The sequence below is a fragment of the Streptomyces sp. 2A115 genome, from assembly GCF_052245575.1.
GTDB lineage: Bacteria > Actinomycetota > Actinomycetes > Streptomycetales > Streptomycetaceae > Streptomyces.
Window position 1 is genome coordinate 1 of the sequence record NZ_JBQQCG010000067.1, and the last position, 57,671, is coordinate 57,671.

Consider the following 57,671-nt stretch of genomic DNA (forward strand, 5'->3'; position numbering starts at 1 on the left):
CTCCTTCGAGCGGGAAGACCTTGGTCGGCTTCTTCGCTCTATCAGGAGCCCCGTTGCCATGACCTGGGCTTCCCCGAAAACCCTGGATCCCCTTGACAACCGCGGATCCGCTCAAACTCCGTGGTCTTGGGGTACTTCCGTGGTGCAGGCATCGGACCTGTGTTCTCCCATCTGCCGAGGCGATCATGCCTGGCTTCAGGGCCGCTACAAAATCCGGTTCAGCTCAATCCGGGACCGCGTCCGCGAGCTGGGCCTTCCAGGGGCGGCGACGTTCTATGTGTGGCACGACGGGCAGGCCGGGCAGCTCCGGTGCTCGACCGGATCCGTGCCCCCGGATGAGTTGCCGTTCGGCGGTTCCTATGTGCTTTCCGACGATCTCGGGCGGATCATCGAGGAGTTCTTGACCGACAGTGAGCCGGGCGTCATCGCCTGGTCTGACCTGGTTGAGGTGCACAACCACTCGGAACGGACTGCGGCCGAGGCTGGGATCGTGCCCTTGCGTGTCTGGGCCAGCGGCGTCGGAGCGCCCTCATAGTGACCGGTTTGGCCTGCCCCTGCGGACGAGGCGCCGGTGGTAGATGAGGGCACTCCTTCCCTTCGGGTGACGCCTGCCAGGCCTCGGCGTCCTCCCTGCTGATCTTGCCGCCCTCGAGGTGGTTGCCCAGCCCGAGGAACATCAGGTCCCAGCCGACCCCGACCGCCCCCGGCCCGAACGGCCCCCAGAACTCCTCCGGCACCACGGCCCCGTGTTCCAGCTCGAATACCGTCCGCGCCTCGACCTCGCTGTGGAGCAGATCCTTAGGGTGATGACGAAGCCTGCGAAGAACGGCGCTCCGGCGGACGCCAGCGCCGGAGTCGGTGGCCTGAACGCAAGAGGGGGGCGGTACCTGGGCCGCCCCCCTCTTGCGTCAGCCGCGTCGGCTCACCTCGCGACCGAGACCGTCTTGGTGGCCTTGCTCACGGCAGACCCGTCCGTGTGACCGGTCCGGTGCACGACCCGCTTGATGGTGATCTTCTTGCCCTTCTGCGCCGACTACCGCGCCAGTGAGGACGCGGTAGCCGACCAGCTGCCGGGTGCTGCCGTGACCTTGGCGCCCGTCGTGGCCGTGCCGGTGGCCTTGGGGGCGGCTGTGTTCTCCAGTTCGGGCTGGGGTGTCACGGTGAAGGTGCCGCTCGAGTACGCGCAGCAGGTGGTCAGCACGCTGACGTTCCAGGTGCCGGTGGCCGCGCCGGTCAGGTCGAGGGTCGCGGTCAGTGTCCGGTTGTCCGCGGAGACCGACTGGGTGGTGGCGGTCAGGGTCTTGCCGCTCTGGGTCAGCCGTACGGTGGCGTTCGCAGGCAGCGCGGTGCCGGTCACCGTGAGCGTGACCTGGCTGCCGGCGCCCCCGGTGTCCGGGCTGACCGCGGTGACGCTCACCTTGTCCGTGCCGCACAGGGTGGAGGCGCAGGCCAGCTTGGCGCTGTAGGCGGTGTAGGACGCCTTCTCCGGCAGACCGAGCACGAACAGGCTCGGGCTGGCCGCCGAGGACGAACCGCCCGCCGCGCACTGGGCGCCGGACGGAGACAACGTGCACCCATTGCTCCAGGCGCTGTTGTACAGGGCGGGCACCGCGGTGGTGGCGGCGCCGGTGGTGTCCGTGATTTCCGCGTTGAAGCGGTCAAAACCGGCGGTGGGCAGGACCGCGCACACCGCGGTGTGCGACTCGTCGAGCGTGCCGGTGACGGGCCCGTAGCCGTAGGACACAGACGGGACCTCAGTGCACTCCGGCGCCGGGCCGTCCGCGGTCGCGAGGCGCAGGGCGTCCAGGTGGTACTCGGGTGCCGCCTTCAGTGTGGCCGGGGTCTGCACCAGGACCTGGTGGGTGGTGGACCCAGTGGCCGCGCAGGAGCGGTTGCGGAAGGAGCACTCGGCGGTTCCGTCACCGCCGAAGACGGCGATGTTGGCGGTGCCCAGCGCGTCCCGTACGTCGAGGTGGAGGACATCTGTGGCCGCGTCGGTGGTGACCTGGTGGCAGTTCAGGGCGCCGGCGTCGCCGTAGGTACCGGGGACGGACGGGCCGCCGACCTTCGCGGCGGCGGTCTTCACACAGCCCGCCGAGGAGGCGGTCGAGGTGACGTCACGCCTGGTCAGCGTGTAGGTGGCGGCCTGGTCGCGGCCGGTGACGAGCACGGTGTGGGCCGCGCCGGGGGTCAGTGGACAGAGCGTCCAGCCGTTCGTGGTGGCCGTGCGGTCGCAGACCTTCTTGCCGGTGGAGTCCAGCACCGTGGCCTTCGCCGCCACGCTGCCGGAGGTGGCGGTCAGCTGAAAGACCTCGGCGTCGGTGTGCGCGCCCGCCGGAATACTCAGGCACTGGGAGAAGACGCCGTCCCCGGTGGTCAGCGTGGCCTTGGCGCCGTCGGCCGTAAAGCTGCCTGCGGGCAGGACGGGGCAGTCGTTCGCGGCGTCGGTGCGGTAGAGGGCGATGGAGTACGGGCCCGTGGCGTCCTCCCCGCTGTCCTGGGTGTGCACCAGCGCCCGGTAGGGGGCCGTCCCGGTCAACGCGCAGTCGCCGTTGGCCAGTTCGGTCGCGTCGCACTGGGCCGTGCCGTCCTGGTCGAGGACCTCCACGTCGGCGTCCACGCCGGAGGAGGAGAGCGGGGCCAGCGCGGCGATCCTGGCGCCCTGGGGAGCGTCCAGGGTCAGGCAGTCGTACTGCCCGGCCGTGCTCAACTCACCCTTGTGCAGGCCGGTCCCGGTCGCCAGGCACCCGGCGTCGGAAGCGCGGTCGAGGACGACCAGGCCGGCTCGGGTGTCACGGAAGGGGTACGTGCCGTCGAGGACGGCCGTGTAGGTGCCCGGCGCCTCGATCCTGCACGGGTCGGCCCCGTACCGGCACACGCTCAACCCGGCCGCGTCGTACACCCGGGCCACTCCGATCTCCCGGTTCTCGCTCACGGAGTGCACGGTGTACGGGCCCGCCGCGCCGGCGGTGAAGGTGAAGCACGGGTTGGTGGTGAAGTCCTCCTGCTCCAGGGGACCGTACGGGTGGACCGGGGCGGTGGTGCAGCCCTTCGGGTCGCTGAGCCGGCGCACCTTCACCGCGTACTCGGCGGGGAAGCCGTTCTCCGCGCGCGAGACGGTGGAGATCACCCGGTAGGGGCCGTCGCCGGGCAGGACGCAGCTGTCCTCGTTGTTGTCCGGGAAGGGCTCGCAGATCCGGGCGCCGGTCGCATCGGTGATCCAGGCGAGGGAGTCGCCGTACACCTTGGAGCCGTAGGTGAGCCGGACCCGGTCGCCGCGCTCGCCCTCGAAGGGCTGGCAGTCGACCTCGACCGGGCTCATGGTCGTACGGGTGACCTCCGGCTGCTCCCAACTCGTGCCGGCCGGGTCCGCGCAGCCCCGGGTCGAGCCGAGTGGCACGAAGGTGACCGACGTGTCCTCCTCCTCCCAGCCGGTGTTGACGACCTTCAGCGTGTAGGTGCCGGCCGTGGACACCGCGCACATGCCGTGAGTGGCGTACGCGTCTCCGTAGCAGTCCACTTCGCTGCCGTCGGCGGCGAGCAGTTGCCTGGTCACCGCGTTGCCGCCGCCGTCCAGCGCCGGTGCCAGATACAGGCCGGGTGTCTCGACGGTGACGGTATAACAGACACTCGAGTCGGGCGCGACGCGCGCCTGGCCGACGGCGCCGCCCGGGTCGCCGAACGGCGCGAGCGCGAGCGGCGCGCACTCCTCGTCGGCAGCGACGGCGGGGCTCGCCCCGGTCAAGGTCAGCAGTGAGGTGAACAGTGCGGTGAGAGCGGCGAACACGGCCGATAACACGGCCGCCCGCCCCCGTCTCGCAGGCAGACAGGAGTCATTGTCCGACATGGAATCCCCTCTGGATCAGTGGTCGTTGAGGCGATCGTCGCACAGAGGTACGACACGGCACTCGTGAGTATCCAGAGGTTGAAGAAGCCGCTGTCTGGTTGAACTGCTGCCCGGCTGGGTGACCCACGCGACTGAGTGGCGCCCGGCCTCCCGCCCCGACTCTCCGGGCTGGAATCCCGCAGGCCAGGGGCGGATCAACAAGGACAGGGCGAGGGAAGCCGAACTCGTCACCTTCTCGTCCGCCACCGCTTGTGGGGCGAGATCGGTCTGACTGAGTCCCGTCCGACGGCTGCGTCAGCGGGTTCGGGGAAGCCGGGCAGGCTCAGCTGCACGGGGGCCGGTTCGGCGCCGGTCGTGGCGGAATTAAGGAGCTCGGCAGGAGCGGCGACTGACCACATCCCGTCGTCGACGGTGTCGGCCGGGAGACCGCCGGAAATGGGCGGCCTCCCGGCCGTGCCGGTCAGACCTCCTTGCGCACCAGTCCGTCGTACGCCGCGTCGAGTCGGCTGGTGATCTGCTCGGCGCCGATGGTGTCGAGGCCCTTCTGGCCGGCCACGGCAGCCCTGGCGGCGGAGCGCGCGGTGTCGAACAGGGCCCACGAGTCGGCCGTGTAGTCGGCCTGTGCCGGGCTTCCGATCCCCTTCATGGCGGTGCGGATCGGTGTCGTGTCCACAGCGCCGTCGACGTCACCGGAGAGGGCTCCGAAGGCGTCGAGCACGATCTTTCCGGATCTGAGGACGAACTTCGCCGTGTGTGCGCGGTCGGGCAGGCCGCGGAGTGTGTACGTGGCGAGGCGCTTGTCGGTGGCGGCGGTCTTCGCGCCCTTCGCGACCAACCTGTCGTCGACGTAGACGTCGAGGACGGCGCTGCCGTCGTTGCCACCGATGACGTCGATGCCCGTGCCGGAGAACGGGACGGTGACGGTCGCGCCGGCGGTGGCGCCGGTCGAGGTCGACCGGTACCAGTTCATCGCGTCGCCGAGGGAGGCGTTCCGGCTCCAGGTGCCGGTGTAGGCGACCGAGCTGTCCATGTTGTCGGTCAGCGTGGTGGCGTACGGGGTGTATCCGGCGACCTTCTCGACCTTCAGGTTGTCGAACGCGGTCGTGTGGAAGTCGCTGCCGAGCTTGACTCGGCCCCCGGTCGCGGGCGTCGGGTCCTGGTACGTGGCGACGGCCTGTCCGTCGATGTATGCGGTGACGGTCGCGCCCTTGGCCTCGACGGCGAGGCGGTAGCCGTCGGCCGCAGTGACCGTCCCGGTTCGGATCGCCGTGCCGTACTCGTAGAAGGTCCACGTCCCGGCCCGGCCGATCCCGATGCTGTACGCGGCGTCGGTCGCGGACATGCCCTTCTGCTGGCGTACGCCCAGGGTGGCGAGTCCGCCGTCGGGGTCCGGGAAGGTGACGTCGACCGAGGCCCGGTAGTTCTCCCAACGGAAGTCGCCGACCGTGGTGTTGGGGGTGTTCCGGTTCCAGGCGCCGGTGCCCTTCATGGACTGGTCCAGGTGCTGGTACAGCACGTTGTTGCCGCTCGCGTCCTTCCCGACCTCCCACGCGCCGGTCTGGTCGACCAGGTAACGGGGCTGGTTGCCACGGGACTTCAGGTACGGCTGAGACACCGTGCGCGCGCCGTTGTCCGTGCCGACCCGGACCCGGTCCTCCTCCTCGTACCCGAAGTCATCGGCGTACAGGACGGTGTCGCGGGTGTCGTGCTTCTTGCCGGCCGCGTCGGTGTCGAGCACCGTCCGGGCCGTGGACCCGGGCAGGCGCTGTTTCGTCGCCTTGTCGCCGCTGCGGTCGAGCGTGGTGAAGGTGACGATCGAGCGCGGCTGGACCGTGTAGGTGTAGTAGCCGTCGCCGTCGGGGCGTATCTCGGCGGCGAGGTGCTTGAAGTTCGCGTCGTAGGCCTGGCCCGTGTCCGCCGCGCGCGTCTCCCACACCTCCATGGTGGGAACGCCGCCGAGGCGCATGTTCTCGGCCTTGATCCGATAAGTCTTCGTCTGGTCGCTGTCGTTGACGGCGATCGTGGAGAAGTCCTTCTTCCGCGGGTCGGCCAGTGTCATGTAACTGGGCGCGCCGTTCGAGCCGTCGACGTTCTCGGTGCCGCTCACGCCGCTGTAGCTCGCCTCGGGCACGGTGCGCCAGATGCCGGCGGTGTTGGTGTCGTTTTCCCAGCCCGTCTTCGCGAACTGGGTGAAGTGCTGCATCACATACACGGCGGCGTCGTAGTGGATGTTCCCCGACCACGGGTCGCGGGCGCTGACCAGCTCCTTGTGGCTGTACTGGGCGCCCTCGTAGAAGGCTCCGATCGCGGGCTGGAAGATGTAGTGCGTCCGTTTGGAGTTGGCGTAGCTCTTCACGGAGCGGTTGGCGAGGTCGAGGGCGCTCTGCACACCGCCGATCCCGGTGCTCACGCCGCTCGGGCCCTCGGTGTTGTTGACCCGGTGGTCCGTCCAGCCGAAGGATCCGACGCCCTCGCTGTACCAGACCTCCTTGTCCTGGCCGTACGCGTTGTCGCCGGTCGCCAGCTTCGTGTAGGGCCGGTAGGTGGCGCTGTCGGGAGTGCCGTCGAGCCGGTCGTCGGTGGTGTAGTGGTAGCCCACCGCGTCGACCATGCCGAAGAGTTCGGTGTCCGTGAGCAGGGCGGGACCGATGTTCTTCGTGGTGTTCTCGTCCGAGGCGGTGATCTTGATGTCGTGGTACGCCTTCGCGGCAACCTTCTGCTGACGCTCCGTCAGGCGGTAGCGCGGGTCGGCGAAGTCCGTGTCGTTCACCAGCGCGTTCTTGTACCACTTGAGGAAGGAGATGTCCGGTTTCCGGGTCTCGTTGGTGTCCGGATTCACGTAGTCGACCATGTACCCGTACTTCTCGTACGCGTCGAGGATCGTCTCCTTGTACCACTTGTACATCTCGTCGGAGCCGGTGCCCTTGTTCCACTCGGTCTGCACCCACTGGGGCATGACCCAGCGCAGGATCGAGACCTTGAGCTTCGGGTTGACCGTCTTGGCGTCGGCGGCCAGCTGGAAACCGGGGGAGCGGGACGCGTCGGCGATTTCGTCCGCGGTGCGCATGGTCGCCGGATCGGAACCGGTCGACGTGTTCGTGTCCGAACCCATCTCGACCTTGACGTGGTTGATCAGAGGGTGCTTGCCGCCGAACAGAACCCTGATGAGCTGCCAGTATCGCTCGGGGTGTTCCGCCTTGTAGTCCATCAGCAGATTGCTCGTGCTGTTGCAGCTGAGCAGGCCGAGGCCCTTGTAGGTCAGACCGTTCACGTTGTCGGCGCGTACGTCGTTCCCGTCGACCACGACCTGAACGGGATCGTCCGCGGGGTGAGCGGCGGGTGCGGTGATCGCGCTTGCCGCCAGTGCCATGGTGGTCGCCGCGGCGAGCGACGCCCAGCTGAGTCTTCGCTGCATACCCATTCGGGGGACCGTAGGTGGCAAGCGCTTTCTACGTCAATCCCCCTGCGTTACTTGGCGATTGACGGGTCCCCGGGTGCCTACACCTGCGGAAAACGCGTCCGCCACGAAGTCGCTCACGCGGGCCTGCTCCGTGACTGCCTCGCGCCAGCGCCGTTCCCACTCCTGCGCATCGCCGCCGCACGCCGCCCAAGGCCACCGGCAGGGAGGGCAGTTGCCGGGCCGCCTTACGGAGACTGTCCCGCTTCTCCTCCAGCTCGTGGCGGTGACGGCTGGGCTGACGTTGCCGTTCAGTTCGGGGGCGGTGGAGGGGCAGGTGAACCGGATCAAGATGCTGAAGCGGCAGATGTTCGGCCGGGCGGGTCTGGACCTCCTACGCAAGCGCGTCCTCCTGGCCGCGTGACCTCGGACCGTTGCCGACGCCAACGGTGACCCTCCGTCAGTCCAGCACCAACAGTGATCCAGAACCTGAAAAAAGGCCCACGGGCGGCGGGTCAGAAGCGGCCAGTCTGCGATCTCTGTGCGGTGCGGTCGCGCGGGGCCGGGATCGACACTGCTCCGGTGTGGGTGTGACCGGAGCATTGACGTGTGAAGAGGCCTGTGGTTCCTTCTTATACGTATTAGAGAACGGAGTTGCGGGTGAAATCCAGCGGGAGGCCGAGTCAGCGGGACATCGCGCGGGTCGCGGGTGTCTCGCAGGCCGCGGTGTCGATGGTGGTGAACGGCAAGGCGGACGAGAACGGTATCGCCGAGGCCACGCAGCGCACTGTGCGTGAGGCGATGCGGAGTCTCGGCTATGTGCCTGACGTCGCCGGGCGGGCGTTGCGCGGCGGGCGCAACGGTCTGATCGGCGTTCACACCTTCGAGCGCGTTTTTCCGGTCCGGCCCGACGACTACTACCACGAGTTCCTGGTCGGCATCGAAGAGGGAGCGGTGGAGGCCGGACAGGACCTGGTGCTGTTCGCCTCCACCCAGCGGCCCGACGGAACCCGCAGCATCTACGGAGAGGGGACCAACCGGCTCCGGCTGGCCGACGGAGCGGTCATCCTCGGTCTGGAGCGCAACGACGAGGAACTGCAGCGGCTCGCGGGAGAAGGCTTCCCCTTCGTTTTCATCGGCCGTCGCGATGTGGCCGGGGCAAATGTCTCGTACGTGGCCGCCGACTATGCCGCCGCTGTCGCCGAAGTGATCGACGTCGTCGCCTCACACGGGCACCGCAGTGTGGGCTATCTGGGCAGCGAGGTGCGCAGGGGGCCGCAGCAGGAGCGGCTCGACGCGTTCCGTACGTGCTCGCGACGTGCCGGCCTTGCCGGGATCGAGCCCGCTCTCATGACGGCGGACTCGGTCACGGGCGGGTGGCTGGCGGCCGTGCTGGAGTCCGGAGTGACGGCCCTGGTCGCCGAGAGCTACGAACTGGCGAACGCCCTTGCCAGGGCGGCTGCCGAGGTGGGATGCGTTGTTCCCGGGGATCTCACCGTGGTCTGCCTCGACCTCCTTCCCGCCTCGGCGCCCGCCGCCGGGTGGAGCCATACGGCCGTACCCCGGCGCGAGATGGGAGCCAGGGCAGTGGCGATCCTCATCGGCATGCTGAACGGGGAGCTGCCCCAAGGACACCGCGAAGGCGTCGCCTGCGAAGCACTGACCCGGGACACCATCGCCCCTCCGCGCACACGCTGAACGAAGCCCACGCTCGATGAACCGCACACTGAAGCAGCCGTACGCGGACTGACCCACCCACCGGGAGCCGTCACCCCCCCACGGTCGAGCCGATCCTTATACGAATTAGGTAGGGCCATGAGAGCGACAAGAAGCAGCAGTTGGCGCACACCGGCACCCCTGGCCACGACAGCGATAGCGGCGGCCCTCGCCCTGTCGGCCTGCGGTCTGGGCAGCGGGAACTCGGGGGGAGGTAACGCCGAGGACGGTACGAACTCGATCTCGGTCTGGTTTCCCGGTACCAACCAGACCGAAATCGATCTCGTCACCAAGACCATCGTGCCGCGGTTCGAGAAGGACACCGGCGCACAGGTCAAGGTCACCTTCCTCGACTGGCCTGACCTCTCCACCAAGCTGAACGCGGCCTTCGCCGCCGACACGGCTCCGGACGTCTTCGGGCACGGACCCGCCGCGGTTGCCGATTTCGTGAAGAACGACCGGCTGGAGCCGCTCACCGGCTATGTCGCCAAGGTGAGGACCAGCGATCGCGACGACCTGAGCGCGGCGCTGCCCGGCGGCCAGGTCAATGGCACCCAGTACCTCATCCCGCTGTCGATGCAGGGAAACCTCATCGCCTATCACGCCGACGAGTTCAAGAAGGCCGGGCTCGACCCTGACCAGCCTCCCGCCACCTGGGAAGGCGTCCAGGCCGCGGCGGAGAAGCTGACCAAGCGCAGTGACGGCAAGATCACCCACGCGGGGCTCCTGCTGCCCACTCATCCGATCGGACTGCAGCAGACCTTCGCGGGCCTGCTCGGTTCGGCCGGCGGCCGACAGATCAGCGAGGACGGCAGGAAGGCGGCCTTCGACTCTCCCGAAGGCGCCAAGGCCCTGAAGTACTTTGTCGGCACCTATCAGGGCAGTTCTGCCGTGGGTAATCAACTCGGTACCAACTACCAGGACGCGCCGGTCGCGCAGCAGCCGCTCGTCACCGGTGACGCGGCGATGGCCGTGCTGGCACCGCAGGTCGCCGAGCAGGTGGTCAAGGCCAACCCCGAACGTGACATCCGCGTGATGCCGGTTCCCCGTTTCGATGGCGCGGGCGACGGTGAGGCACTGGGCGGCGCAGGCCCGGGTCTGATGATCAACAAGGACAGTGCTCACAAGGCACTGGCCTGGAAATTCATCTCCTACATGATCTCGCCGGAAACCAGCACCGAGTACACCAAGGGCATCGGAGCCATCCCGGTCCGGGCCTCGGCTGCCACCAGCGACTACGTCAAGCAGAGCCCGGTCATCCAACAGTTCATGAAGGAGGCCACTCACTTCAAGCCCAATCCCAACGTCCCGGGCTGGACCCAGATACGCGACACCCTGGCGAAGTACCTGGAGCAGGCCCTCAACAAGAAGGCCACCCCCAAGGAGGCTCTGGACCAGGCAGCGGACGAGGTCAACACCATCCTCGACTCCACTAACTGACAGGCCTGGTGAACGATATGGCGCTTCTCGCCCAGAGCCCCACCAAGCCACAGAGAACGTCCCGTACCCCGGCCCCGCCGCGCCTGCGGCTGCCACACGTCCCCCGCCGGTGGGTCGGACTGCTCTTCGTCCTCCCCGCCGCGGTGTACCTGGTCTTCTTCCAACTGGTGCCGGTGCTCTATGGGTTGATCCTCAGCTTCACCGAATACAGCCCGCTCAGCCGATCGGGTCCCAAGCCGGTGGGACTGGACAACTACACACGCCTGCTGGACAGTCCCGACTTCGGCAAGGCGCTGCTCGTCACCGGCAAGTACGTCGCGATCGTGCTGCCGATCACCGTGGTGATCGCGCTGGGTCTCGCCCTGCTGGCCAAAACATCCTTCAGGGGCGTAGGCCTGTTCCGCTCCGCCCTGTACCTGCCGCACATCGTCTCCCTCACCGCGGTCAGCATGGTATGGCTGTGGATGTACTCCCGGCACGGGCTGTTCAACGAGGTGCTCGGCCTGCTCCATCTGACGGATCAGAGCTGGCTGCTCCAGGAGGACACCGCGCTGAGCGCCGCATCGGCGATGCGGGTGTGGAAGGCGCTCGGCAGCAACATGGTGCTGCTGCTGGCCGGGTTGCAGTCGATTCCCAAGGATCTGTACGAGGCCGCGCACATGGACGGCGCCGGCCGCTGGGCCACCTTCCGCTACGTCACTCTGCCCGGGCTGCGACCGATGCTGACCTATGTGGTCGCCATGGACATCGTCTTCCTCGCCCAGGGCTTCGCCGAGATCTTCGTCCTCACCAGGGGCGGACCGCTCGGCAGCACCACCACCGTCAACTACCTGATCTACACCGAGGCGTTCCAGTACAACCGCTTCGGCAGCGCCTCCGCGATGGCCTTCGTGCTCTTCGCCTTCATCATCGGAATCTCGTTCCTGGCCATACGTGGCCTCGCGGGGAGGCGTTCATGAGCGTCATCGGCTTACGGACGCGTCGTTCCGCCTCAGGCCGGCGCAGTGGATCAGTCGTCGCGCTGGCACTCGCCGCCCTGCTCGTCCTGATCCCGTTCCTGTGGATGATCAGCATCGCCTTCACACCGGAGAAGGACGCCTTCGGCTCCATACGACTGATCCCCGAGAACCCCACAACCGGCAACTTCACCACAGCCGTCGCCGATGCCGACCTGGGCCGGGCCCTGGTCAATTCCGCTCTGGTGACGATCGTGGCGGTGGTCACCAACTGCCTCGCGGCGGTGGCGGCCGGGTACGCCTTCGCGATGCTGCCCTTCCGCGGCAGCCAACCACTGTTCTACGTACTCATCTCCACCACCGCGATCCCTGTCTCGGTAACCCTGATTCCGCTGTTCCTCATGGCCAAGTCGATGCCGCTGGCCGGAGGAAACAACCTGCTCGGCGAGGGTGGCACCGGGCTGCTCGACAGCCTCGGCGGCGTGGCACTGCCCTATCTGGTCCTGCCCATGAACATCTTCCTGGCCCGTCAGTACTTCTCCACCGCGGACCCGCATCTCGCCGAAGCGGCCCGGGTCGACGGCGCGGGGGAGTGGCGCATCTTCTGGCGCATCTACTTCCCGCTCGGCCGGCCTCTGGTCGCGGTCATCGCCATTTTCTCCTTCACCGCCGTCTGGGACGACTTCCTGTGGCCGCTGGTCGTCACCACCTCGCAGGACACCCAGACCGTCCAGCTGGCCCTGGCGAGATTCCTGGCCGGCGGAAACGTCCAGTACGGCCCCCTGATGGCCGGCGCCGTCCTGGTCACCCTGCCCGTCATCGCCGTCTTCCTGTTCAACCAGCGCAGCTTCGTCGCGGGACTGACCGACGGCAGTGTCAAGGGCTGAACTGCCGAGCCTCGGCCCGAGCCTTCCGCCCAGCAGTCCGCATTGTCCGGCAACCATCCGTTCAGGAAAGGTCTCTGCATGCCCAAGGCTGAACTCACCGACCTCGTCGTCATCGGAGGCGGGCTCGGCGGTACGGCCGCGGCGCTCACCGCCGCCCGGCTCGGACAACGAGTCATCCTGGTCGAGGCGTCCGACTGGCTCGGTGGCCAGCTCACCACGCAGGCCGTGCCACCCGACGAGCACCAGTGGATCGAATCCGGCCTGACGTCACCCAGCTACCGCGAACTGCGCCGTCTGATCCGTGACCACTACCGGCGCAACTACCCGCTCACGCCCGAGGCCGCCCGTTGGGAACACCTCAACCCCGGCTTCGGCAACGTCTCCCGGCTGTGCCACGAGCCGCGCGTGGCCGCCCTCGTCATCCAGGAAATGCTCTCACCGCTCATCGCTTCCGGCCTGCTGACCGTGCTGACCGAGCACGAAGCCGTCGGAGCCCACCGCGATGGCGAAAGAATCACCGCGGTCCTCGTACGGAGCCTGCGCACGGGCAGCGAGAGAAGCCTGCACGCCCCGCTGATGGTGGACGCCACCGAGCTGGGAGACCTGCTGGAGCTGGCCCATGTACCGCACGTCATCGGAGCCGAGAGCGCCGCCGAAACCGGTGAGTTGCACGCTGCGGAAACGGCCGACCCGCTCGACCAGCAGGCGGTCAGCTGGTGCTGCGCACTGGAGTTCCGGCACGGCGAGGACCACACCATCGACCGGCCCGAGGGCTACGGACACTGGCGCGATACTGTCGACCCGCGCTGGCCGGCCCCTCAGCTGTCCTGGGACGATGTGATCCCCGACCTGCTGACCACCCGTACCCGCCCGCTCCTCACAGCCGCCGCGACGGACGCGGAACACAGCACAGACGAGGATCTGTGGCACTACCGGCGCATCCTCGCCCGTCGCAACCTCGACCCCGCGTTCCCGGGCGGTGAGATCACCCTCGTCAACTGGCCCCAGATCGACTACTGGGAGCTGCCCCTGCTCGGGGGCGACGACGCCACGCGCCGGAGCGCCCTGGAGGGCGCGCGCAGCCTCACCCTCTCCCTGGTGCACTGGATGCAGACCGAGGCACCGCGTCCCGACGGCGGTACGGGCTATCCGGAGCTGAAGCTGCGCGGGGATGTCACCGGAACCGAGGACGGCCTGGCCAAGGAGGTCTACGTCCGTGAAGCGCGCCGTGTCAAGGCGCTGTTCACGGTCACCGAAGCCCACATCGGCCGCGAGATGCGCGGCGCGGAAGCGGGCTCCGCACACTTCGCCGACTCGGTCGGCATTGGCTACTACCGCATCGACCTGCACCCCAGCACATCCGGGCGGACCTACGTCGACATCGACTGCTTCCCCTTCCAGATCCCGCTAGGGGCCCTGCTGCCGCAGGACACCACCAATCTGCTGGCAGCCAACAAGAACATCGGCACCACCCACATCACCAACGGCGCCTACCGGCTGCACCCTGTGGAGTGGTCGATCGGCGAAGCCGTGGGAGCCCTTTCGGCGTATTGCGCACAAGCCCGCACCGAGCCACATGCCGTCCACGCCAGCCCCGGCCTGCTCAGGGACTTCCAGCGGCTGCTCACCGAGCGGCTCGGCATCACCCTCGCCTGGCCAAAGGAGATCCGGGTGCCGAGGGCCAGGCACGATTCCATTCCGAAGGAGGTGCCTGCCCATGCACGGTGACCGCACGGCCGCCACGTATCTGCCCCTGGATGAGGACTGGACACTCACCGCTCAGCGGGGCTGGCGCGGCCACTTCCCCGACCCGGCGGACCTGACCGACTGGCACTGGACCACCCAGCTCAACGAGGCCCGCCGGGGCACCATCGTGTGGCAGCTCAACGACTGCTGGCCCGCCGTCTCCTGGGCGGTAGACGGTCATGGCCGACGCAAGCCTGTCTGGCACGCACTGCGCCGGGACTGCGCGGACCGACTGGTCACCGTACAACCGGGTACCGACGGCACACCTGCGTTGGCCCTGGTGAACGACAGCGGCCAACCGTGGGACGGCGCCCTTCGCATGCGGCGTGGCGCCTTCGGCGGTGAGGTCCTGGCCACTCGGTGGGCCGAGGCCAAGCTCGCCGCCCGCGAGACGGCGACGGTCGCACTGGATCCCGCACAGGCCGACCCCCCCGACGCAACGAACCGAACTCCTCGTCGTCGACGACCCGTCGGGCGCGCTCGGAGTGCACCCACATCACCACTTCTTCGCAGAGGACATCGAACTGGCCTTGCCCACTGCCGAGTTCACCGCAACCCTGTCCCGCTCGGCCGACGGCTACGAACTCGTCGTCGAGGCTCGCACTCTGCTGCGGACCTCACCCTGCACTGGACCGGTTGGACGCCGAGGCCACCGCCGATACCGGCCTGGTCACCGTACTGCCGGGCGGCCAGGCCCGCCTCTCCGTCACCACGGCGCGCACTGAGCGCGGACGACCTTCTCGCATATCCCGTACTCACGACTGCCAATCATCTGCTCAACAGAAGGTGAGGACACCCATGCCCAAGAGATCACGGGCCAGGACACGCAGAGACGTGCTGCTGACCTTCGGTGCGCTGGCTTCGGGCGCGCTGAGCGGAATCGCTCTGCCGACGCGAGCGAATGCTGCCGTTGACGTCGGCGACATTCCCGTCGGCAGGATTCCGCCCGCCGGCTGGAAAGACACCCAGTGGCAGGACCCCGGTGGCTGGACCACCATTGACGTCACTCAGCGCGGACTGCCCGCGAACAGCAGCGGCATCGACGCCGCGGCCAAGGTCAGGGAGATACTTGTCGCCACCTCCGGCCGCCGCATTCTGTACTTCCCGCCCGGGAGGTACCACTTCACCTCTCCGCTCACGATCACGAACGGCGGAGTCATCCTCCGCGGCGCCGGGATCACCCAGACCCGGTTCCTCATCGACGCACCCGGGGCGAGCAACGCCGAGATCAAATTCAGTGGCGCCTATGCCGGCAGCCCGGTCGATGTCATCGGCTCGCCCGCCTCGGGTGCCCAGGCGATCACCGTGGCAAGCACCGTCGGGCTGAAGGCAGGCGACTGCATCGAGCTGTACCAGTCGGCCGGGCGCCTGGCCTGGGGCTACCCCATCGAGACACAGATCGTCCGCATCGCCTCCGTCAGCGGCAACACCCTCACCCTGGACATGAAGATCGGCCTGAACTATCCGGCCTCCGAACTCCCCAAGATCCGCAGGATCGCCGTGCTCCACAACAACGGCGTCGAGCAACTCCGCATCGAGCGGGTCAACCAGCCAACCCTGGAGAACGTCAACAACCTCAACTTCCACTACGTGGCCGATTCTTTCGTCCGCAACATCGAGTCGATCAAGTCCGGCCGCAGCCACATCAACCTCAACTGGTGCAAGGACATGGTCGTCGAGCGCAACTTCGTCCACGACGCCTTCGTCAAGGACACCGGGGGCTACGCCTACGGCATTGCGGTCAACGGTGCCTGCACGGGCGTCCGCGTGAGCGACAACAAACTCTGGGACCTGCGGCACAACATCCTGCTCCAGATGGGCGCCAACCACTGCGTGATCAGCTACAACTCCGTGGAAAACCCGTTCCGTTCCTACAACGACATCGCGCTGCACGCCACATACGCCTACATGAACCTCTTCGAGGGCAACCGCTTCCACGAGGGCTACGCCGACAACTCCAAGGAAGGCCAAGGCGATCTCAACGCCACCGGTCCGGGCAACACCTGGTTCCGCAACTACGCCAATAACCAGATCGGCTGCATCAACGGGGAGACCGTCCGGCAGAACCTCATCGGCAACAAGCTCAGTCTGATCCGGCTGTCCGGTTCCGATCACTACCATGGGGCCAACCTTGAAGGCACCACGCTCAAGTGGGGTTCGCTAAGTCCGAGTTCAGCCATTCCCGCCTCCCTGTACACCACAAGCAAGCCCGCGTTCCTCGGAAGCGTTTCCTGGCCCGTCTACGGACCAGGTGTCCTCGACTGGGGTGCCGCGAACACGCTCCCGGCAACGGTTCGGGCGAAACCCTGATCCTGTGTGTTGAACTTCGAACACCCCGCCCGCAGCACCCCGGACGGTTTCGACACGATCGACCTCGCCTTGGACCCCGTCCGGGGAACTGTGCGAACTCAAGGGGGAGAGCCCTGAAACAGCCCCGTCGAGTCCCGGTACCCGAGAGCCGTACGTCGGCCGGTGCCAGATGCTCCCGGGCAGAGGCCCGGCCGCTCCCACGGCCACACTGGGCGGGTGGCCGAGTGTGTCAGCGCCAGGGTTCGCCCCAGTCGACACCTTCGCGCAACTCTCGCTTGAGCAGCTTCCCGCCGGCGTTGCGTGGCAGCGGTTCACGACGGACCGAGACGTACTGCGGCACCTTGTAGTCGGCGATCCGCTCGGCCACCCCGCTGATCACTGCCGCGACATCGAAGTCGTCACCGGCTGGGACTATCACCGCGCCGACCTTCTCGCCCATCACCTCGTCCGGCACTCCGATCACGGCGGCATCGAGTACGCCGGGGGTTTCGATGAGCGCCGCCTCGACCTCGACGCTGGAGACGTTCTCCCCTCCGCGGTTGATCAGGTCCTTGACCCGGTCCACGATGCGCAATCGTCCGGCTGGGTCGACCGTGACCACGTCCCCGGTACGAAACCAGCCGTCGACAAGCGCGGGAGTGACCGCGTCCCAGTAGCCCGTGAGCACATTCGGGCCACGGACCAGCAGTTCGCCGTGGTCCGGTCCGTCGATCTGGTCCAGCGCGAGGTCGACGACCGGCACCGGGAATCCGATCGAGTCGGCGTGCTCGGCGGCGTCGTGGTCGGGCAGTACGCTGATCAGCGAGGCGGTCTCGGTCATTCCGAAGCCGTTGAAAACCCGCGCCGAGGTGAACGTCTGCCGCAGGGCCTTCACCAGGCCGACCGCGATGGGTGCACCGCCGTATCCGATCAGCGTCACACCGCTCACGTCGGTGGGGTGCTCGGCGAGCCGTCGCAGCAGCAGGTTATAGACGGCGGGTACCGTCACCACGAAGGAGATCCGCTCCTCTGCCAGGGTCGCCAGCGCCTTGTCCAGGTTCAGCTCCGGGAGGATCACCGACGTCCCTCCCAGGTAGGCGGCCGTGAGTAGCTGGGAGTTGCAGCCTGTCACGTGGAACAGGGGGACCGAGATCAGCGTGCGCAGCCCGGCCCCGCCTTCGATGCCAAGTGTCCGCGTCATCGTCTCGGCGTTGCTGAGGAAGGCCCGGTGGGTCGTCGGCACTCCCTTGGGGTGGCCGGTCGTTCCGGATGTGTAGAAGATCGCGGCCACATCGTCGGTGGTCGCCCCGCCCTGCGCGAACGGTTCCCCATCGGGCAGGGCGGTGCCGAAGCCGAGCACGACGTGGGCGCCCGAGTCGGCGACGACGTAAGCGACCTCCTGCTCGGAGAACCGGGTGTTGATCGCCACCGGAATGGCGCCGGCCAGGATCGAGCCCCAGAATCCCAGGACCCATTCCACTCCGGCGGGCTGGCGCAGGGCGACCCGGTCTCCCGGCTTCACGCCTGCGGCGACCAGCCCACCGGCCACCCGAGAGGCACGCTCCAGCAGCGTCACATGGTCCAGCCGTGGTCCGTCGACTTCGACCACGGCCTCTACCCGCGGGGTGCGCGCAGCATGGGAGGTGATCACGTCCACCAAGGTCGCCGGCAGATCGTCGTACGTCCGCAGGCCGCTATCGTCCCGGTGGGTACCCTCAAGCCCGAACGGATTCTCGGCGGTCCTGTGCAGTTCTCGGATCGGGCTCATCAGACCGACCTTTCTGACAGATGGCGGAACAGGTAGTGAACCACCACGGTGGCGATCTGCGCCTCGCTGTCCCTCTGCATCCGGAGGGTGAGCAGGACGTCGTCGTGGATGTGAGTGTGGTGCCAGTTCGGGAGCAGTTGTTCGCGGGTGCCTGGTGGCGGCCGGTCGATGCGGCAGGTCGCGTCGTGCGCTGGATGAACTGGTCGGCGGGTTCCGCACCGACGAGCGTGGTGACAGTGGCGATGCGTTGGTCTGCGGCGGGAAGATGTCGGCATCGAAACGGCCCATTGCCCAGGGTGGGAGTCGCCGTCGACGAGCCGGCGGAGGTAATTCCAGGTCCGTCGTGGCGCCGCTGTGGCCGATGACCGACCCGCCTGGGGCGACAGCGCCGCGGTTGAAGTACTCCCGGACGATGAGCCGACATGTCGGTCATCGCTTCGTCGCCGCTGAGGAGGATGCCCGGGGCGTGGTCCTTGACGTCCCCTGCTCGTTGATCGCGATGACTCGCCGGATGTCGCGGCCGGGGCCGAGGTCGGTGGGGTCGACGATCGGGTCCACCCCAACGGCCTCGAGCGACGTCAGCCGGGCGAACGCATCGTCGACGCGGGCCTGCCGGCCCCACGGCTCGGGAGAGTTACGCTCGATCTCCTCGCCGCGAATGAAGACGTGCCCGTGCATCAGCGTCACGCCCAGTGCGTCGGCCTTCACCGGGCCAGGCACGGTCTTGATCGCCACCATCCCTGTTTCCTCCGGGGCCCGAACCGGCGTTTGTGCAGACGTGATGGTTCAGTTCCCGACCTGGTGTCCGACGAAGGGGACGGTGCCCCAATGGATCAGCTCAGAGAGACACTTGATTCAGCGAAGTGTCGCGCGAGGTGTTCGGCTACGACGGAGGTCTGCTCCACGGCGACCGAGTGGCCGGCGCCCTCGACGGTCACCTCGGTGCCGCCGGTGGCGGCGGCGATGTTCACACCCGAAATCGGCTGAGGGTAGGCGTGGTCCTCGCTGCCGGCGATGGCCAGTACAGGCACCTGGCAGCCGGCGAGCTCCTCGACGATGCGGGAGCGGTGGATGACACCGTAGGCGCTGTCGCCGATCGTGGGCCCCAGTCGCGCCATGAACTCTCGCCAGGATGCGCACAGTTCGGACCGCGTCGCGAGGCTGGTGTCACCGAACATGATGTGCATCAGCGTGTCGACGACCTGCTCCGCTCCGTGGTCGGTCAAGTGGTCGGCCAGTGGAGCGAACTGGGCCAGTTGGTGTTCCTCCTCCGCCGACGCGCCGAGCGTGGTGACCGACAGCAGGAGGTCAGGACGGCGCGCGGCCAGCCGGAGGGCGATGAACCCGCCCAGCGAATTGCCCACGAAGTGGCACTTTCCCAGTCCGAGGTGCTCGATCAACGCCGCGGCGTCCTCGGTGAGGGTGTCCATGTCCAGTTCCCCGCGTGCGGCGGGGGCGCTGCCGCCCTGGTTGCGGTGGTCGTAGGCGATGACCCGGAAACCCTCATGCGTGAACCGGGCCAGGTGGTCGTCGAACATACTGTGGTCGAAGAACAGAGAGTGACTGAATACGATCGGGGTACCTTCACGGGGGCCCTCGTCGACGTAGGCGAGTGTCGTGCCGTTCACGGCGGCGCTGCGCATGAGACCTCCTGGTGTGCGGCGCGGATCGCTACACTGCCCTGACCGTAGGCGCGTGCTTGGTGTTTGTTCCCCCTGATTCGCGCACCGCACGCACGGAAACGCGCACCCCGGGCGGAGCTGTCATGTCGCTTGCCGAAACATATTTCGTGGAGAAGACGGACACCGCCGTGCTGTCGGCGGGCGAGCCTGCGGACTTCTGGGCCGAGCACGTCTGCCGCAACCATGGGACCCTGACCTTCCGCTTCGCCGCTCCGGCCACGTTCCGGGGTGGCACGATCCTGCAGCGCCACGGCGGGCACCAGCTGATCGACTTCTGGTCCGACGGCATCGTCTACGCGCGGTCACACAAGGACGTGCGCAGCGATGGCGACGAGAGTGTGCGGCTGCTCGTGCCGGCTGCCGGCACGCTGCACCTGAGCCAGGACGGAGTCAGCAGGCGGATCAGGCCAGGACAGGCCGGGTTGGTGACGAAGGCCCGTCCGTTCGATCTCGCGCACAGTGGGCGGGCGCGGGCGTGGGTGATGAACCTGCCCGCCGGCGCTCTCCCTCAGGACGAGGGCACCGACTGCGTGCTGCTCGATTTCGGACAAGGCCTGGGGTCTGTGGTCGGCAACATGATCGCCCAACTCGGGGCGCAGCGCCGGGCGGTGGACGCGACCGTGTTCACCTCGGTGTACGACACCATCATCGAGTTGCTCGCACTGTGCCTGCGTCCTCGGCCCGAGCTGCCGGACACCCTGGCAGCCGTGGACGCCGCCGTCCGTGACTACGTCCGCCGGCACGCCGCCGACCCCGAACTGGACCCGGCCGCGATCGCGCGGGCCCTTGGCTGGTCGCTTCGACAAGTCCAGCTCGCCCTCCAGCGCAGCGGCACGTCGCCGGCCGGGCTGCTGCGCGCAACGCGGCTCGACATGGCGCGCCGACTGCTCCGTGAGGCTCCCGCCGACCGAACGATCGTTGACATCGCACACGCAAGCGGCTTCCGCTCGTTGAGTGCCTTCGGAGCATCTTTCAAGGCACGGTTCGGGGTGACCCCGCAGGACGCCCGAGGGCGATGAGCAGAGGGCGGCGTGAGCAGTGCCTCGCCAACGACCTGTTCTACTACGCCGTGCAGCTGGGGCCGCAGAGCCCGCCGCTGGACACCCATGTGCCTTTCGCGTTGAGCCAGAAGAGGCCGGACGGACCCGCGTACTTCCTCTTCGCGGACCGTGATACGGGTCCGGCCGGCCTGGTGCAGGTGCTGGAGGAGTGCGGCGCGCTGCTGGTCGCCATGGTGCGTACGACGCCGCCCCGGGTCCGGGCTTCTTCGGCTTCCGACGCGGCTTGGTCATCGCAACAACCCCGAGGGTGAGGTGTTGCAACCACCTCTGGAACCCAAGTCGCTCCGGGTGGAGCGCAGAACGTCGCCCTAGCCACCCACAGGTAGACGTCGGGTGTCGCGGGGTCCGACTCGAAGAGCTGGACCCCGGCTCGGGCGATGTCGTACACGTTCCGGTGTCTGAGTTCTGCACCCTTGGGCTGTCCGGTGGTCCCGGACGTGTAGAGGACGACCGCAGTGTCGTCGTCGGCGCGCTCGACCGTCTCGAACGTCTCTGGCTGCCCGGCGACAGCGGCAGCATTAGATCTGGTCCGGGGTGACGCCGTCCACAGATGCGCCGCTGCCGATGAGGACGAAGTGCGCGGCCCGATCGGCGACCTGAAGGGCCGACATGCCTCGCGTCCGATCGGGAGCTCTGGACTGCCTTCGAAGGCGAAGTACGCCGTTGCGTCGGAGTCGTTGAGGTGGTGGGCGGTCTCACGCGCCTTGAGGAGGACGTTCAACGGCACGACTACCGCGCCGGCCTTGAGGATCCCGAAGTAGATCGTCGTGAACTGTGGGATGTTCGTGCAGGACAGGGCGACCTTCTCGCCAGGGCGAACGCCGCGCTCGATCAGCAGGTTCGCCACCCGGTTCGACGCCGCGTCGAGCTCCGCGTAGGAGATCCGATCGCCACCGAAGACGATCGCCGTGCGCGCCGGGTATCCTGACGCGGTGCGGGTCAGTGGGCCGGACACGTTCGGGGGCGAACTCGTCATCAGTGGCCCCTGGTCTGTGCGTAGTCGGGGCACCGCGTTGTCCCTGGCATCAGGTGGTCAGGAAGTCCTCGCCCTCACGCGCGTCGAGGCGTCCGAGGATGCTCTGGACGGTGCGATCCCGCGCCAGGCCGGAGTCCATCCCGGGTGCGATGATGCCGCGGACCTTCGAGACCACGGTCCATCTGCGCGGACGAAACAGCTGCACATCGCGGCGACACAGGCCCTCGACGATGGCTTGCGCCGCTTGCTCGGGGCTGATGCGCTTGCGCAGGAACCTCGGTTGGGTGTCGAGCAGCGCCTGGGCTACTGGATCCTCGTCGAGACCCTGCCGGGTCATGTCTGTGTTGATCACCGCGAAGTACGCAGTCGTGACGCTGACGCCATGAGCGGCGAGCTCGACCCGCAGTCCACGGCCAAGCTGCTCGACCGCTGCCTTGCTCATCGCGTACGGGATGGCGCCGGCCCCGTTGACGAACGCGAACACCGACGAGATCAGTACGAGCCGACCACGGTTCTCGATGAGGCCCGGAAGCGCAGCACGGACCGTGTTGAGCGCACCCCCGACGTTCACGTCGAAGAGTCGGTCGACCACCGAAGTCGAAGACGCCCGGAGGGTCACGCCCCGCCCGAGTACACCTGCGTTCGCGATCACGATGTCCAGGCGGCCGGCGTCCCTGACGACGGTCTCGACCGCTCGGGTCATGTCGCCGAGGTCGGTCACATCGCCGACCAGGTAGGTGACCCGCTCGTCGATCGCCTCGTCCTCAGCCGGGCGGTGCAGATCGATCACGAAGACCCGAGCACCAGCGGCGGTCAGGGACCGCACGGTCGCAGCGCCCAGGCCCCGGCCGCCGCCGGTGACGAGGGCGACTTTTCCGTTTATCGAGCAGTCGGACCTGTCAGTCATCGAGGAACTCCAGAACCTGGGGGACGAACTCCCGGTGGTGCTGGAACACGCCGCCGTGCCCGGAGTTCGGATAGATCTTCAGCCGGGCGTTCGGGATCCGGCGGACCATGTCGGCCGAGTTGCTGCTCGCGACCATGAGGTCGTGATCACCGTTGGCGACGAAGACCGGCTGGGTGAGCACCGACAGGTCGTCGGGTTCGTGCAATCCGGCCGCGCGGATGGCCTTCAGCTGCGCGCGTCGAGCCTGCAGAGAGATTTTTTCGTCGCGATTCTGAGTGCGCTCTTTGAGTCGGGTGAGGTAGTCCTTCGCGGCCCGCTTGCCCTCGGCGTCGCGCGGGAAGAACAGGAACGTCCTGGCGTCTTTCAGGGTGAGCGCGGACTTGACGTACGCCCTGACGGCGACCTTGTTGATCTCCTTGATGCCGCCGCCTCCGCGAGGACCGGTCCCGGCCAGAATGATCCGGCGCACGAGCTCGGGTGCCTGCAGGGCCACCATCTGTGCGACTCCGCCGCCGAGCGAGAACCCGAGGAGATCGACCTTCTCGAGTCCCATCGCACGGATGAAGGCGACGGCGTCGCGGCCCATCTCCTCGACGTCGGGCGGCACGGATCCTCCGGACGCGCCGACCCCGCGGTTGTCGAACGTGATCACGCGGTGTCGGCGAGCTATGCCGTCGATGATCCTCGGGTCCCAGTCGTCAAGGACAGCCATCAGGTGGTGCAGGAACACCACCGGAACACCACCGGTCGGACCGAGTTCGCGGTACGCGAACGGCACCCCGCCCACGTCGATCGTGCGGGTGGGTACGTCGATCCACTTCATGCTCTTTGTCATCTTCATCTGACCTCACCGGATACGGCGCGAGGACCGCGGCCCCGGACAGTTATATTACGATTGGTCTTCTTACGAACGTAAGATATACACACCGGAATGGGGTGGCGGCAAGGGCTCTGCACCCGTGAGTGGGAGTTGCACCGAAGGCTCCGGTCCGACCAGCCGTCGCGAGGACGTCTCGATCTTGCGCTCTCTTCGTTCGTCAGTTCGCTGGCGCGGCGCGCGGTGATACTCGCCCGAGTCGCGACCGGGCAGACGAACTCACCCGGCGCGAGTCGACACGATCTCGAGCGGACCCATGCATGAGACGCCGACGGTACGTGCACCTGGCACTCCGCGTTTGGCATGCTCACTGAGCCGAAGCCCAGTACTTGTCACCGGTGAAGCCGGATGAGCTGGCCGACAGGGCGGGGCGAGGCGGCCTCGTTGGCACCAACCAGGCATTCGGCTTGTCACAGATGCTCATTCGGCGGCCCTTCTGTCACCAGTACCGAGGGTCGAGAGTCCGTCCGGCTGCCCGGCTTGGTCGCCGCCGTCCACCACGCCGTCGCCCTGCCCGTCATCGCCGCGGGCGGAATTGCCACCGCCGCCGACGTGACGGCCGTGCTGCGCGCTGGCGCGGTGGCTGCCATGGTCGGCACCGCTCTGCTGCGCACCCAGGGGAGCGGAACCGACCGGGGCCTGGACGAACAGGCGGGGCGCTACGGCTGGAGCGTCCATCCCCCCTTCGGCAGTCGGCTCGTGGTTGCCCCTTGCGTGATCAGCGACGAGCCTCCATCATCAGGAATCCTGATAATTTAAGTCTGTAGCGATGGGGTCCAGTCATGTCATTCAGGCCCAGAATCCAGGCCAGAGGGGTTCAGCTGCTGCTCGGCCGAATGATGAGCCGCGTGCACAAGGATCTGCGGTTCACCGACATCCCGAAGCGCACGGAATCCATCCAGGTGGAGACCGGCTCCGGCCCGGTGACGTGCACCGTCTACCGCCCGTCGGCCGCTGCCGCAGCCCCTGCCCCTGTGTACGTCAACTTCCACGGCGGCGGGTTCGTGATCACCCGCCCCCAGCAGGACGACCACATCTGCCGCTACATAGCCGCCACGGCCGGCTGCGTGGTGATCAACGTGGACTACGCTGTCGCCCCGCAGCGGCCGTACCCCGTACCTGTCACCCAGGCGTACGACGTCACCGCCTGGGTGGCCGAGAACGGCACCGCCAACAACTGGGACGGTTCGCGAATCGCCGTGGGCGGACACAGCGCTGGGGCCAACCTGACCGCCGCGGTCTGCCGCACCGCTCGGGACCGCGGCACCTTCACGCCCCGCCTCCAGATCATCGACTCGGCACCGCTCGACCTGCTCGCCGACCCGGCCACCAAGCAGTCACCCATCGTCAAGCCCCTGCTTACCCCTCAGCTCATGCGGGTCTTTACCGCCGCCTACGTCCCTGATCCCGCCGACCTCGTCCATCCGCTGGTGTCGCCCGGACTGGCCGACGACCTCGCCGGGCTGCCGCCCGCCTTGGTCATCACCGCGGAGAACGACCGCCTGCGCGACGAGGGCGATGCGTACGCCAAGGCCCTGGAAGCTGCCGGAGTTCCGGTCACCCACCGTTGCTTCGAGGGTGTCGACCACTACTTCACCCACACCGGCCCGGTACCGGCCGGGAAGGAAGCCATCGAACTGATGGCCACCAGCCTGCGCACGGCACTCACCGCCTGACCGCTTACAGGGGCCGACAGTCCTTGTGACAACACGCTGCCTTGGTGACACCTATCGTGCTTCGGCTCACTCACCCCGGTGGAGTACGAACTTCGCACCCACCAATAGCCTGAAACCAGGCAACTCGACTCCGGTCAACTCGGGACAGTCCGAGATCTCTACCGAACCTCGGCGGTTCAGTTCTTCATGATCCGCGAGTCGGGGTCGGTGAGGCTGCCATTGGACAGGGTGGCGGTGATATGAGTCTCGCGCGGCTGGGCCAGACCGTCGCGGCTGTCGGGCCATGGGCTCAGGGGTGCCAGGCGTTGAGGAGTTCGGCCCGGTCGGTGTCGGTGAACTCGGTCAGGCCGTGCTCGGTGAGCACTTCGTCGAGCCTCATCCGGTGCAGTTCGTCCAGCGACCGCCAAGGCACTTCCGCCGTGCAGGGGTGTCAGAGTTGCTGGTTGGCGATGCCGATGTACTGCCCGAGGCGGTACTCGAAGTCGATGCCGGCCTGCTCGACGACGGCCTGCGTGCCGGCGGCGCGGGCGAGGAAGCCGGGGAGGGTGAGGGAGTGGGCGAACTCACCGTAGGCGGCGACCAGATCCGCGTCCGGAGGCAGGGACGCCCGGTTGATCTGGGCTTTGGCCGAGGCAAGTGAGGTGCGGTCGAAGGACGCCAGCCGGCCGACGATCGTGTCGACGAAAGCGTCGAGTTCGCTGTCGGGGAGAGCACGGGTGATCCAGCCCCAGCGTTCGGCGATGTCGGCGTCGTAGTCGTCGCTGGTGAGGATGGCTTCGAGGGCGCGGTCGCGTCCGATGGCGCGTGGGAGGCGTTCAGTGCCGCCACCGCCGGGCAGCAGTCCGCTGCCGACCTCCGGCTGCCCGAAGATCGCTTTCTCCTGGCTGGCGTACCGCAGATCGAGAGCGAGGGCGAGTTCGTTACCGCCGCCGCGGGTGCGTCCGCGGATGGCCGCGATGGTGATGTAGGGCGCTTTGGAAAGCGTTAGGACCAGACTCGTCCATGCCGGCACTGCGTTCTCGTCCTCGGGGGCGGGGAAGTCGGCGGCGGCGGCCAGGTCGAAGTGGTTGTAGAAGAAGTCAGGGGTGACGCTGTCGAACACCACGACCTGGATGTCCGGGTCGGTGGCCAGTTCCTCGACGATCTGGATGAGACGCAGGACGGTTTCGCCCACGATGAGGTTGACGGGCGGGTTGGAGAATGTGATCTTCGCGACCTGGGGTGAGGTGCGCTCGTAGTGGATGGTGCTTTGCTCGCTCATGGTCTGGCTCCGGATGTGTGTGAGGGGTATTGGTTGGCGACGGGGCGTGGAGTGGGGTGGGGGGCCTGGGGTGGTTGGGTTGTCGGGCAGGTCTGGCGGTCTTGCGTCCGGCCGTTGCTGTTCACTCTTGGTGGTGGGGGAGGATGTTGCCGTTTTTGACGTAGGTGAGGGTGGCGGTGACGTCGTAGGCGTGGATCGCGGAGACCAGTGGTGTGAGTTGGTTGGACAGGTCGTGGATTGTGTTGCTGGTGAAGAAGGTGTCTCGTGCTTTGGTGTCGGTGAAGCCGAGGATGAGGGAGGCGTGGAAGTGCTGGTCGTGGGGGTTGTCGTGGGCGACGTTCGGGGTGTCCCAGAGTTTTTCGATCCAGGGCAGGAATGTCTGGGTGCGTAGTTCTTTCAGTGCTCCGGTGCCGGCGAGTGCGGGGGCGAGTTGTTTCTTGATGAGCTTGCGGAGGTCGCCTGCGGCGGCTTCGTCTCTGCGGCGGAGGTAGACCAGGGCGCGGGCGCCGACCTTCTCGTCCGGGCCTGCGACGTGGTACCAGCGGGATGAGTTGGGCGGGCCGGCGTAGAGCAGGGTGCGGTGGAACACGTTGATTTCGTCTTGGTGGGCCAGATTCGTCTGTTTGCGTCCCTGTGTGGGTGCGAGTGCTGATCGGAAGGTGACTTCCGCGATGCCGTCGATCTTGCGGTCGGTGGGGATAGAGGTCTGCACTCCGGTGGTGGTCGGCCATCGGCCGGGGTTGTGCTCGGCGAGGTGGATCTGGCGGTATTCCTCCAGGCCGGGGGTGGCGGAGATGATTCCTGAGTGGGGGCCTTTCCAGTAGTCCATGCCGGTCTGGCGGGGCTGGTCGGTGCGCATCCACAACAGGATCGAGGAGGTGAAGTGCTTGTGCATGTCCAGTTGCGGGGCGGCCGATGGCATGTTCATGGTGTTGCCCTTCTCTTCCTGGTCAGGCGGTGGTTATCGGGTCCTGGTCAGGCGGTGGTTATCGGGCGAGGAACTCGAGTGCGGCCGGGGCGAACTGCTGGTGGTACTGGAAGATGCCGCCGTGGCCGGAGTCGGGGTAGATGATCAGCTCGCTGTTGTTGATGCGTCGGTGCAGGTCTTCGGAGAGGTTTGAGGGGACCATGCGGTCGTTGTCGCCGTTGGCGATCAGGGTGGGGTGGGTGATCTTCGACAGGTCGTCGGGGGTGGAGAGTCCCCATTTCTTGATTGCTTTGAGCTGGGTCTGGAATGCTTTGATCTTGATCTTCGCGTCGCGGTCGGTGGTGCGTTCCTGGAGTCGGTTGACGAAGGCGCGCGCGGCGGTTTTGCCGGTGGTGTTGCGGTTGAAGAACAGGAATTCCTTGGGGTCTGAGCGGGTGAGGGTGGCGCGCAGGGTGTCCAGGTATGTGGTGGCGATGACCTTTTCGATGTCCTTGCCGCCCTTGGGGCCGGTGCCGGTGAGGACGAGTTTGCGGACGAGTTCGGGGTGTTTGACGACCAGGGCCTGGGCGACGAAGCCGCCGAGGGAGAAGGAGAAGATGTCGGTCTTGTTGAAGCCGAGTGCGGAGATGAAGGCGTAGGCGTCGTCGGCCATGGCTTCGACGTTGTCGGGGACCTGGCCGGTGGAGGCTCCGATGCCGCGGTTGTCGAAGGTGATGACGTGACGGTGCTTGGCGATGGGGTCGATGATGCGTGGGTCCCAGTTGTCCAGGGTTGCGGCGAGGTGGACGAAGAAGATGACGGGGATGTCGCCCTTGGGGCCCAGCTCGCGGTAGGCGTAGGTGACACCGTTGGTGGTGATGGTGCGGGTCGGGGCCTTGGCGTAGGAGGTGATGAGGGGTTCGTTCGGGGTGGTGTTGGTGTTCATGGTGGCTTTTCCTTGTGTGTTTGGTGCCGGTGCGGTGTGGGTCGTCCGTCGTGGTCGTGGCGGGGTCAGTAGTTGCCGGTGATGACATGCTTTGCCGCGGACGCCACCATGGGACAGGGAGTGTGCGCTCGCCCTTCCGAGCCCGGCACGCGACGGTCACGAGCGCCATCACCGGGAGGGCACTCATTGACTTACGGTCGTAATGTTATCGGAGTGACCGAGAGGCCGCAAGAGAGATCCGAGGTGAGTGGGCTCGTGTGGCGGCCTACCGGTCGAACACGGGGCACGCCGTCAGCCGTGAACGTCACCGCGAAGAGCGGGGCGCAGCGCGTAGGGCGGCGAGCGCGCCGCGCCGACGATGACGAACACTTGACGATCACCCGGAAGACCATCACTGCTCTCGCGGACCGCCTCCCGGCCCACACCGCCGCGCCCGACCTGCCCGAGCACCCGGACTACCCCCGCATCCTCGCCGTCTTCAACGGCGCCACCAACCTCCTCCGGGCCCGTGATGTCTGCGAAGCCCTCGACCGCGAACTGCTGCCGAAGAACATCGAGGGCACCCGCGCCAAGCTGAAACACCTCGTCAGACTCGACGTCCTCACCGAGGCCGACGCCGGCAGCTTCTCCAGGGGGGCAGTAGTCGCCCGAAACCCGCGACCAGCGCCCTGTCTCAACGTCACCGACAAACGGACATAACGCGCGAACAGCCCACCGAGTGGGCGGAGAAGACGGCCCTGGGCGGACTGCGGCTGATGGGCGAGGACGGGATCCTGCCCGAGCTGGCCCGGCAGCTGATGGAGGCGGCGCTGGGGGTCGAGATGGACCTGCACCTGGCCGGGTCACCGGGTCGAGCCCAGGGTCTTTGGGGCAGGCGAGGTGGGCGCGCCTTCGCCGGGCGGGGCCCCGTTGTGGCTCTGGTGCTGTGTGGGACCCCGCCGGACTCAGATCAACTCAGTGCCCTGTGTACTCGAAGATGTAGAGCCCGAAGTCACGGTCGGAGGCCGCGACGTACTCCTTCCCGAATGAGTTGAAGGTCTGGACGCCCCAGAAGTTGTTGCCGCCCTCGTCGATGAAGCGGCCGACCTCCACCAGCTTGTCGTTCTTGATCTTCGTGACCCGGAATCCGCCCGCGTAGTAGGCGAAGTACGCCAGGTCGGGCCGGACGCCGGAGGTCGCCACCTCATGGACCGACAGGTCGCCGGAGCCGGAGGCGTACGCGGGGTCCTGGCTCTCCGGAATGGCGTAGGTGTCCAGCTCGGTCATCTTCCCGCCCTTGTTGCGGTAGAGGTGCGCGTAGCCCCAGCCGTCGAAGTAGGAGGAGAAGGTGAGCCGGTCGCCCTTGGTGCCGATGTCCACCGGCAGGGTGGCGGGGTCGGTACCGGCGAGGCAGTCCTCGTTGCTGTAGGGCTGGTCGAAGGCAGCGAAGCCCTGGCCGCGGGGGGCGACGCCGAATGTCGGCAGGGTGCCCTCGACGGTCATGCCGCTCTGTGCGTCGCAGGCGTCCGAGCCGGTGCGGTTGAACACGAGTACGGCGTCGTAGCCGCCCGCCGCCTCGATGTTGGCGGCCTTCTCGGTGAACGTGCAGACACCGCGCTCCACGACGGCGATGTCCACGGCGGCCGGGTCGCCCGCGGGCACGGCGGGGCTGTCGTCGCAGCCCAGGCCGACGTACACGGTGTCGCCGGTGATGGCCTTGCCCGCCTCCAGCGGGATGCCCTGGCCGGCGGTGACGGCGGTATTGTCATCGAGGTTGCGGGCCTTCAGTGCGTACGGGCCGAAGTCCTCGTCGGCGCCGATGACATACCGGTCACCGAGAGTGAACTCGGCTTGGTGGCCGTTGCCTTCCGGCGCCACGTCACGCCCGTTCGCCGTGCCCTCGGGATCGGGGTCGGTGAAGTCGGTGTCGCCGATGTACTTGAGGTTCTTCGGGTCGGTCGCGTCCAGGGCGACGTAGCCCGCGTCCCAGTAGGAGGCGAGCAGAACCTGGCGGCCGCGGATGTTCTTGACGACCATGTCGTGCAGGAAGACCTCGGTCAGGTTGTCCGGAGCTGCCTGGAGGATTTGCGGGAATGTCTCGTCGAGGTCGTACTCGGCGATGAGTTGCGGCTTCGTCGGATCCGTGATGTCCATGATGTCGACGTCCGTGCCCTCTTCGTTGTCGACGATCACGGCGTACGCCTTGCGGCCCGCGTCCCACGCGAACACGCTGTGGATCTGGCGGGCGGTCTCCGTCGTCTCGCCGCCCAGAGTGAAGTCGCCGACGCCCTCGGCCAGTGCCTTCGGCTTGGTGGGGTTGCTGACGTCGTAGATGTTCATGCCGCCGGAGCCGGTCTCGCCGCAGATCTCGTTGTTGCTGACGAGCACGTCACCGTTGAAGGTCGGGGTGGAGAGGTGCACCGTCTGGATGCCCTCGCCGGGAGCGCTGCCCGCCGGGGCCGGGATGAAGCCGACTTCCTTGGGCTTGCTGGGCTTTCGGATGTCGACGACGTGCACGCCGGTGTTGTCGCAGCCGACGCCGCCCCAGGAGGCGAGATAGGCGTAGCCCTTGTAGACGCCGACGTCGGCGATCTTTCCCTCGACGACGTTGCTCAGCTTGAGTTTGCTGACCAGCCGGACGTTCTTCTGAGTGGCCGGCAGATGTCCTTCGCTGCCGCCGTGTTGGTCGTGGCCGTGTGTGGCCGCCGCGTTGTCGATGGCGCCGTCGGTTGCCGAGACGCCGTCGTGTGCCTGTGCGGAACCGGCGAGGGCGGTCGTGGCGAGGAGCATCGCCGCGAGCACGCCCACGCCGGTCTGTCTGTGGGTCTTGCGCATGCTTGACCTCCACTCGTGCGGCCGGGGTGACCGGCCCAAAACGAGGTGATGCCGGCCACCAACTGACCGGCATTGCGAAGGTACTTAGTAGGGTGATCAACCGTAAGGTCTTTAACACGATTGTATTTTGCGGGACTTGGGCTGAGCTTGGTACGCGTGGGAGTCGCCGATCGGGTGATGGGCGGCAGGTCTCTTGCGGGCCGGCAAGATCTCCTGCGGGCCGGCATGACGAACGCCGAGACGCAGTCCGCATTCGCCTCCTGTCCCAAGCCGTCGGGGAATACTGTTGGAGCGTATGGACCAGCTGGATCAGGCTGAGGCCGAGCAGGCGTCGCCGGGGTATCGCGACGGCAAGGACGCAGTCCTCGAGCGTCTCCACCGTATCGAGGGTCAAGTCCGAGGCTTGCGGCGCCTGGCGGAGGACGACCAGTACCGTATCGACGTCCTCACTCAGGTCGCGGCCACCACCAAGGCCCTCCAGGCGGTGGCGATGCGACTGCTGGAAGATCACCTCGGGCACTGTTTCCAACACGCCGTTGCCGCCGGGCGAGACGAGGCACAGGACAAGGTCGCGGAGGCTACGCGGCGCCATCGCCCGACTGCTGCGCACCTGAGATTTGCCCTTCGCCTGGGTGGGCTGTGGGCCGTCTCGGTGTGAAAGCACAGCAGAGACGGTGCGCGGAGAAGCTGTAGAGCCGGGCAAGGTCCGCGGACTGACCGCCGCGCTCAGGAACGCGCACGCATCCGCAGCGAGAAGGCTCCCGTCGGCGTGGGCGCCAAGTGGTGACCGGCGTGAACAGGCAAGTGGCGGACCGTCCCGGTCAGCAGCAGGGGTGACTTGAGGTGGCGGGGGCGTGGGAAAGGGGGAGTGCGCCGGTCTCGTGCCTCCGAGTCACGGTGATCCCTGAACCGGAGGGCGCGTGCGCCTCCTGGTCGGCACCACCCTCGGGGCCGCCCCGTCGATGCGCCGAACTCCGGGCGGCGGAACGACTCTCCGGCCTGGTCGGGCAGATGGCGATACTCCTCACTCGGCCGACCGGGCGTACCCCTTGGTGGGATGCCGCGGAAAGCAGTCGACGGTCGGGAACCGACCCGCGGGGCGCGACTGTCCGTTAACCTGTTTAGTAGGTCTGTTGATGGGGGCGGGCCGCCACGGCTGCATCGGCGTGAGCACCGCTGACGTCAAGTGGTTCTACGACCAGGTCCACTTCGGCGACCCGGTCAACCGTCGTCAAGTCGTCGACACCGTGGCCATCAACAACGGCTACGACGACTGGAACGTCGACTGGGCCACCTGGCAGAAGGGCAGCGCCCTGAAGTAACCACACAAGCCGCGCTCACGGGCGTCGGAGGTCACGTCCCCAGTTCGCCTTCGCCCGTGCGCGCACCCTCCGGCAAGAGAGATGACGATGTCTGCCCTCCTGCTCCTGCGCGCCGTGCCGTACGTGAACGACTACGCCCGGCCCGCCTCTCCTGGCTGGCGGGACACGGACTGGGCGGCCCGGGAAAGGGACTTCTCCCTGCACGGCCGCCGCGTCCGCTACGTCGACCACGGATCGGGTGGGGACACATTCGTCCTCGTCCACGGCATGGGCGGGCGCTGGCAGTACTGGCTGGAGAACGTCCCCGACCTCGCCCGCAGGGGCCGTGTGATCGCCCTCGACCTGCCGGGCTTCGGCCGTTCCCAGTCACCGAGGTCGGGTTACTCGCTTGACGGCTTCGCCGATGCCGCGGCCGCGCTGTGCCGTGAACTGGAGCTGAAGCGCGTGGTGTTCGTGGGGCACTCGCTCGGCGGGCCCATCGCCATCCGCTTCGCCGTGCGGCACCGGAACTCGTGCGGGCGATCGTCTCTGTGGCGGGCGCCATCGACTTGTTCAGCGATGTACTGAGCGTCCGTCGTCTGCCGAAGGCCGTCTGGACGTCACCCCTCACGGTGCCCTCCACTCTCTTCGAGGTCCTCACCGCGGGCCTCCCCGCGCCCGCCCCGCTGAGCCGCCGCATCGCGGACAGGCCATGGCTGCGGTGGCTCGTCCTCTGGCCCTACCTGAGGTATCCCGATCGGGTCCTGCCCGACACGGCGGCCCTGCTGACCGACGGCGCGGGTGCTCGCGGTGTCCTGCCCACGGCCGGGGCCGTGGCGGGTGCGGACGCGTTCGAGGGGATCGAGAAGGTACGGTGCCCGATCCTCGTGGTGAACGCGGACCGTGATCCGATCTCGCCCCTCTCACGGCTGGACGGCTTCGCCCGTGCCACCGCCCCGCTGGAGACCGTCGTCATCGAACGCACCGGTCACATGCCGATGCTGGAGCGCCCGGACGCGTTCAACGCGGAGGTGGGGCGTTTCCTGGACACTCTCGGGGACTGCTGAGTCAACGATCCCGAGCAGCGGGTTCAACATCGAGGTGCCCGGCCTTATCGAGCTGTGCGCCTTAGCAACGTGGCATGAACGTGCCCTACTTGAAGGACCGCAGCCGCGGGCTGTTGGTGACGACGAAGGCCGACCTGCTAGTGCCCTTAGTATGTTTCGGGACCGGAAGGTATTCAGGAGTTCCGGTGGGTTTCCGTGCCACGGTCCGGCCGACGGCTGATTCCGGTGGTCAGTTGCGCCGGTGGGAGCGAGCCGCGCGGCGCAACCAGGGGCACAGCGGACAGGATTGTCGTTGACGGTTCGTACCGGGCCGCGGTGGCAGCCGTCCGTCCCGTGCCGTGTGTCTGCTCGATGCCGGTACGTCGGGCAGGTCTTCGTGAGACTTCGCCCGGAACCCTGCCGGCCGGCGAGCCCGCTCACTGCCCTGGGGTTCCGGGAGCCCTTGAACGTCGCGTACCGGAACCAGCGGTCTTCGGCGTGCAGCCCGATGCTGCCCCGCTCGATGCCGTCGGAGACGGGCGAGCGCCGTCCGGTGTCCTTGTCACAGCTGTCCTTGTCGCAGCGCCAAGGCGTCCAGCTCTCGGAGCCGGTGAACCTCGTGCCCGACGGCGGCACTGAAGGGCATCGTCGGCGCCTCGGTCCGACGTCCTCAACTCCGGTACGCCCGCCGCCCCGCGCGGGATTCTTAACACTCTCCTGCACCCGGCTTTGGCTGCTGCTGCCGGTCGTCTCCCTAGGGTCGTTGACGCGAACGCGCCTTCGCCGCGTACGAGTTGCTCGCCTTGTTCCCCCTCGGAGTGCCAGAGATGGTCGATCACGCCACTGCCCACGCAGCCCCTCCCGGATCCCCTCGGAAGTCCCGCGTACGCCCGAACAAATGGTGGATGCTCGCAGCCGTGTCGGTGGCGACGTTCATGCTGCTGCTCGACGTCACGGTCGTGAACGTGGCACTGCCGGACATCCAGCAGTCGCTGGACTCCAACTTCTTCGACCTCCAGTGGGTCATCGACGCCTATGCCCTCACCCTCGCCGTCTTCCTGCTCGCCGCCGGCACCCTCGCCGACCAGCTCGGCCGCAGGCGCGTCTTCGTTGTCGGTCTTGCCGTATTCACCATCGCGTCGCTGTTGTGCGGCCTTGCCACCAGCCCCTTGACACTGAATCTCGCGCGAGGTGTGGAGGGGATCGGTGGTGCGGTGATGTACGCCGTCGCGCCCGCGCTGATCGCCAACGACTTCCACGGCAAGCAGCGCGCCGTCGCCTTCGGCATCTCCGGCGGGGTCACCGGTCTGGCAGTCGCCATCGGGCCGCTGCTGGGAGGAGCGCTCACCGCGGTCAGCTGGCGGTGGATCTTCCTGCTGAACGTGCCGATCGGCATCCTCGTCGCCATCGTCATGCTTACTCGGGTCGCCGAGTCCCGGGACCCGGTGCGCCGGCGCACCGACTGGCCCGGTCTCGCCGTCTTCTCCATCGCGCTCACCATGCTCGTCTTCGCGCTCATCCGGGGTGAGGCGCAGGGGTGGACCGATCCGCTCATCCTGGGGCTGTTCGCCGGTGCGGGTGTGCTGCTGCCCGTCTTCGTGCTGATTGAGCGGAAGCGGCGCGACCCGATGCTCGACCTCGGTCTGTTCCGCATCCGGTCCTTCAACGGCCTCGCGATCGCGACCGTCGCGGCCAACGCGGCGCTGATGACGGCGATCCTGTTCCAGGTGCTGTACATGCAGTACGTCCTGGGCTTCTCCGCGTACGGCACCGGATTGCGCTATCTCCCGCTCACCCTCGCCGTGTTCGTCGCCGCAGCCGTATCGGGCACCATGGCCGACCGCATCCCCGCCAGGCTGCTCGTCGGCATCGGCTGCGTTGCCCTCGGCCTGGGCATGCTGGCCGCCGACAGCGTCACGGCCGGCTCGCCCTGGACCGATCTCCTTCCGGGCATGCTGCTCGCGGGCTTCGGGATGGGCGTCTTCAACCCCGTACGGGCGGCTGCAGCCGTCGCGCTGGTGCCGGTGTCGAAGGCGGGGATGTCCTCCGGCATGAGCGAGACCTTCCAGCAGGGCGGCGTCGCCCTCGGCATCGCGGCGCTCGGTTCGGTGGCGCACAGCAGGATGACGGAGGACTTTTCGGCCGCCGTGACCGCCTCCGGTCAGTTCTCCGGCGACACCGCGGACCGGCTCGCGGAGATGGTGTCCGCGGGTCGGCTGACCGAGGTGGCGGGGACGGTACCTGCCGAGCAGCGCGCGCTGGTGGCCGCGACGGCCAACGACGCGTTCGTCGCGGGCCTCGACCTCGTCATGCGCGTCGGCGGCATCGTCGCGATCGTGGGCGGAGTGCTCGGCTTCGCCCTCATGCGGCAGCGCGACTTCCCCAAGGAACCCCCGGCGCCGGACCCCGACCAGCCCGCCGTACAAGCGCCCGCGCACTGAGCCGGAGCCCGCCGACCGGACCGGCGTACGGCACGCGCGCCGAAGCCGGAACACACAAGGCTGAGCGGGCGGAGCGCCCCCTGAGCCCACCGGACCACGACCAGACGACCAGAGAGGTCTCCCGCCATGAGTCGCTTCCTCTTCTACACCGCCCCCGGCAGCGGTCACCTGTACCCGCTGATCCCCACACTCCACGAACTGCGGCGCCGCGGCCACGAGGCGGTCGTCTGCGCCGAGGAGCCGCTGCTGGAGACGCTGCGGCAACAGGGCTTCACAGCGCTCCCCATAGCACCCGAGATCGAGCAGCGTGAAGACGACACCTGGAAGGCCCGCACTCCCATCGGTGCGCTGCGCCGCTCGGTGGCGATGTACGTCGACCGGGCGCGGCACGAGGTCACCGACATGCAGGCCGTCATCGCGGAGGTACGGCCGGACGCCATAGCCCTGGACAACAACTGCTGGGGCGCGGCAGCCGTCGCTGCGGCCTCCGGCCTGCCGTGGGCACAACTGGCCACCTTCCTACTGCCGTTGACCACCCGGGACGCGCCGCCCTTCGGGCTGGGGCTGAAGCCCGCGGCCGGGTGGCCGGGCCGGTTGCGCGACGAGGTGCTGCGGCAGGGCGCCATCCCGCTGTTCGACATCGCCCTCCCGCCGGTGAACCGGCTGCGCCGCAGCCTGGGACTGCCGAAGGTGAAGCATGTGCCGGACCTGTACATGACGGCGCCGCTGGTCCTGTCGTACACCGCGGAGCCGCTGGAGTATCCGCGTACCCAACTCCCGCCGTCCGTGCGCATGGTCGGCCCCAGCAGCTGGGACCCGGCCCAGGACGAGGACGAGCCGGAGTGGCTGGCCAAGATCGAGCGGCCGGTCGTCCTGGTGACCGTCTCCACAGTGTTCCAGGACGACGCCAAGCTCATCCAGACGGCTCTCGACGCGCTGGCGGACGAGCCGTACGACGTCGTCCTCACCACGGCGTCGATCGATCCCGGAAGTTTCCGCGCCCCGGCCAACGCCCACCTGCTCCGGTTCGTTCCGCACAGCCTGGTGCTGCGGAAGGCCGCCGCCGTGGTGTGTCACGGCGGCATGGGGATCACCCAGAAGTCACTGCTGGCTGGGGTGCCCGTGTGCATCGTGCCCTTCGGGCGGGACCAGTTGGAGGTCGCCCGCCGGGTCGAGCTCGCCGGTGCCGGGACGCGTCTGCTCGCCGGACGGCTGAACGCCGCCCGGCTGCGTCAGGCGGTGCGCGAGGCAGTGGCGAAGAAGCCGGAGGCGGAGCGTGTGGCGGGCCGGCTGCGTGGTGCGGGCGGGGCAGACGCGGCGGCCACCGAACTGGAGAACCTGCTGGCGGCGGGTGCCGCGGTCAATCCTGGCACTCCTGGGCAGCGGCGGTGAAATGAGGGCTGTTGGACGAGCGGCCGTCGGGGTCCGGTCCGGCCTCGGTGCCGCGCGACAGCAGCGAGGTCGGCACGAGCCTGGGCAGCACCGTGCGTGCGACCAGGCCGTGGGGCTGGGCGTCCTCAAGCTCCAGCCGGGCGTCGCCGGCGGCCAACAGGGCGGTGGCGATGGCGAGTCCGAGGCCGGACCCTTTTCGGCCGGCGGGCTGGCGGCCCTGCCAGAACCGGTCGGTCGCCCGGTGCTTGACGGTGTCCGGCATCCCCGGACCCTCGTCCTGGACCTCCACGTAGACCCACGTGTCGTCGGAGCGGGTGCGTAGGGTGATCCGCCCGCCGGGTGGAGAGAAGCTGATGGCGTTGTCCAGCAGGACGTCCAGGACCTGGTCCAGGGCACCGGGCAGGCAGTTCGCGGCGGCTCGTCGGCCGTGGACCGCGATGGTGACGTCGGCGCTCACCGCCTGGTCGCTCCATGCCTGGGCGCGGGCCTCCATCACGGAGCGGACCTCGACCGTGGTGGTGCCGGAGTGCCCCGCCGATGCGTCGGCCAGCGTCAGGAGTTCGTCGAGGATGCGGCTGAGCCGGTCCGCTTCCGCGATGGCCACCTGGAGGCTTTCCCGGCCCGAAGCCGGAACCACGGTCTCCAGGGCCTCCACCCGCACGCGCAGCGCGGTCAGCGGGTTCCGCATCTGGTGCGAGGCGTCGGCGACGAAGCCGCGGTGTGCCTCCAGGACCGACACCAGGCGGTCCGTCATCCCGTTGACCGCGTCCGCCAGTTCGCGCAGTTCCACCGGGCCACGGTCGGACGGCGCCCGCACCGAGTACTCGCCCCGGGAGATCTTCCGAACGGCTGCCTGCAGCTGATGGGCGGGGCCGAGGCACCATCGAACCAGAGGGATGCCGACGAGGGCGGACGCGACCAGGCCGGCCAGCCCGACCACCAGAAGAAGCAGAGCGTCCGTCGCCACCTGGGAACGCAGGGACCCGGTGGGGGTGATGGTGGCCACCGCTCCGACCGCCACTCCGTGCTGGAGGACCGGCTCCGCCACGAACAGCGGCCGTGCGCTGATGTTGAACGCGTAGTCCAGCGGCACGCTGCTCTCGCCCGCCAGGGCTTTGTCCAGGACGGCCTTCCACTCCGGGTCTGGTCCACCCGGGTCCCGGACTTCGTGCCGTACAACAGCCGTCCTCGGGCATCGAACAGCAGCACCGTCGCGTTGCGCTCCCGGCCCGTTCCACGGGTGGAACCGCAACGGTCTGTGGCGATGGCGTACGACGACCACCGTGCTGCACGCCGAGCCGTTCCGGACGCTCGCCTTCGAGGTGAAGTCGTTCGGCAGGCCGGTGTCCGCATGGCGCTACGACATCGTTCCCACCGAACGCGGAAGCCGGGTCACCGAGAGCACGCGCGATCTGCGCAGTAGGGCGATGTGCCTGCTCTCCGTGGCGGTCACCGGTGTCGTCGACCGTGACGCGCGCAATCGGCGAAACATCGATCTCACCTTGATGCGGCTCAAGGCGATGGCGGAAAAGCCGGCGTGACCAGCAATGCCGGTTACTTGGCGTGTTACCGCAGGCGGCGGGGGTTGGGGAGCGAGTCTGTAAGGGCTGCAGGCCGGACGCGACCGGCCCGCCCGGAAGGCGCTTCGGCCGAGTGCTCCCGGCCGGAGCCCGCGTATTCGTCGCCGAGGCGACGGGCATCCGGGTGTGAACCCCCGTCGGATTGTCGATGATTGTCGATGTATCGGCAAAACTGACCCCCGCCTATAGGCTCGGACAATCTGTCACCTACAAGCCCATGGGGGTCTCGTGACACAACGTCCGCTCGCCGGAACATTCAGAGGGTTACGCCGTATCGCGGCCCTCACCGTACTCGCCCTGACCGTCCCACTGACGGCCACCACCGCCGAGGCGCACAGCGGCGTGGAGGCCGCCCCGGGCAATCCCGTCATCGCCTGGAACATCCACGCCCAGACCGCCATCTACGACACCGCCAAGCAGTCGCCCACCACCAGCACCCGCAGCTTCGCCATCGTGCAGGGCGCCGTGTACGACGCGGTCAACGCCGTCGCCGGCCGTCCGTACGAGTCCCTGGTCAGCGCGCCCCGCAGCCGCCCCGGGGACTCCACCGCCGCGGCGGTGGCCGCGGCCGCCCACGACACGCTGCTGTGGCTCTTCCCCGGGCAGGCCGAGTCGCTGAACGCCCGGTACGACGAGGCGCTGGCCGCGATCCCCGACGGCCGCGCCGAGGACGGCGGGGTGGCCGTCGGCAAGGCCGCCGCCGCGGCGATGACCGAGAGCCGCCGTGACGACGGCTTCGACCCCACCGCGCCCTGGACCGTCGGCACCGAGCCGGGCGAATACCGGCTCACCCCGCCCGGCTACGTCAACGTCGGCGCCTGGGTGCCGAACCTGAAGCCGTTCGTCGTCCCCGACGCCGGCGCCTACCGGGTCAAGCCCCCGCCGGCCCTGACCGGCGCCGCCTGGGCCCGCGACCTGAACGAGGTCAAGAGCCTCGGTGCGGCCACCAGCACTGTCCGCACCGAGGACCAGACCGAGGCGGCGATCTGGTGGGACGACCCCCGGATGGTCGAATGGTCGATCACCCGGCAACTCGCCGGCGCGCACCGCCTCAGCAGCCTCCGGACGGCCCGGCTGCTCGCCATGGTGTACGTGGCCTCCGCCGACACCCTGGTCGCCTGCTACAAGGCCAAGGCGCACTGGAACTTCTGGCGCCCGGTGACGGCCATTCCGCTCGCCGGCACCGACGGCAACGCGGCCACCGATCCCGACCCGGACTGGACGCCGCTGCGGGTCACCGCCCCGTCGCCGGAGTACCCGTCGGGCCACGCCTGCTTCACCACGGCGGTCATGACGGCCCTGGGGTCGTTCTTCGGCCGTGACGACCTCACGTTCGCCGCGTACAGCCCCGCCTCCGGCACGACCCGCCACTACGACAGCCTTCAGGCGGCGACAGCCGAACTCCTGGAGGCGCGAATCTGGGCCGGCGTGCATTACCGCTTCGCCTCCGAGCACGGGCACCGGCTCGGGCTGGCGGTCACCCACGACGTCCTGAACCGCGCCTTCCAGCGGCGCTGACGCGGCCGTCCCTTCCACCACCGCCGGGAGGACAGCTCGGGACAGCACCGACTCCGGCGCCCTGGCCCGTCACCTCGAAGCCGACAGATACCGCTTATGGCCGGTCCGTCGTCGTATCCGGTCATGCTGCCTGGTTGTTGCGGGCAGGGTGCGACGCTGAGCGTCCAACGGAGTTCCTCGTGCAACAGAAGGATCTTGGTCGATCTCCTGTCTGTGGGGAACTCCGTTGCCGCGTGGGGCTTTCGCCGGACAGCCTTCCAAATCGGGGCAGAGTTCACAGAGCTAGAGATCTTCAATGGCTGAGGTTACGCGGAGAGGATCGATGGCGGGGCCGGCGACGTTCCCTCGCGCACGGAACGGTTGTCGGCCACACTGTGCCGGTGGAATACGTCGGCCGCGTGCCCTGTCCGCCCCTCGACCGGTTCGTCGACGACATCTACTGCCTGACCGGGGTGCCGCGCCACCGCCGGATGAACATCCCGCCGATGCCGTCGGCGCACCTGTTCCTCAACCTGGGTGGGCCCGTCCGCCTGTGGGACTCCGACCCTGTGGTGCCGTCGGCTGTGTTGACCGATGGGTGGTTCATGGGCGTATGGACCAGGCGTTTCCTCGTCGAGTACCCCGCACGGGTGCGGCTCGTCGGGGTGCACTTCAAGCCGTGGGGGATGTCGCCGTTCGCCGACATGCCGGCGAGTGAGCTGCGGGACCGATGGGTGCCGGTCGACGCCGTCTGGCAACGGTCGGTGGATCGGATACGCAACCAGGTCGGCGACATCGCGTCGGCGACCGAGACCCTTCGGGTGCTGGAAGCGGAGCTGCTGTCGCGGCTTGCCGAGGCGCCGTCGCGCGGTCTCGACCTGGTCCTGCACGCAGGCGGGCGTTTGGAGACGTCCAACGGCACGGTCCCGATCGGTTCGCTGACCGCGGGCGCCGGGGTGAGTGGCAACCACCTGGCCGCGCAGTTCAAGGCTCATGTCGGGGTCACCCCGAAGCGGGTGGCGCGGATCTACCGCTTCGCGCGGCTGATCCTGTCCGTGGACGCCCTGCGTCCGGTCGACTGGTCGGAGCTCGCGCACGCGGCGGGCTACTTCGACCGGGCCCATTTCAGCAGGGAGTTCAAAGACTTCACCGGCCACACCCCGACGGAGTACCTGGCTCTGCGGCGCCGATTCCCCGCCGAGCAGGGGTTCCCGCCGGACGCAGGTCCGATGCCCGCTGATTGATTTTTTACATGCCCGGTCGCCTCCCGGGGCGACAAGATCGGGGGTGCACACGCAGAGAGAGTCGAGGAGGACCCGTGGGCACAGTGATCATGCACAACGTGGTGTCGGTGGACGGCTTCATCGCCGACGCCAACGACGAGGTCGGGCCACTCCACGAGTGGTACTTCAGCGGGAACACCGCGATCACCGAAGGCGGCGACCAGCAGTACGACCATTCCAACGTCGGAAGCGGCTTCAAGGTCTCACGTGCATCGGCGGAGTACGTCCGGCCGATGTGGGAGTCGATCGGCACGATCGTGATGGGCCGCCACTTCTTCGACCTGATGAACGGCTGGGAAGGCAACCAGCCCGCCGGCGACCACGTGGTGGTGGTGTCCCATCGACCCAAGCCCGAGGGCTGGCACCCCGAGGCGTCGTTCCACTTCGTCGACGGCGTGACGGCTGCGATCGACAAGGCCCAGGAGCTCGCCGGGGAGCGAGTCGTCGCTGTGAGCGCCGGCGAGGTGGGCGGCCAGATCCTCGCGGCCGGCCTCGTGGACGAAGTGGCCATGGACGTGGTGCCGGTGGTCTTTGGGTCGGGCAAACGCTACTTCGGCAGCATCCACGGCCAGCATCTGCTGGAGGATCCCCACGTGGTCATCCAGGGCGACCGGGTGCTGCACCTCAGGTTCAAGGTACGCCGCTAGAGATCTTCAATGGCTTAGGTTACGGAGGTGTGAGGTCCAGGCCGGTCTTGGTGAGGAAGCCCTCGATGAGGTTCGTGCGGTACTGCATCCGTTTGAGGCGGGTCTTCACCAGGGCGTTCAGCTGGTCGATGCCGTGCTTGGCGAGGTTCGCCAGTGACCGTTTGAGGTGGGACCACACCGCCTCGACCGGGTTGAGTTCGGGCGCGTATGGCGGGAGCTGGTGGACGGTGAGCCAGTCCCGGTTCGCGACCAGCTGTCGCATCGCGCGGCTGACATGGGTGTTCAAGTCCCAGACCAGCACAATCGGGCCGCCGAGTTGCTGGTGGGCGGCGTCCAGCAGCCGCACGTAGTCGGTCTCGGTGAAGCCCTTGCGGCGAGGCCGGCGTTGCCGGCGCGGTCCGCGGTCGACGAGGGTGCGGTAGATCAGTCGCGGTCGGCGGCCGGGCTTGGTGGCGATCAGCGCGGCCAGCGAGATGCGTTTGGTGCCGGCCGCGGTCACCGCCACGATCGGGGTGTGGCCGCGGCGGCCCCAGGTGCGGCCCTTCGGCGGCCTCAGTCCCTGGCCGGACTAATCCCGCGTCAGCCGTCACCAGCCCCAGAACCCTGGCCGTTAAAGATCTCTAGAGCCCTTACAGACTCGCTCCCCAACCCCCGCCACCTGCGGTAACACGCTAAGTAACCGGCATTGGCGTGACCAGGCCAGAGCCCTGCACCGGTTCACCTCCTTCTTGCGAGGATGCCTTGGCGTTCACGCCTCGGGGAATCGCATCCCTGTGTTGCGGCGCGGAGCGTTCATGTGGCTGCCGGCGGAGCCGGGTGATGCCCACGCGATTCATGAGGGGGAGGATGCAAGTCCTGTGGCTCCCTTGCTTGGGCTTTCAACTAGGCCTCAGGGCAGGTGCAACCCCGGGCATACACGTCCTGCTACCTATTTGCCGTTCGTCTGTGCTGCTGCTGCACCACGGATGCATAGCGTGTGGTTCGTCGCAGCGGCGGAGGAGATCCCCTCTTCATCGCCCCGGCGTCCAGAGAATCCTGCGATCTTGATCTACACGACGTGAGGACTCGCGGATATGACATTCCTGGAACACGAACGCACAGTCCTCGAAGACCTCATTCCGGGTCTTGACCGGACTCTGGGCTCCTCCCCCTTGCAGACATGGGAGACGCCCGGGAACCCGGGGATCGAGGAATTCCGCAAGGCCGGTGGGCCCGCCCTGCTGGTACCCGCCGAACACGGAGGTAGGGGAGCCGACCTGCTGACCGCGGTGCGCGTACAGCGTGCTGTGGGGTCGCGGTCGCCCTCACTGGCGGTCGCCACCACCATGCACCACTTCTCCACGGCTTCCCTGGTGGAGACCGCCGCGCACGGCAACGGCATGGAATGGCTGCTCCTGGCGGCGATCGCCCAGGACAACCTGCTCCTGGCCTCCGGATTCGCGGAGGGCCGCACCGGTCAGGGCATCCTCGATCCCGCGATCAGCGCGCGGGCGGAAGGGGACAAGGTCTGGCTGACAGGCTCGAAGAAGCCGTGCAGCCTCGCCTGGTCCATGAACCTGCTCACCACCTCCGTCGCCCTCCCGGACGATGACGGCACACCGCGGCTGGCTGTCGCGGTCGTCCCGGCCGACGCCCCCGGACTGGAAAGGCGGCCTTTCTGGAAGAGCCCCGTACTCGCGGGGGCGGAGAGCGACGAGGTGGTGCTGTCCGACGTCGAGGTTCCCGCCGACCTGCTCGTCCGCACCGACGTCACCGCCGACGGCGAGCTCGACCGCATCAACACGGTCGGATTCGTCTGGTTCGAGGCCCTGATAACCGCGAGCTACCTGGGTGTCGCCTCGTCTCTCGTCGAGCGCACCCTGGCCAATGCACGGACGGCGCCCGCGGTGCGCGCCCAGGCCGTCACCGCCGTGGAGTCGGTGGCCCTGATGCTCGAAGGGCTGGCCATGGAAGCGGCCGGCGGACCAATCGGGGAGGACGTGCTCGCCCGCGCCCTGGTCTGCAGGTATGCCGCCCAGGACGCGATCAGCCGCGTACTGGAGCTGTGTGTCGAGGCGTTGGGAGGCATGGCCTTCGTCTCCTCCGGCGACGTCGCCTACCTGAACTCGGCCTGTCGCGCGCTGGCCTTCCACCCGCCGTCCCGCGCTCGCATGGCGGAGCCGCTGGCCGCGTACTTCACGGGCGGACCGCTCCGCATCCCCTCCTGAACAGACCCGCCAGCACTGACCGTTCTGCCTTCTGCCGCCATCTGCGGCTTCCACGACGAACGATCCTGCTTCCCGCGAGCAGTTGATGTTCCGCGGTGTGCGCGCCGTCGCCGTCCGACTCGACGCCGCATCCGCTCACACGGCGCCCCGTCGTGCTCCGACCCTGTCGACCGACTCCCGAGGTGCACCATCGTGTCTTCTTCCCCTCCCACCGTCCTGCTCACCGGAGCCTCGGGCGTGCTCGGCACCGCCCTTCTGGCCGAACTCCCCGCCCACTGCCGCGTGACCGCCCTGATTCACCGCTGCCCCTGCCCGGCGGCCGACGACCAGTTCCCGGGCGATCTCACCGCTCCCCGGCTCGGCATGGACCGCGAGACGTACCGCGCCCTGGCCCGCAGGGTGGATGCCATCGTGCACTGCGCCGCGGTCACCGACTTCACCAGCGGGCCGGAGGCCGCCCACGCGACGAACGAGGCCGGCACTCGCGCCGTGGTGGAGTTCGCCACCGACGCCGGGGCCACCCCTTATCACGTGTCCACCGCGTTCGTCGCCCGGCACGATCTGACCCGCTCACGGCTGGGCCGGGACACCGGGGAGGCCGGCGCCCGGCCGGAGGACTATCTGGACTCCAAACGCGCCGGAGAGGAGGTCGTACGCTCCTCCGGCCTGCCCTCGGTGATCATCCGGCCGTCGATCGTCATCGGCGACTCCCGTACCGGGGACATCTCCGCCTTCCAGGGCCTGCACGGAATCCTGCTGATGCTGCTGCGCGGCATGCTGCCGCTGGTCCCGCTGCCCGCGACCTCGCTCATCGACTTCGTACCGCAGGACGTGGTCGCGCGCACCATCGCGGCACTGATCGCCGAGGAGCGCCGCGAGGGCGAGGTGTGGGTGACCGCGGGGCCGGCGGCTCTGCGGGCGGAGCAGGTACTGGACGTGGTCGCCGACACCTGCGCGGAACTCGGGCTGAGCACCGACATGCCCCGCATCGTCGGAGCCGACATGGTCGACCGGCTGATCCGCCCGGTCTTCCTGGCCGGCGGCCTACCGGCCAGGGCACTGCGCCGCTTCGACGACATGCTCGCCATGACCGCGCTGTTCGCCGACGCCGCCACCTTCCCCACCTCGCTGGGCGAACTGCCCGGCGGACCGCCGCCGTTGACCGCCGCGCGGCTGGACGCGGTACTGCGCCACTCCATCCTCTATCTCGCCGAGACCAAGCGCCTGGGCGACGCCGCCGTGCGTCCCATGCCGGTGGAGGTGCCCGCATGACCGCGCCGACCGTGCGCGAGGCGGCGCCGCAGGCGGCTGATGTGCTCGGCGCCTACCGGCGGCACCTGGGCCGCGGCCGTGCCCGGCTGGCCTCGCTGACCGGCGGGGTGATGGAGATCGCCTCCTACGGCGCCCGGGTCTTCGACGCCGACGGCAAGGAGTACGTCGACTGCGGCGGCTACGGCGTTTTCCTGCTGGGCCACTGTCACCCCCGGGTGGTGGAAGCCGTCACCGAACAGGTGTGCCGCCATCCGGTGGAGATGAGGTCCCGACGAGTTGCCGGTGCTGCCCGCATAGGAGATGACGGTCCCCGCCTGGACGAAGCCGGAGCGGATCCTGGCACTGGCGAGGCGGACGTACCAGGTCTGTGTGCCGTCGGGGGCGGTCACCTTGACGGCGTTCCCGTAGTACGGATTCCACTCGGCGACGACCGTGCCTCGGTCGCTGCCTTCACCGGCGTGTTCATGGGTACAGGGAAGTCGAGGCCGGTGCGCCGACCCGACCGCATGGACCCGGCCGCCCCGAACAGCTCGCCGACTCCCTTCTGCGCGACGGGGAGTACGCACTTGGCGCGCAGCGCTTCCCTGCGCGCCGCCTCCTGCCTCCTGAGTCTCTGTTCCTCACGTCGCCGCTGGTCGAGGTCGACGCGCTCCTGCGTACGGCTCGCGCGCTCGGCGAAGTCGTCGGCTTCTCGGCTCGGCGTGCGGAGCTGGGTGTCGAACTCGTCGTTGGCAGTGGCGGGTTCGACAGCGGGGTCCGGGACGGCCTGCGCGGACTTGCCGCTGCTGCCGCCGCTGACGGAGGCGGCAGCGATCCCGGCCATGCCCACGAACGCGACCGAGGGAGCGACCACTGCCAGAAACGCGGATCCTCGGCGGGGAGCCCGGCGAAGGCGGCTACCGGCGTGTCGCGTCGCCGTCCGGTCCGGGGAAGTGCTGGGGGGCGTGGCTTCGGGCGCAGTGTGGACCACGGGGGTCCCTGTCGTGTGACTGTCTCGCGCACCGGTTCGGCAACGTGGCGGACGGCCGGAGCGCGTGCGGTGTTACGCCTGCGACATGACGGAGGGTACATGGCAGGTCATCCGGCCGTTGCTGCCCATTCCGGCATGGCTGGCGGGGGTGGGGGCGGCCGGAGGGCTACCGCCACCGCGTGCTGCTGGGATTCCGGAGATTGCCTGCCTACGTGGCGTTGGGCCCCGGCCGCGTAGCCGGTGTCCAGGATTGCGGGTCAGGGCCCGTCTGGTGCGGTCAGGGCTTTGTGGGTCGATTCCAGGATCTTCTCCGAGAGTTCGGTGCCCGCTGTGGCGCGGGCGAGCAGGAGTGCGCCGACCAGGGTGGCCACCATGGGAAGGCCGTCTTGGGTGTCGGTGGACATCCACGCGGCGAATGCCTCGACTCCGGCCGCGTAGGTTTCGCGTACCTCCCCGGCGGTGGGCTCGCGGGCCATGTCCCCTGCGAATCCCGCGGTGGGGCAACCGGTGCCGGGTTGGTCACGGTGCTCGGCCGAGAGGTAGAAGTCGACGAGGGCGCCGCGCGCGACATCGTGGTCGCCGTGGGTCGTGTCGAACGAAGCCAGGAGCAGGTCAAGGTCCCCGAAGGCGGCTTGAGCGGCCTCGGCCACCAGGGCCTCCTTGGAGGGGAACTGCTTGTAGAAGCCGCCCGTGGTCAGTCCGATGGACTTCATCAGGTCGGCGACGCTGATGCCGTTCACGCCGCGCTCCCGGAAGAGCTGGGAGGCCGCGGCGACCGCGCGCCTGCGGTTCTCGATCGCTTGTGCCTGCGAAACGCGACTCATCAGTCACCTGCCCACGTTAGATAGTGAAGTGCATCTATCATACGCGAAGTGTCGGCGGCCGGCTGTGGAGCCCTCTTTCCGTACGGCTCTTTCTCGCTGCGGCAAGGCGAGGGGCCTGTGGGCCCGCTTCAGTCTCCGGTCACGGGCGGCGGCTGGCAGCGTCGCGGCCATTGACCGGACCGCTTTAGATAGCTATCGTAATCTAAAGCGGGGCCGACACTCTGGCCCTGCTCATCCGCTCATCCGCCGGCCCAGAAATGAGATCCACCCCATGACCACGCAGAACAAGACCGCCGTTGTCACCGGAGCGTCCGCCGGCCTGGGTGCCGCCTACGCGCAGCGGCTTGCCGACCGGGGCTACGACCTGATCCTGGTGGCCCGCAACGCTGCGCGGCTGGAGACGCTGGCGTCGGACATCCGCAGCCGTACGGGCCGTGCGGTGGACGTCGTCACCGCCGACCTCACCGATGCGGCGCAGATCTCGGTGGTCGAGGAGCGTCTGCGGACCGACGAGAGCATCGAGATGCTGGTCAACAACGCCGGCGGTGCCCTGCTCACGCCGCTGACAGGTTCCGACGCGGCGGCCTACGAGGCCCTGATCAACCTCAATATGACCTCGCTGACCAGGCTGACCATCGCGGTCCTGCCGGGCCTGACGGCCCGCGGACGCGGCACCGTCGTGAACATCTCCTCTGCCATGGCTCTCAACATCCTGCCCGTCAGCGCCGTCTACAGCGGCACCAAGAGTTACGTGCTGACGTTCACCCAGGCCCTGCAGCAGGAACTCGCCGAGAGCCCCGTCACGGTGCAGGCCGTCCTGCCGGGCGCCGTCCGCACGGATCTCTGGGACGGCTCCGGTGTCGACCTCGCGACGTTCCCCGACGAGATCGTCATGAACGTGGACGACGCCGTCGACGCGGCGCTCGCCGGCCTCGACGCCGGGGAGCCCGTCACCATCTTGTCGCTGCCGGACATCAGCGACTGGGAGGCGTTCGAGAAGGCACGTCAGACGCTCGTCCCGAACCTGTCGCTGCGGGTCCCGGCCGCGCGCTACCGCGGCTGACCGCTACCGCAGCCGACCGCCGCTCCGGCTCCGGTGCGGGAGTCCCTCCGTGACAACGGTGCGGTCGCTGTCGCACAAGGCCGATGAGTCCTGCGGTGTGGGGGAGGACCGGCACACTCGCCGTCTCCCCCTCGCCCACCCAAACAGCCGGGGCCCGGCACCGCAGTGGCGGCGGTCATGTGCGCGGCAAGCCCGTCCGCACCGCCGACTGCCTCTCCGCGCAGCCGCCTTCCATGGTGGAAGAACCCGGGCCCATCAGGCCACTCACCGCGTACACGCTACTCGCGGCAACCCGCCACCCCGCAGCCCTCTCTCACCCTTCATTTGAGGAAACATCCATGTCGAACGCCCTGTGGAACCCGATCGTCGCCGGCGAGATCCCCCTGCCGCACCGGCTGGCCATGGCCCCCATGACGCGCAACCGGTCCACCCCCAACGGCGTGCCGACCGAGCTGAACGCCGAGTACTACGCCCAGCGCGCCTCGCACGCCCTCATCATCACCGAGGGCACCCAGCCCAACGCCGACGGCCAGGGCTACCTGCTCACCCCGGGCATCTACTCCGAGGAGCACATCGCCGGCTGGCGCAAGGTCACCGACGCCGTACACAAGGCCGACGGACGCGTCGTCATCCAGCTCATGCACGCCGGACGGATGTCCCACCCCGACAACACCCCCCACCACCGGCAGCCGGTCGCCCCCTCCCCGGTCCAGCCGGCGGGCGAGGCGTTCACCGCGTCCGGGCTCCAGCAGTTCCCGGTACCGCGCGAACTGTCCACCGAGGAAGTCGCCGCGACGGTCGAGGACTTCCGGCGCGCCGCCGCGGCCGCCATCGCGGCCGGCGCCGACGGCGTCGAGATCCACGGCGCCAACGGCTACCTCCTGCACCAGTTCTTCGCCACCAACACCAACCAGCGCACCGACCAGTACGGCGGCTCCGTCGACAACCGCATCCGCTTCGCCGTCGAGGTCGCCACCGCCGTGGCGGACGAGATCGGCGCCGGCCGCACCGGCATCCGGATCTCTCCCGGCAACCCGTTCAACGACATCGCGGAGAGCGACACCCACGACCTGTACCCGGCACTCGTGCGCGCCCTCGCGCCGCTCGACCTCGCCTACCTGCACATCGGAAACCACGCAGGCGACGACGAACTCCTGCACACCCTCCGCAAGCTGTGGCCGACCACCCTGGTCCTCAACCGGGCCGGCACCGACATCGCCACCCGCGCCAAGGACATCGAAGACGGCATCGCCGACATCGTCACCGTCGGCACGATGGCCCTCGCCAACCCCGACCTCGTCGAGCGCGTACGCACCGGCGCACTCCTGAACACCCCCGATCCCGAGACCGTCTACGGCGGCGGTGAGGCCGGCTACACCGACTACCCCACCCTCACCGCCTGACAGCCCCCGGCCGGGCGCTTCGCCTCCGCGAGAAGCAGCAGCCGTTGCCCGGCGCCATCGCCAGATCCTGCTCGTCCAACCCGCCTGTTCGGCCCGTTCCCCTGTCCGTCACCGGGGCGAGCCGCTCCGTCCATCCATATTGGAGAAGCACATGTCTTCCTCGAACGTCGAGACCCGAACGTCGACCGCCGACGTGCACCAGCTGGCCGATGAGTACGTCAGGCGCGTCAACCTGCGTGACCTCGACGCCCTGTTCGCCCTGTACGCGCCGGACTTCCGCAACCACGCCGCCGACGGCACCACCACCGGCCTCGAGGAGAACCGCGCGGTGCTGGCGTCGTTCCTCGACGCGGTCCCCGACTTCGCCGCCGAGCCGGTCCGGGTCGTCGCCGAGGACGACTGGTTCGCGATCAGCTTCATCCTCACCGGCACGAACACCGGGCCCTTCAACGGCACTCCCGCCACCGGCCGACCGATCAAGGTGCTGGAGCTGCGCATGTTCAAGGTGGCCGACGGGAAGCTCACCGACCACTGGGGCCTCATCGACCTGGCGACGCTCTTCGCCCAGCTGCAAGCCTGAGAAGGCCGGACATGAGCTGATGCCTGTTCCGCCCTTTGCCTGTTCCACCCTTTCGGCAGGAGCAAGCAGGCCGGCGCGGCCGTAGCCGCGCGGCTACGGCCGCGCCGGGTGCACAAGCCCTGCCCGGTCTCGACCAGGAGGGCGCGCTCAGTCCCCCGCTTGAGCTACAGGCGGGTGTTGTTGATGTTGTGGGCCGCGATCTCCATGCCCATCGCCTCGCACACCCGCCGCGCCCGCCGCTGCGAACACCGTCATGATCTGCTGGTAGGCCGGATGGTCCGGCAGCCTTGGGGCAGTCGGCACGGGCGCCTTCGGATCGGGCAGCCCCAGCAGCGTCGAGCCTCGGTTCTCCGTCATCGCCTGGTGAAGCGCTCCGACGCGGGCTTCGTTGCCCTCCCGTAGTTGGCGAAGGTCCTCGGCGTCTGCCGCCCGGAGTTCCTTCAGTTTGCGGATCTGCTGGGAGACGTCTTTCGCCGCCCGCTATTTCGCTGCGGGCGTGGACCCTTTCGTAGACGAACCGCTCCTCCTCCGGGCTGTCCCGGCGGCCTTCTATCCGCCGGGACGGTCCTCAGCCCGCTGACTTCATCGGAATTCTTTCGCGGATACCTCCGGCTTCAGCCGGGGGAGGAAACGAAATCCCTGCGGAGCAGGGCAGGGGGCTGGGATTCGCCGCAAGGGCGGATCACAGTGCCCGGACCCGCAGGTTTGATCTTCCTGTGTGGTCTGGCTGGTTTGTGCGTGTGGCCGCGAATCATGTGAGGCGGGCGTTCAAGTACCGCTTCTCCTATTGACCTGACACTCCGTAACCGGCGCACGGACCTTGTGCCAGAGCCCGCAGAACGCCGCCCCAGCCACTCCTGAAGCTGCGGTGCCTCACCGACCCGGGTCTCCGCGAGCAGTTGGAGGCCTCGCCCGATAGTCGATCCCGGCCCGAAGTTCAGTTTCAGAAGCTGTGAAGAAACGCGGCGGGGTCATCGAGAACCCCGCCCTCGTCCTCAACACAACGTAGGCTTTCAGTGCCGCCGCAGTCATGCCACCCGCGGCCAGACGTCCTACTTCCACAACTCGCCCGCGTGCTCGTCACGCTCCACCGCCCGGCGGGCGGGGCATTGTCAGGACAGGCCGTGCCCGTGCAGCAATCGCCACACCGCCGCCATCGAGCTGTCGATGCCGACCTTCCAGGCGATCAGCGCTCTGATCCGGGTCAGGGTCCACCGCTGATCCTCCCAGCCGTGCTCGGCCCGGCCCGAGCGCCAACTCCTTCTCCAGCTCGGCGAACTGGCCGTCGGACAGCTTGGACAGTTCGGCGGCCCGGTGGAGGCGAGGGTGTTGATCCCGCCCTCCCACCAGGCACGCCGCCAGCGTTCCACCGACCGCTCACTGACCCGCAGATCCTTCGCGATCACCGCGGTTTCCTCCCGCACGCGAACTGCTCGCCGGCCTCGCACCGGATCCGCTGCCGCTCCGCGGTCAGCCCGCCACCCTGCGCGTACCGCATACCACCGGCCTACCGCTGGGATCAGCACACGTCACCCCGACAGCACCTCGCAGACATCAGTAGGTCAGCTGCAACCGGATGTTCGGTAGCACGTAACGCTGTCCTTGGTCTGCCAGCTAAAGCCGCCATCCTCGGACACCGCGTAATGCACGAGAACTCTCTCGGGGCCGCCTCTTACATCGGAGAAGTCGAGGGTGCCAGCGAATGGGCGGGTACCGTCGGCTTCCATTCCCACACACAGCGTGCTTGACGAACCACTCACGATCGAGCCATCCGGAGCCCAAGCAGTGAGGTCAACGTGCCGGCAGCCGCTGGCTACGTGATTGTTTCCGTTGAAGTTGACCGAACGATTGAGCCAGGTCAACTCTCCTGTCGCGACACTGTTGCCGTAGGACACCCGGAAAGGCGTGCTCTCCGCGGCGTACGCGGATGTCGAAAAACCCGCCATCAGCGCTCCTGCTGCCCCCAACACGACCGCACCTCTCGTGAACCTCGTCACTACCCCACCCCATTCGTTACAACTCGCGACTTCAAGACCTTTTCCGATGCGCCGCATCGTGTTTTTCTCCCCTCGTTGCGCCGCACGGCGGTGCCGGGCGGCAGCCTCACGCTGTACCCGCACAGCGGCGCTCGTTGGGCGGGCCGTGGCCGGGCCTGCCGGCTGTGCACCAGAATGCCGGGGCGCCGTCCGGCTGTCGTTGGCGGAGCGTCCACGTTTCCTTGACGCTGCGTCTACACCGGGAGGTGCAGGGCTTGGTGGCGGTAGGTGGTGGGTGTCATGCCGTGGGCGGTGCGGAAGGCACGGCTGAAGGCGGCGGGGTGGGTGAAGCCCCAGCGGGCGGCGATGGCGTGGATGGGGACGGCGCGCATGGCGGGGTTGGCCAGGTCCTGGCGCGCGCGTTCCAGGCGCTTGCGGCGCAGGTAGGCGGAGACGGTTTCGTCCTCGCCCTGGAAGAGCCGGTGCAGGTAGCTGAGGGAGATGCCGTTCGCGGCAGCGATCGCACGGGGGGTCAAGTGCGGCTCATGCAGGTTCTGTTGGATGAATGCCTGGATGCGTAAGGCCAGATTCCGCTGGTGGGTATCGGGCGGTAGGGAATCTTCGGTGCCGAGGGTGTGGGCGAACAGTGCGGCGACCAGATCGACCAGGACCGTCCCCAGCCGGGGCGCGTCGGAGGGCGCGTACTGGTTGGTGTTGTCGGTTATCTGGGTGAGGAACTGCGCAAGCAGGGCGCCGATCCCTTCCAGCCCCGACATCCGTCGTCCGATCGCCTGTTCGGCCCGGCGCCTTGGCAGTGGCAGATGCGCCTTGGGAACTTCGATGCCCACGATCCTGCTCAGCGCCTGACCGGTCCACATCTCGGACGGTCGTGAGGAGTCGTTGGCATGGAAGTCGTACGCGTGGTAGGCCGCTTCCTGCTTGCCCCAGGAGGCGCCCCCGCTCCCCTGCAGGACAAGAGTGAGATGGTAGGACTCGGGATCGGACTGCCTGACCAGCTTTGGTGTCCGTCGATAGACCACCGGCTGGCATTCCGCCGGCCACACCGACACCGCACCGAGCCCGATCAGCCGCTGGTGCGCCCAGAAGTCGGCCGCGTTCTCGCTGCTGAGATCCATCGGGCGGGATGTCCGGCTTACCAGCTCACGCCAGTACTCGAACCGGTCCGCCGCAGGCACGTCCTCACTTCGGAACACCGTCTCGATCAGTATGTCCCCCACCGCTTCCTCACCGAGTCCCCGACCGGCTTGCGCCCGGTCCTCCAGCCTCAGGTTCTCACCCGGGCCGGTGTCCGGCAGTCTGGCGAATGCCCCTGCCGGGCAACAAGGTGAGAATAGCCACCGCAATTGACCTATCCAGGCCATCCCTTTGGAACTCCACGCCATCTCTTGGTGCGGCCGCTCGGCGAGATCCGCCAGCAAACGTGCCCCGGCGTGCCCGACACCCCTGAACCATCAGCAGAGACATGGAGCTTGGGACGAGAACCGATGGCCTGCACGCAGAAAGTGTCTTCCGCTTGGACCGACAGAACCGGAACGCCTGGTCGGGGTGCTGGTTGAAGACGTTCACGCTGGCCTGGTAGGCAGTGGCTGCTCGGGCGGATCAAGCTTGCCTCTGTCGCCGGTCGGCGCGAGTTCGGCGATGACCTTTCGGGTGGTGGCCAGGTCCGCGAGACGCGCTTCGGTCGCGGCGAGCATGTTGGTCAAGTCCTCTACCTGGCCGCGGAGTTCATCAGTCCGGGCAGCGGCTTCGTAGTGGCGGGCCTGGAGGTCGGTCAGGATCGCGGTGATGTTCACGCGGCCGCCCGGAGGGTGTCGCGCCATGTGGGGCGGGTGTGGTGAGGCAGCGGGTCATGTTCGCGGTGGAGTCCAGTAGACGCGTGAGGCGGAGTTGTCGGGCCGGTGGTTGTACTCGCGGGTGAGGCGCCGGTGCAGCATCAGGGTGCCGTTGACCTGCTCGACCACCTACCGTTTCGGCTGTGGGACGAAGCCCTTGCCCTGGTCGGCCGGGTTGCGGCGGACGACCTCGATGGTGATGTCCAGCAGGGCGCCGTGGATGATGACTTCGTCTTTGAAGCCCTGGTCCACCAGGGCTTGCAGGACAACAATGCTTCAGGACCTGGCGCCACTGTGGCCATTTGAACCGCCGCGCCGGGCGGGTGAGGTGGCGAAGCGATCTAAACGAGGCCTCCGCTGCAGACCGAGCGCGCAAGTGATCACTATCCGTTGACAATTCACCGCTGCCAAGGCTGCACGGGCCCCACGAACCGCACAGGCGTGACAGGGCGAGAGTTGCTCGGGAAGGCCTGTGTTGGGGGAGTGGAACCAGAGTGGCCGCGCCTGTGGAACTTACTAAGCTTGACCCTGTCGGGGATCTTGGAGTTTCGCGGTGCGGCAGCATGGTCAACGGGCATGCTCGGGTAGTTCTGATGACCGATGCAGCTGTCGAGGTGCCCGTTGTCCCTCCGCCCACGTTCCGGTGAGCAGGTCCCGCCTCTGACTGCGCAAGTCACGCGGGCGGGCAACCCGGGCGGCAGGACGGCGATATGGGTGAGAGACCGCCTCGACGGTCTGTGGCACGACGAGGACTTCGCCGACTGGTACCCGCGTGACGGGTGCCCAGGTCTCGGCAGGCCATGGTACTGGCCCTGGTTACCTCCCCTTCCTGGAGGAGGCGGAGGTCACAGGCCGAGTTCGGGCATTGTGTACCTGTGGACGCCGCGGGTGCGCAGACCGTCCGAAGTGCCGGACAGGAACCAGAATCCGCCGTAGCGACCGTCGGGTCCGCTGAAGGGCTCGACGGCCAGGACGTCGTCGTGACCGTCACCGTCGGCATCAAGGACACGCAGGTCCTCGGCGAAGCGGTCACGTCTGCCGATGTCGGATTCGAAGACGTCACCGGAGATGCCCTCGGTGTCCCTGTCGATGATCTGCAGGCCGGTCATCGTGACGGCAGAGCCCCTGCTGGTCAGGCGCGCCAGCTGGAGGTGGCCCCGCTGGTCGGCCGAGCCGTACTCGACGGTGGAGACGGTGTTGCGGTCGGACGCCGAGGTGACATGGCCGGTCAGCACGTGGGTGCCGATGGTGGGGGATCCGATGTCGATATTCAGCCGAGCGGTGCCGGGGCGGAAACCGTCCGGCCCGCCGCGCACATATTCGCGCTCGTGTCCAGCGCTCCGGCCGGGCGGAAGCAGGTCGGGATAGCCGTCACCGTCAAGGTCGATGCCCGCGTGGACCTCGCTGCCGATGGCGCCGACCATCTCGCTCAAGCGCCGGCTCACCTCGCCGTCTTCTTCCAGCCCTTGGCCCGGTGTGCCACGGAAGTAGCGCAAGGAACGCCTGGAGGCCCTCTCGCCCTCGTCTTCCTCGTCGTAGTCGTGGTGGACGAGGAGGTCCCTCCGGCCGTCCCGGTCGAAGTCCGCGGCCGTGGAGAGCGCCCCACCGGACAGACGGCGGGAGACTTTCGGCTTGCCATCGGCGTCGAACGGCCCCATGAGGAGTCTTTCGCCACCATACAGATCCGAATGACCGTCACCGTCGAAGTCCGCGGCCTCCACGGCCGTGAAGGGATGCTTGGGATCGTCGCCGGGAACATGCAATCTGACGGGTATGGTGGACAGGCCGTCCTTGCCGCCGTGGAAGACGACCGTACGGCTGCCCTGCTCCTGGTTGTCCTGGGTGTTGGGGACCGGTACCTGCTGGTGCAGAATCAGGTCGGAGAAGCCGTCGCTGTTCAGGTCCGCGGTCAGGTCGGAGCTGAACCCTTCTTCGAGGAAGCCGTTTGCCCTGCGGCCGCTGCCCGCGATCAGAGGCTTGTCCGTGGGACGCAGGCCGTCGGGACCACCGCGAAAGACAACGACAGGCCCGTAGCCCCAGTCCAGGCCGGCAGCGGCGCTGCCGGTCACCACCACTGCGGCATCCTCGTAGCCGTCCCCGTCGAAATCCGGAGCACCGGAGGGACGAGCCTTGCCCTTTGTCGCCGAGCGATCCTCCTGCGAGGACCCGTCGCAGCCACCCGCCGACGTCAGCAGGATCAGTGCGGCGGCCAGCGCCGCGGTCCGGTGAGTTCGTCCATGCCGCATCGCCGCAGACTAGCCCCAAGGCCGTGATGCGAGACGGCAGATCCCGCAGCCGCACCTGGACCCTGCCGGTGGCCTTCAATGCCTCGTCGACCATCTCGAAGGGCACGAGTTGGGTGAGTTCACCGATGTGGCCCGGCGCGAACCGGCCTCCAGCCACCGTGACGACACGTGTGATGGCAGACTGTTCGGACAGCGGAGCCTCCGGTCTTTGTGAACGGCGTGTCCTGGTCGACTGCCAGTTCTACCGGGGCTCCACTCCTCATATCCGGCGAAACCACAGCTCACGGCCCTCTGGACAACCCCACCCGGCCCATTGCTTCACGGACTTGGGACTAGGGCCTGTGTGACGTCGTGATCAATCAGTCGCCTTCAGCAGGTCGTTGATCCAGATCATGGAGGCGCGGAGGTGGAGGCCGGCGAGGTAGCTCTCGGGTGTTTTGTCGTATCGAGTCGCGATGCCCCGCCAGGCCTTCAGCTTGTTGATCAGTCGCTCGACGGTGTTGCGTTCCTTGTAGAGATCGGCGTCGTGGCGTGTGGGCCGGCCGCCGCGACTGCCCTTCTTCTTCCGGTTGGCGGCCTGGTCCTTCTTCTCCGGGATGACTGCCTTGATGTTGCGTCTGCGCAGGTAAGAGCGGTTGGCGCGGGATGAGTAGGCCTTGTCCGCGGCGACAGCGTCAGGCCGGGTCCGGGGACGGCCGACCGGCAGAGGGACCCGCACCTTCTGCAGCACGGGGACGAACTGCGGGCTGTCGGCGGCCTGTCCTGCAGTCAGGACGAACGACAACGGACGGCACTTGCGGTCCGCGGCGAGATGAACCTTGCTCGTCAGCCCGCCACGGGACCTGCCGAGCAGGGCTTGCTTCAAGCGGAGCTTGCGCCGCCGCCTGATGCGCCGCCGCTCTTCCCGCTCGGGGTCGTGAACTGCGGCCTGTCCGTT

General features: G+C 68.0%; 45 protein-coding genes and 7 pseudogenes (1 of these 52 running past the window's edge). 28 read left to right on the forward strand and 24 right to left on the reverse strand.

Annotated features, from left to right (window positions below; genetic code table 11):
* On the forward strand, positions 1–535 hold a 535-nt coding region (locus ACTWQR_RS40075), incomplete at its 5' end, for a hypothetical protein (RefSeq protein ID WP_443232188.1).
* A gap of 498 nt (positions 536–1,033) precedes the next feature.
* On the opposite strand, the gene ACTWQR_RS40080 is transcribed toward ACTWQR_RS40075, so the two are convergent.
* A complete protein-coding gene (locus ACTWQR_RS40080; protein ID WP_443232189.1) occupies positions 1,034–3,799 on the reverse strand; it encodes a Tat pathway signal protein in 2,766 nt (921 codons plus the stop codon).
* A gap of 508 nt (positions 3,800–4,307) precedes the next feature.
* On the reverse strand, positions 4,308–7,268 hold the full coding sequence (locus ACTWQR_RS40085; RefSeq protein WP_443232190.1) for a GH59 galactosidase: 2,961 nt from the start codon (positions 7,266–7,268) through the stop codon (positions 4,308–4,310).
* A gap of 256 nt (positions 7,269–7,524) precedes the next feature.
* On the opposite strand from ACTWQR_RS40085, the gene ACTWQR_RS40090 reads away from it, so the two are divergent.
* From ACTWQR_RS40090 to ACTWQR_RS40120, 7 genes are all read left to right on the forward strand, one after another.
* Positions 7,525–7,668: a hypothetical protein gene (locus ACTWQR_RS40090; RefSeq protein ID WP_443232238.1), complete on the forward strand. Its 144-nt coding sequence runs from the start codon at positions 7,525–7,527 to the stop codon at positions 7,666–7,668.
* A 236-nt stretch (positions 7,669–7,904) separates the two neighbouring features.
* Positions 7,905–8,942: a LacI family DNA-binding transcriptional regulator gene (locus tag ACTWQR_RS40095; protein WP_443232191.1), complete on the forward strand. Its 1,038-nt coding sequence runs from the start codon at positions 7,905–7,907 to the stop codon at positions 8,940–8,942.
* 117 nt (positions 8,943–9,059) lie between these two features.
* Positions 9,060–10,400: an ABC transporter substrate-binding protein gene (locus ACTWQR_RS40100; RefSeq protein ID WP_443232192.1), complete on the forward strand. Its 1,341-nt coding sequence runs from the start codon at positions 9,060–9,062 to the stop codon at positions 10,398–10,400.
* A 17-nt stretch (positions 10,401–10,417) separates the two neighbouring features.
* Positions 10,418–11,359, forward strand: a complete 942-nt coding sequence (locus ACTWQR_RS40105; RefSeq protein WP_443232193.1) for a carbohydrate ABC transporter permease — start codon at positions 10,418–10,420, stop codon at positions 11,357–11,359.
* A complete protein-coding gene (locus tag ACTWQR_RS40110; protein ID WP_443232194.1) occupies positions 11,356–12,243 on the forward strand; it encodes a carbohydrate ABC transporter permease in 888 nt (295 codons plus the stop codon). The genes ACTWQR_RS40105 and ACTWQR_RS40110 overlap by 4 nt, the downstream gene beginning before the upstream one ends.
* Before the next feature lie 78 nt (positions 12,244–12,321).
* On the forward strand, positions 12,322–13,971 hold the full coding sequence (locus tag ACTWQR_RS40115; RefSeq protein WP_443232195.1) for an FAD-dependent oxidoreductase: 1,650 nt from the start codon (positions 12,322–12,324) through the stop codon (positions 13,969–13,971).
* Positions 13,972–14,787: 816 nt separating this feature from the next.
* On the forward strand, positions 14,788–16,299 hold the full coding sequence (locus ACTWQR_RS40120; protein ID WP_443232196.1) for a hypothetical protein: 1,512 nt from the start codon (positions 14,788–14,790) through the stop codon (positions 16,297–16,299).
* A 229-nt stretch (positions 16,300–16,528) separates the two neighbouring features.
* Here ACTWQR_RS40120 and ACTWQR_RS40125 read toward each other — a convergent pair whose 3' ends face one another.
* The 3 genes from ACTWQR_RS40125 to ACTWQR_RS40135 all read right to left on the reverse strand — a co-directional run bounded on the left by ACTWQR_RS40125 (position 16,529) and on the right by ACTWQR_RS40135 (position 19,689).
* A complete protein-coding gene (locus ACTWQR_RS40125) occupies positions 16,529–18,046 on the reverse strand; it encodes a class I adenylate-forming enzyme family protein (RefSeq protein ID WP_443232197.1) in 1,518 nt (505 codons plus the stop codon).
* A 429-nt stretch (positions 18,047–18,475) separates the two neighbouring features.
* Positions 18,476–18,784: a hypothetical protein gene (locus ACTWQR_RS40130; RefSeq protein WP_443232198.1), complete on the reverse strand. Its 309-nt coding sequence runs from the start codon at positions 18,782–18,784 to the stop codon at positions 18,476–18,478.
* Positions 18,785–18,879: 95 nt separating this feature from the next.
* The gene (locus ACTWQR_RS40135; RefSeq protein ID WP_443232199.1) at positions 18,880–19,689 is read right to left on the reverse strand and encodes an alpha/beta fold hydrolase; all 810 of its coding nucleotides are present in this window, start codon (positions 19,687–19,689) and stop codon (positions 18,880–18,882) included.
* Between the two features lie 122 nt (positions 19,690–19,811).
* Between ACTWQR_RS40135 and ACTWQR_RS40140 the strand changes: the two genes are divergently transcribed.
* Together ACTWQR_RS40140 and ACTWQR_RS40145 are read left to right on the forward strand one after the other, a co-directional pair.
* Complete coding sequence (locus ACTWQR_RS40140; protein ID WP_443232200.1) at positions 19,812–20,747, forward strand: AraC family transcriptional regulator; 936 nt, start codon at positions 19,812–19,814, stop codon at positions 20,745–20,747.
* Between the two features lie 23 nt (positions 20,748–20,770).
* Positions 20,771–20,992, forward strand: a pseudogene (locus tag ACTWQR_RS40145) (hypothetical protein); the annotation flags it as partial.
* A gap of 101 nt (positions 20,993–21,093) precedes the next feature.
* Here the strand turns inward: ACTWQR_RS40145 and ACTWQR_RS40150 are convergent.
* From ACTWQR_RS40150 to ACTWQR_RS40160, 3 genes and pseudogenes are all read right to left on the reverse strand, one after another.
* Positions 21,094–21,765 (reverse strand): annotated as a pseudogene (locus tag ACTWQR_RS40150) (AMP-binding protein); the annotation flags it as partial.
* 49 nt (positions 21,766–21,814) lie between these two features.
* Positions 21,815–22,672 carry an SDR family NAD(P)-dependent oxidoreductase gene (locus ACTWQR_RS40155; protein ID WP_443232201.1) on the reverse strand — a complete coding sequence of 286 codons (858 nt, stop codon included), beginning with the start codon at positions 22,670–22,672 and terminating at the stop codon, positions 21,815–21,817.
* Complete coding sequence (locus ACTWQR_RS40160; RefSeq protein WP_443232202.1) at positions 22,665–23,507, reverse strand: alpha/beta fold hydrolase; 843 nt, start codon at positions 23,505–23,507, stop codon at positions 22,665–22,667. The genes ACTWQR_RS40155 and ACTWQR_RS40160 overlap by 8 nt, the downstream gene beginning before the upstream one ends.
* A gap of 390 nt (positions 23,508–23,897) precedes the next feature.
* On the opposite strand from ACTWQR_RS40160, the gene ACTWQR_RS40165 reads away from it, so the two are divergent.
* Positions 23,898–24,308 (forward strand): nitronate monooxygenase, encoded by a 411-nt coding sequence (locus ACTWQR_RS40165; protein ID WP_443232203.1) that lies wholly within the window; start codon positions 23,898–23,900, stop codon positions 24,306–24,308.
* Positions 24,309–24,331: 23 nt separating this feature from the next.
* Positions 24,332–25,225 (forward strand): alpha/beta hydrolase, encoded by an 894-nt coding sequence (locus ACTWQR_RS40170; RefSeq protein WP_443232204.1) that lies wholly within the window; start codon positions 24,332–24,334, stop codon positions 25,223–25,225.
* Positions 25,226–25,655: 430 nt separating this feature from the next.
* On the opposite strand, the gene ACTWQR_RS40175 is transcribed toward ACTWQR_RS40170, so the two are convergent.
* The 3 genes from ACTWQR_RS40175 to ACTWQR_RS40185 all read right to left on the reverse strand — a co-directional run bounded on the left by ACTWQR_RS40175 (position 25,656) and on the right by ACTWQR_RS40185 (position 28,339).
* On the reverse strand, positions 25,656–26,486 hold the full coding sequence (locus ACTWQR_RS40175; protein WP_443232205.1) for an enoyl-CoA hydratase/isomerase family protein: 831 nt from the start codon (positions 26,484–26,486) through the stop codon (positions 25,656–25,658).
* A gap of 121 nt (positions 26,487–26,607) precedes the next feature.
* Positions 26,608–27,414 (reverse strand): strictosidine synthase, encoded by an 807-nt coding sequence (locus ACTWQR_RS40180; protein ID WP_443232206.1) that lies wholly within the window; start codon positions 27,412–27,414, stop codon positions 26,608–26,610.
* 58 nt (positions 27,415–27,472) lie between these two features.
* A complete protein-coding gene (locus ACTWQR_RS40185; protein ID WP_443232207.1) occupies positions 27,473–28,339 on the reverse strand; it encodes an alpha/beta fold hydrolase in 867 nt (288 codons plus the stop codon).
* A 297-nt stretch (positions 28,340–28,636) separates the two neighbouring features.
* Between ACTWQR_RS40185 and ACTWQR_RS40190 the strand changes: the two genes are divergently transcribed.
* Positions 28,637–29,038, forward strand: a complete 402-nt coding sequence (locus ACTWQR_RS40190) for a hypothetical protein (RefSeq protein WP_443232208.1) — start codon at positions 28,637–28,639, stop codon at positions 29,036–29,038.
* A gap of 255 nt (positions 29,039–29,293) precedes the next feature.
* On the opposite strand, the gene ACTWQR_RS40195 is transcribed toward ACTWQR_RS40190, so the two are convergent.
* Positions 29,294–31,153 carry a PA domain-containing protein gene (locus ACTWQR_RS40195; RefSeq protein WP_443232209.1) on the reverse strand — a complete coding sequence of 620 codons (1,860 nt, stop codon included), beginning with the start codon at positions 31,151–31,153 and terminating at the stop codon, positions 29,294–29,296.
* Between the two features lie 295 nt (positions 31,154–31,448).
* Between ACTWQR_RS40195 and ACTWQR_RS40200 the strand changes: the two genes are divergently transcribed.
* From ACTWQR_RS40200 to ACTWQR_RS40225, 6 genes are all read left to right on the forward strand, one after another.
* Positions 31,449–31,811, forward strand: coding sequence for a metal-sensitive transcriptional regulator (locus tag ACTWQR_RS40200; RefSeq protein WP_443232210.1), 363 nt, complete (start codon positions 31,449–31,451; stop codon positions 31,809–31,811).
* Positions 31,812–32,319: 508 nt separating this feature from the next.
* Complete coding sequence (locus ACTWQR_RS40205; protein WP_443232211.1) at positions 32,320–32,475, forward strand: hypothetical protein; 156 nt, start codon at positions 32,320–32,322, stop codon at positions 32,473–32,475.
* An 87-nt stretch (positions 32,476–32,562) separates the two neighbouring features.
* Positions 32,563–33,042 (forward strand): alpha/beta fold hydrolase, encoded by a 480-nt coding sequence (locus tag ACTWQR_RS40210; RefSeq protein WP_443232212.1) that lies wholly within the window; start codon positions 32,563–32,565, stop codon positions 33,040–33,042.
* Positions 33,006–33,521: an alpha/beta fold hydrolase gene (locus ACTWQR_RS40215; RefSeq protein WP_443232213.1), complete on the forward strand. Its 516-nt coding sequence runs from the start codon at positions 33,006–33,008 to the stop codon at positions 33,519–33,521. The genes ACTWQR_RS40210 and ACTWQR_RS40215 overlap by 37 nt, the downstream gene beginning before the upstream one ends.
* Before the next feature lie 884 nt (positions 33,522–34,405).
* On the forward strand, positions 34,406–35,941 hold the full coding sequence (locus tag ACTWQR_RS40220) for a DHA2 family efflux MFS transporter permease subunit (RefSeq protein ID WP_443232214.1): 1,536 nt from the start codon (positions 34,406–34,408) through the stop codon (positions 35,939–35,941).
* A gap of 126 nt (positions 35,942–36,067) precedes the next feature.
* A complete protein-coding gene (locus ACTWQR_RS40225) occupies positions 36,068–37,333 on the forward strand; it encodes a glycosyltransferase (protein WP_443232215.1) in 1,266 nt (421 codons plus the stop codon).
* Here ACTWQR_RS40225 and ACTWQR_RS40230 read toward each other — a convergent pair.
* Positions 37,302–38,426 carry a sensor histidine kinase gene (locus ACTWQR_RS40230; protein WP_443232216.1) on the reverse strand — a complete coding sequence of 375 codons (1,125 nt, stop codon included), beginning with the start codon at positions 38,424–38,426 and terminating at the stop codon, positions 37,302–37,304. The two genes, ACTWQR_RS40225 and ACTWQR_RS40230, sit on opposite strands and share 32 nt — an antisense overlap.
* Positions 38,427–38,616: 190 nt before the next feature.
* Between ACTWQR_RS40230 and ACTWQR_RS40235 the strand changes: the two genes are divergently transcribed.
* The 4 genes from ACTWQR_RS40235 (at position 38,617) to ACTWQR_RS40250 (ending at position 42,340) form a co-directional block, all read left to right on the forward strand.
* On the forward strand, positions 38,617–38,874 hold the full coding sequence (locus ACTWQR_RS40235) for a hypothetical protein (protein ID WP_443232217.1): 258 nt from the start codon (positions 38,617–38,619) through the stop codon (positions 38,872–38,874).
* A gap of 267 nt (positions 38,875–39,141) precedes the next feature.
* A complete protein-coding gene (locus tag ACTWQR_RS40240; protein ID WP_443232218.1) occupies positions 39,142–40,431 on the forward strand; it encodes a vanadium-dependent haloperoxidase in 1,290 nt (429 codons plus the stop codon).
* Between the two features lie 380 nt (positions 40,432–40,811).
* A complete protein-coding gene (locus tag ACTWQR_RS40245; protein ID WP_443232219.1) occupies positions 40,812–41,654 on the forward strand; it encodes a DUF6597 domain-containing transcriptional factor in 843 nt (280 codons plus the stop codon).
* Positions 41,655–41,728: 74 nt separating this feature from the next.
* Positions 41,729–42,340, forward strand: coding sequence for a dihydrofolate reductase family protein (locus ACTWQR_RS40250; protein WP_443232220.1), 612 nt, complete (start codon positions 41,729–41,731; stop codon positions 42,338–42,340).
* A 19-nt stretch (positions 42,341–42,359) separates the two neighbouring features.
* Here the strand turns inward: ACTWQR_RS40250 and ACTWQR_RS40255 are convergent.
* Positions 42,360–42,908 (reverse strand): annotated as a pseudogene (locus tag ACTWQR_RS40255) (transposase); the annotation flags it as partial.
* Positions 42,909–43,413: 505 nt separating this feature from the next.
* On the opposite strand from ACTWQR_RS40255, the gene ACTWQR_RS40260 reads away from it, so the two are divergent.
* The gene (locus ACTWQR_RS40260) at positions 43,414–44,547 is read left to right on the forward strand and encodes an acyl-CoA dehydrogenase family protein (RefSeq protein ID WP_443232221.1); all 1,134 of its coding nucleotides are present in this window, start codon (positions 43,414–43,416) and stop codon (positions 44,545–44,547) included.
* A 192-nt stretch (positions 44,548–44,739) separates the two neighbouring features.
* Entirely contained in the window at positions 44,740–45,819 is a 1,080-nt protein-coding gene (locus tag ACTWQR_RS40265) for an SDR family oxidoreductase (protein ID WP_443232222.1), read from the forward strand.
* Here ACTWQR_RS40265 and ACTWQR_RS40270 read toward each other — a convergent pair.
* The 3 genes from ACTWQR_RS40270 to ACTWQR_RS40280 form a co-directional block, all read right to left on the reverse strand.
* The gene (locus ACTWQR_RS40270; protein ID WP_443232223.1) at positions 45,750–46,208 is read right to left on the reverse strand and encodes a M23 family metallopeptidase; all 459 of its coding nucleotides are present in this window, start codon (positions 46,206–46,208) and stop codon (positions 45,750–45,752) included. The genes ACTWQR_RS40265 and ACTWQR_RS40270 overlap by 70 nt on opposite strands.
* The gene (locus tag ACTWQR_RS40275; RefSeq protein WP_443232224.1) at positions 46,205–46,642 is read right to left on the reverse strand and encodes a hypothetical protein; all 438 of its coding nucleotides are present in this window, start codon (positions 46,640–46,642) and stop codon (positions 46,205–46,207) included. Before ACTWQR_RS40275 ends, ACTWQR_RS40270 begins: the two co-directional genes overlap by 4 nt.
* A 404-nt stretch (positions 46,643–47,046) precedes the next feature.
* A complete protein-coding gene (locus ACTWQR_RS40280) occupies positions 47,047–47,613 on the reverse strand; it encodes a TetR/AcrR family transcriptional regulator (RefSeq protein ID WP_443232225.1) in 567 nt (188 codons plus the stop codon).
* Between the two features lie 271 nt (positions 47,614–47,884).
* Between ACTWQR_RS40280 and ACTWQR_RS40285 the strand changes: the two genes are divergently transcribed.
* From ACTWQR_RS40285 to ACTWQR_RS40295, 3 genes are all read left to right on the forward strand, one after another.
* The gene (locus ACTWQR_RS40285; RefSeq protein ID WP_443232226.1) at positions 47,885–48,676 is read left to right on the forward strand and encodes an SDR family NAD(P)-dependent oxidoreductase; all 792 of its coding nucleotides are present in this window, start codon (positions 47,885–47,887) and stop codon (positions 48,674–48,676) included.
* A gap of 338 nt (positions 48,677–49,014) precedes the next feature.
* Positions 49,015–50,079, forward strand: coding sequence for an alkene reductase (locus ACTWQR_RS40290; RefSeq protein WP_443232227.1), 1,065 nt, complete (start codon positions 49,015–49,017; stop codon positions 50,077–50,079).
* Positions 50,080–50,230: 151 nt separating this feature from the next.
* On the forward strand, positions 50,231–50,659 hold the full coding sequence (locus tag ACTWQR_RS40295) for an ester cyclase (RefSeq protein WP_443232228.1): 429 nt from the start codon (positions 50,231–50,233) through the stop codon (positions 50,657–50,659).
* A gap of 960 nt (positions 50,660–51,619) precedes the next feature.
* Here ACTWQR_RS40295 and ACTWQR_RS40300 read toward each other — a convergent pair.
* The 7 genes and pseudogenes from ACTWQR_RS40300 to ACTWQR_RS40330 form a co-directional block, all read right to left on the reverse strand.
* Positions 51,620–52,157, reverse strand: a pseudogene (locus ACTWQR_RS40300) (winged helix-turn-helix domain-containing protein); the annotation flags it as partial.
* 732 nt (positions 52,158–52,889) lie between these two features.
* Positions 52,890–53,864: a helix-turn-helix domain-containing protein gene (locus ACTWQR_RS40305; RefSeq protein WP_443232237.1), complete on the reverse strand. Its 975-nt coding sequence runs from the start codon at positions 53,862–53,864 to the stop codon at positions 52,890–52,892.
* A gap of 354 nt (positions 53,865–54,218) precedes the next feature.
* Positions 54,219–54,449 carry a hypothetical protein gene (locus ACTWQR_RS40310; protein ID WP_443232229.1) on the reverse strand — a complete coding sequence of 77 codons (231 nt, stop codon included), beginning with the start codon at positions 54,447–54,449 and terminating at the stop codon, positions 54,219–54,221.
* Positions 54,446–54,755: pseudogene (locus tag ACTWQR_RS40315) on the reverse strand (IS5/IS1182 family transposase); the annotation flags it as partial. The pseudogene ACTWQR_RS40315 and the gene ACTWQR_RS40310, both read right to left, overlap by 4 nt.
* A 578-nt stretch (positions 54,756–55,333) precedes the next feature.
* On the reverse strand, positions 55,334–56,734 hold the full coding sequence (locus tag ACTWQR_RS40320; RefSeq protein WP_443232230.1) for an FG-GAP repeat domain-containing protein: 1,401 nt from the start codon (positions 56,732–56,734) through the stop codon (positions 55,334–55,336).
* A 31-nt stretch (positions 56,735–56,765) separates the two neighbouring features.
* Positions 56,766–56,891, reverse strand: a pseudogene (locus ACTWQR_RS40325) (transposase domain-containing protein); the annotation flags it as partial.
* Positions 56,892–57,089: 198 nt separating this feature from the next.
* Positions 57,090–57,671: pseudogene (locus ACTWQR_RS40330) on the reverse strand (IS5 family transposase) (it continues 422 nt past the right edge of the window).

Excerpts from the sequence above, each read along its gene's own strand:
- ACTWQR_RS40085 (WP_443232190.1), bottom strand. The coding sequence starts at position 7,268 with ATGGGTATGCAGCGAAGACTCAGCTGGGCGTCGCTCGCCGCGGCGACC.
- ACTWQR_RS40100 (WP_443232192.1), top strand. The coding sequence starts at position 9,060 with ATGAGAGCGACAAGAAGCAGCAGTTGGCGCACACCGGCACCCCTGGCC.
- ACTWQR_RS40105 (WP_443232193.1), top strand. The coding sequence starts at position 10,418 with ATGGCGCTTCTCGCCCAGAGCCCCACCAAGCCACAGAGAACGTCCCGT.
- ACTWQR_RS40110 (WP_443232194.1), top strand. The coding sequence starts at position 11,356 with ATGAGCGTCATCGGCTTACGGACGCGTCGTTCCGCCTCAGGCCGGCGC.
- ACTWQR_RS40115 (WP_443232195.1), top strand. The coding sequence starts at position 12,322 with ATGCCCAAGGCTGAACTCACCGACCTCGTCGTCATCGGAGGCGGGCTC.
- ACTWQR_RS40120 (WP_443232196.1), top strand. The coding sequence starts at position 14,788 with ATGCCCAAGAGATCACGGGCCAGGACACGCAGAGACGTGCTGCTGACC.
- ACTWQR_RS40125 (WP_443232197.1), bottom strand. The coding sequence starts at position 18,046 with ATGAGCCCGATCCGAGAACTGCACAGGACCGCCGAGAATCCGTTCGGG.
- ACTWQR_RS40130 (WP_443232198.1), bottom strand. The coding sequence starts at position 18,784 with ATGGTGGCGATCAAGACCGTGCCTGGCCCGGTGAAGGCCGACGCACTG.
- ACTWQR_RS40135 (WP_443232199.1), bottom strand. The coding sequence starts at position 19,689 with ATGCGCAGCGCCGCCGTGAACGGCACGACACTCGCCTACGTCGACGAG.
- ACTWQR_RS40140 (WP_443232200.1), top strand. The coding sequence starts at position 19,812 with ATGTCGCTTGCCGAAACATATTTCGTGGAGAAGACGGACACCGCCGTG.
- ACTWQR_RS40155 (WP_443232201.1), bottom strand. The coding sequence starts at position 22,672 with ATGACTGACAGGTCCGACTGCTCGATAAACGGAAAAGTCGCCCTCGTC.
- ACTWQR_RS40160 (WP_443232202.1), bottom strand. The coding sequence starts at position 23,507 with ATGACAAAGAGCATGAAGTGGATCGACGTACCCACCCGCACGATCGAC.
- ACTWQR_RS40165 (WP_443232203.1), top strand. The coding sequence starts at position 23,898 with ATGAGCTGGCCGACAGGGCGGGGCGAGGCGGCCTCGTTGGCACCAACC.
- ACTWQR_RS40170 (WP_443232204.1), top strand. The coding sequence starts at position 24,332 with ATGTCATTCAGGCCCAGAATCCAGGCCAGAGGGGTTCAGCTGCTGCTC.
- ACTWQR_RS40175 (WP_443232205.1), bottom strand. The coding sequence starts at position 26,486 with ATGAGCGAGCAAAGCACCATCCACTACGAGCGCACCTCACCCCAGGTC.
- ACTWQR_RS40180 (WP_443232206.1), bottom strand. The coding sequence starts at position 27,414 with ATGAACATGCCATCGGCCGCCCCGCAACTGGACATGCACAAGCACTTC.
- ACTWQR_RS40185 (WP_443232207.1), bottom strand. The coding sequence starts at position 28,339 with ATGAACACCAACACCACCCCGAACGAACCCCTCATCACCTCCTACGCC.
- ACTWQR_RS40195 (WP_443232209.1), bottom strand. The coding sequence starts at position 31,153 with ATGCGCAAGACCCACAGACAGACCGGCGTGGGCGTGCTCGCGGCGATG.
- ACTWQR_RS40200 (WP_443232210.1), top strand. The coding sequence starts at position 31,449 with ATGGACCAGCTGGATCAGGCTGAGGCCGAGCAGGCGTCGCCGGGGTAT.
- ACTWQR_RS40210 (WP_443232212.1), top strand. The coding sequence starts at position 32,563 with ATGTCTGCCCTCCTGCTCCTGCGCGCCGTGCCGTACGTGAACGACTAC.
- ACTWQR_RS40220 (WP_443232214.1), top strand. The coding sequence starts at position 34,406 with ATGCTCGCAGCCGTGTCGGTGGCGACGTTCATGCTGCTGCTCGACGTC.
- ACTWQR_RS40225 (WP_443232215.1), top strand. The coding sequence starts at position 36,068 with ATGAGTCGCTTCCTCTTCTACACCGCCCCCGGCAGCGGTCACCTGTAC.
- ACTWQR_RS40260 (WP_443232221.1), top strand. The coding sequence starts at position 43,414 with ATGACATTCCTGGAACACGAACGCACAGTCCTCGAAGACCTCATTCCG.
- ACTWQR_RS40275 (WP_443232224.1), bottom strand. The coding sequence starts at position 46,642 with ATGGCCGGGATCGCTGCCGCCTCCGTCAGCGGCGGCAGCAGCGGCAAG.
- ACTWQR_RS40280 (WP_443232225.1), bottom strand. The coding sequence starts at position 47,613 with ATGAGTCGCGTTTCGCAGGCACAAGCGATCGAGAACCGCAGGCGCGCG.
- ACTWQR_RS40285 (WP_443232226.1), top strand. The coding sequence starts at position 47,885 with ATGACCACGCAGAACAAGACCGCCGTTGTCACCGGAGCGTCCGCCGGC.
- ACTWQR_RS40290 (WP_443232227.1), top strand. The coding sequence starts at position 49,015 with ATGTCGAACGCCCTGTGGAACCCGATCGTCGCCGGCGAGATCCCCCTG.
- ACTWQR_RS40295 (WP_443232228.1), top strand. The coding sequence starts at position 50,231 with ATGTCTTCCTCGAACGTCGAGACCCGAACGTCGACCGCCGACGTGCAC.
- ACTWQR_RS40320 (WP_443232230.1), bottom strand. The coding sequence starts at position 56,734 with ATGCGGCATGGACGAACTCACCGGACCGCGGCGCTGGCCGCCGCACTG.